The 53575-nt window shown below is 65.0% G+C and carries 60 protein-coding genes, 2 pseudogenes and 1 riboswitch (2 of these 63 cut by a window edge); of the genes and pseudogenes, 34 read left to right on the top strand and 28 right to left on the bottom strand.

What is annotated here, in order from left to right; genetic code table 11:
• From BRAD3257_RS05710 to BRAD3257_RS05690, 5 genes are all read right to left on the bottom strand, one after another.
• A protein-coding gene (locus BRAD3257_RS05710; RefSeq protein ID WP_122401036.1) for a SulP family inorganic anion transporter crosses the window boundary here: on the bottom strand, positions 1 to 11 show its 5' end (the start). 1732 nt of this gene lie to the left of the window's left edge; only the first 11 of its 1743 coding nucleotides appear in the window; its start codon is at positions 9 to 11; the stop codon falls past the left edge of the window.
• Between the two features lie 87 nt (positions 12 to 98).
• Positions 99 to 371 carry a helix-turn-helix domain-containing protein gene (locus BRAD3257_RS05705; RefSeq protein ID WP_122401035.1) on the bottom strand — a complete coding sequence of 91 codons (273 nt, stop codon included), beginning with the start codon at positions 369 to 371 and terminating at the stop codon, positions 99 to 101.
• 293 nt (positions 372 to 664) lie between these two features.
• Complete coding sequence (locus BRAD3257_RS05700; protein WP_122401034.1) at positions 665 to 2713, bottom strand: elongation factor G; 2049 nt, start codon at positions 2711 to 2713, stop codon at positions 665 to 667.
• A 330-nt stretch (positions 2714 to 3043) separates the two neighbouring features.
• Entirely contained in the window at positions 3044 to 3526 is a 483-nt protein-coding gene (locus BRAD3257_RS05695) for a DUF992 domain-containing protein (RefSeq protein ID WP_122401033.1), read from the bottom strand.
• A gap of 378 nt (positions 3527 to 3904) precedes the next feature.
• A complete protein-coding gene (locus BRAD3257_RS05690; protein ID WP_122406393.1) occupies positions 3905 to 5107 on the bottom strand; it encodes a pyridoxal phosphate-dependent aminotransferase in 1203 nt (400 codons plus the stop codon).
• A 599-nt stretch (positions 5108 to 5706) separates the two neighbouring features.
• On the opposite strand from BRAD3257_RS05690, the gene BRAD3257_RS05685 reads away from it, so the two are divergent.
• The 5 genes and pseudogenes from BRAD3257_RS05685 (at position 5707) to BRAD3257_RS05670 (ending at position 8490) form a co-directional block, all read left to right on the top strand.
• Complete coding sequence (locus BRAD3257_RS05685; protein WP_122401032.1) at positions 5707 to 6357, top strand: glutathione S-transferase family protein; 651 nt, start codon at positions 5707 to 5709, stop codon at positions 6355 to 6357.
• A 156-nt stretch (positions 6358 to 6513) separates the two neighbouring features.
• The gene (locus BRAD3257_RS40205; protein WP_162832045.1) at positions 6514 to 6690 is read left to right on the top strand and encodes a hypothetical protein; all 177 of its coding nucleotides are present in this window, start codon (positions 6514 to 6516) and stop codon (positions 6688 to 6690) included.
• 86 nt (positions 6691 to 6776) lie between these two features.
• A complete protein-coding gene (locus BRAD3257_RS05680; protein WP_162500030.1) occupies positions 6777 to 6923 on the top strand; it encodes a hypothetical protein in 147 nt (48 codons plus the stop codon).
• A gap of 128 nt (positions 6924 to 7051) precedes the next feature.
• Positions 7052 to 7864, top strand: a complete 813-nt coding sequence (locus tag BRAD3257_RS05675; protein ID WP_122401030.1) for a PAS-domain containing protein — start codon at positions 7052 to 7054, stop codon at positions 7862 to 7864.
• A 171-nt stretch (positions 7865 to 8035) separates the two neighbouring features.
• Positions 8036 to 8490 (top strand): annotated as a pseudogene (locus BRAD3257_RS05670) (GNAT family N-acetyltransferase).
• A gap of 167 nt (positions 8491 to 8657) precedes the next feature.
• On the opposite strand, the gene hmuQ reads toward BRAD3257_RS05670, so the two are convergent.
• The 3 genes from hmuQ to BRAD3257_RS05655 all read right to left on the bottom strand — a co-directional run bounded on the left by hmuQ (position 8658) and on the right by BRAD3257_RS05655 (position 11906).
• Positions 8658 to 8981, bottom strand: coding sequence for a heme-degrading protein HmuQ (gene hmuQ / locus BRAD3257_RS05665; RefSeq protein ID WP_122401029.1), 324 nt, complete (start codon positions 8979 to 8981; stop codon positions 8658 to 8660).
• Positions 8982 to 9120: 139 nt separating this feature from the next.
• On the bottom strand, positions 9121 to 10338 hold the full coding sequence (locus BRAD3257_RS05660; protein ID WP_162500127.1) for a DUF1501 domain-containing protein: 1218 nt from the start codon (positions 10336 to 10338) through the stop codon (positions 9121 to 9123).
• A gap of 2 nt (positions 10339 to 10340) precedes the next feature.
• Complete coding sequence (locus tag BRAD3257_RS05655) at positions 10341 to 11906, bottom strand: DUF1800 domain-containing protein (RefSeq protein ID WP_162500126.1); 1566 nt, start codon at positions 11904 to 11906, stop codon at positions 10341 to 10343.
• Positions 11907 to 12121: 215 nt separating this feature from the next.
• Here BRAD3257_RS05655 and BRAD3257_RS40710 point away from each other — a divergent pair, with 215 nt between their 5' ends.
• Positions 12122 to 12334 (top strand): cysteine-rich CWC family protein, encoded by a 213-nt coding sequence (locus tag BRAD3257_RS40710; RefSeq protein ID WP_122401026.1) that lies wholly within the window; start codon positions 12122 to 12124, stop codon positions 12332 to 12334.
• A gap of 57 nt (positions 12335 to 12391) precedes the next feature.
• On the opposite strand, the gene BRAD3257_RS05645 is transcribed toward BRAD3257_RS40710, so the two are convergent.
• Entirely contained in the window at positions 12392 to 13090 is a 699-nt protein-coding gene (locus BRAD3257_RS05645) for a glutathione S-transferase family protein (protein WP_122401025.1), read from the bottom strand.
• 83 nt (positions 13091 to 13173) lie between these two features.
• Here BRAD3257_RS05645 and BRAD3257_RS05640 point away from each other — a divergent pair, with 83 nt between their 5' ends.
• Positions 13174 to 14163: an integrase core domain-containing protein gene (locus BRAD3257_RS05640; RefSeq protein WP_160118749.1), complete on the top strand. Its 990-nt coding sequence runs from the start codon at positions 13174 to 13176 to the stop codon at positions 14161 to 14163.
• Positions 14164 to 14682: 519 nt separating this feature from the next.
• On the opposite strand, the gene BRAD3257_RS05635 is transcribed toward BRAD3257_RS05640, so the two are convergent.
• From BRAD3257_RS05635 to BRAD3257_RS05625, 3 genes are all read right to left on the bottom strand, one after another.
• On the bottom strand, positions 14683 to 15849 hold the full coding sequence (locus BRAD3257_RS05635) for an IS110 family RNA-guided transposase (protein WP_122406392.1): 1167 nt from the start codon (positions 15847 to 15849) through the stop codon (positions 14683 to 14685).
• A gap of 259 nt (positions 15850 to 16108) precedes the next feature.
• Positions 16109 to 16339: a hypothetical protein gene (locus tag BRAD3257_RS05630; RefSeq protein WP_122401023.1), complete on the bottom strand. Its 231-nt coding sequence runs from the start codon at positions 16337 to 16339 to the stop codon at positions 16109 to 16111.
• Complete coding sequence (locus BRAD3257_RS05625; protein ID WP_122401022.1) at positions 16336 to 17115, bottom strand: sulfite exporter TauE/SafE family protein; 780 nt, start codon at positions 17113 to 17115, stop codon at positions 16336 to 16338. Before BRAD3257_RS05625 ends, BRAD3257_RS05630 begins: the two co-directional genes overlap by 4 nt.
• Positions 17116 to 17270: 155 nt before the next feature.
• On the opposite strand from BRAD3257_RS05625, the gene BRAD3257_RS05620 reads away from it, so the two are divergent.
• The 4 genes from BRAD3257_RS05620 to uvrB all read left to right on the top strand — a co-directional run bounded on the left by BRAD3257_RS05620 (position 17271) and on the right by uvrB (position 21824).
• Positions 17271 to 18185: a LysR substrate-binding domain-containing protein gene (locus BRAD3257_RS05620; RefSeq protein ID WP_122406391.1), complete on the top strand. Its 915-nt coding sequence runs from the start codon at positions 17271 to 17273 to the stop codon at positions 18183 to 18185.
• A gap of 105 nt (positions 18186 to 18290) precedes the next feature.
• Positions 18291 to 18515 (top strand): hypothetical protein, encoded by a 225-nt coding sequence (locus BRAD3257_RS05615; protein WP_122401021.1) that lies wholly within the window; start codon positions 18291 to 18293, stop codon positions 18513 to 18515.
• A gap of 54 nt (positions 18516 to 18569) precedes the next feature.
• A complete protein-coding gene (locus BRAD3257_RS05610) occupies positions 18570 to 18797 on the top strand; it encodes a hypothetical protein (RefSeq protein ID WP_122401020.1) in 228 nt (75 codons plus the stop codon).
• Positions 18798 to 18890: 93 nt separating this feature from the next.
• Positions 18891 to 21824: an excinuclease ABC subunit UvrB gene (uvrB, locus tag BRAD3257_RS05605; RefSeq protein ID WP_122401019.1), complete on the top strand. Its 2934-nt coding sequence runs from the start codon at positions 18891 to 18893 to the stop codon at positions 21822 to 21824.
• Between the two features lie 63 nt (positions 21825 to 21887).
• On the opposite strand, the gene BRAD3257_RS05600 is transcribed toward uvrB, so the two are convergent.
• Positions 21888 to 22082 carry a hypothetical protein gene (locus tag BRAD3257_RS05600; protein WP_244607862.1) on the bottom strand — a complete coding sequence of 65 codons (195 nt, stop codon included), beginning with the start codon at positions 22080 to 22082 and terminating at the stop codon, positions 21888 to 21890.
• A 213-nt stretch (positions 22083 to 22295) separates the two neighbouring features.
• Between BRAD3257_RS05600 and BRAD3257_RS05595 the strand changes: the two genes are divergently transcribed.
• From BRAD3257_RS05595 to BRAD3257_RS40200, 5 genes and pseudogenes are all read left to right on the top strand, one after another.
• The gene (locus tag BRAD3257_RS05595) at positions 22296 to 22742 is read left to right on the top strand and encodes a nuclear transport factor 2 family protein (RefSeq protein WP_122401018.1); all 447 of its coding nucleotides are present in this window, start codon (positions 22296 to 22298) and stop codon (positions 22740 to 22742) included.
• Positions 22743 to 22965: 223 nt separating this feature from the next.
• Positions 22966 to 23406 carry a nuclear transport factor 2 family protein gene (locus BRAD3257_RS05590; protein ID WP_122401017.1) on the top strand — a complete coding sequence of 147 codons (441 nt, stop codon included), beginning with the start codon at positions 22966 to 22968 and terminating at the stop codon, positions 23404 to 23406.
• Between the two features lie 266 nt (positions 23407 to 23672).
• Positions 23673 to 24572 (top strand): annotated as a pseudogene (locus tag BRAD3257_RS05585) (hypothetical protein).
• 328 nt (positions 24573 to 24900) lie between these two features.
• Positions 24901 to 25323 (top strand): hypothetical protein, encoded by a 423-nt coding sequence (locus BRAD3257_RS05580; protein ID WP_122401016.1) that lies wholly within the window; start codon positions 24901 to 24903, stop codon positions 25321 to 25323.
• Between the two features lie 300 nt (positions 25324 to 25623).
• Complete coding sequence (locus tag BRAD3257_RS40200; protein WP_164936752.1) at positions 25624 to 25761, top strand: hypothetical protein; 138 nt, start codon at positions 25624 to 25626, stop codon at positions 25759 to 25761.
• A 38-nt stretch (positions 25762 to 25799) separates the two neighbouring features.
• On the opposite strand, the gene BRAD3257_RS40195 is transcribed toward BRAD3257_RS40200, so the two are convergent.
• The 3 genes from BRAD3257_RS40195 to BRAD3257_RS05570 all read right to left on the bottom strand — a co-directional run bounded on the left by BRAD3257_RS40195 (position 25800) and on the right by BRAD3257_RS05570 (position 27072).
• Positions 25800 to 25943: a hypothetical protein gene (locus BRAD3257_RS40195; protein WP_164936753.1), complete on the bottom strand. Its 144-nt coding sequence runs from the start codon at positions 25941 to 25943 to the stop codon at positions 25800 to 25802.
• Positions 25944 to 26140: 197 nt separating this feature from the next.
• Complete coding sequence (locus BRAD3257_RS05575; RefSeq protein WP_122401015.1) at positions 26141 to 26620, bottom strand: MaoC family dehydratase; 480 nt, start codon at positions 26618 to 26620, stop codon at positions 26141 to 26143.
• A complete protein-coding gene (locus BRAD3257_RS05570) occupies positions 26620 to 27072 on the bottom strand; it encodes a MaoC family dehydratase (RefSeq protein WP_122401014.1) in 453 nt (150 codons plus the stop codon). The genes BRAD3257_RS05575 and BRAD3257_RS05570 overlap by 1 nt, the downstream gene beginning before the upstream one ends.
• A gap of 175 nt (positions 27073 to 27247) precedes the next feature.
• On the opposite strand from BRAD3257_RS05570, the gene BRAD3257_RS05565 reads away from it, so the two are divergent.
• On the top strand, positions 27248 to 27544 hold the full coding sequence (locus BRAD3257_RS05565) for a DUF4282 domain-containing protein (protein ID WP_018648333.1): 297 nt from the start codon (positions 27248 to 27250) through the stop codon (positions 27542 to 27544).
• 121 nt (positions 27545 to 27665) lie between these two features.
• Here the strand turns inward: BRAD3257_RS05565 and ychF are convergent, their stop codons facing one another.
• The 4 genes from ychF to BRAD3257_RS05545 form a co-directional block, all read right to left on the bottom strand.
• Positions 27666 to 28763: a redox-regulated ATPase YchF gene (ychF, locus tag BRAD3257_RS05560; RefSeq protein ID WP_122401013.1), complete on the bottom strand. Its 1098-nt coding sequence runs from the start codon at positions 28761 to 28763 to the stop codon at positions 27666 to 27668.
• 5 nt (positions 28764 to 28768) lie between these two features.
• On the bottom strand, positions 28769 to 29374 hold the full coding sequence (gene pth, locus BRAD3257_RS05555) for an aminoacyl-tRNA hydrolase (RefSeq protein WP_122401012.1): 606 nt from the start codon (positions 29372 to 29374) through the stop codon (positions 28769 to 28771).
• Between the two features lie 58 nt (positions 29375 to 29432).
• Entirely contained in the window at positions 29433 to 30155 is a 723-nt protein-coding gene (locus tag BRAD3257_RS05550) for a 50S ribosomal protein L25/general stress protein Ctc (RefSeq protein WP_122401011.1), read from the bottom strand.
• Positions 30156 to 30445: 290 nt separating this feature from the next.
• The gene (locus tag BRAD3257_RS05545; protein ID WP_122406390.1) at positions 30446 to 30697 is read right to left on the bottom strand and encodes an accessory factor UbiK family protein; all 252 of its coding nucleotides are present in this window, start codon (positions 30695 to 30697) and stop codon (positions 30446 to 30448) included.
• A gap of 211 nt (positions 30698 to 30908) precedes the next feature.
• Here BRAD3257_RS05545 and lgt point away from each other — a divergent pair, with 211 nt between their 5' ends.
• The 6 genes from lgt to BRAD3257_RS05515 all read left to right on the top strand — a co-directional run bounded on the left by lgt (position 30909) and on the right by BRAD3257_RS05515 (position 36257).
• A complete protein-coding gene (lgt, locus tag BRAD3257_RS05540; protein ID WP_162500125.1) occupies positions 30909 to 31751 on the top strand; it encodes a prolipoprotein diacylglyceryl transferase in 843 nt (280 codons plus the stop codon).
• Positions 31752 to 31772: 21 nt separating this feature from the next.
• Positions 31773 to 32891 (top strand): class I SAM-dependent methyltransferase, encoded by a 1119-nt coding sequence (locus tag BRAD3257_RS05535; RefSeq protein ID WP_122401009.1) that lies wholly within the window; start codon positions 31773 to 31775, stop codon positions 32889 to 32891.
• Positions 32888 to 33655, top strand: coding sequence for a peptidoglycan editing factor PgeF (pgeF, locus tag BRAD3257_RS05530; protein ID WP_122401008.1), 768 nt, complete (start codon positions 32888 to 32890; stop codon positions 33653 to 33655). Before BRAD3257_RS05535 ends, pgeF begins: the two co-directional genes overlap by 4 nt.
• Positions 33656 to 33946: 291 nt before the next feature.
• The gene (locus BRAD3257_RS05525) at positions 33947 to 34582 is read left to right on the top strand and encodes a hypothetical protein (protein ID WP_122401007.1); all 636 of its coding nucleotides are present in this window, start codon (positions 33947 to 33949) and stop codon (positions 34580 to 34582) included.
• A 185-nt stretch (positions 34583 to 34767) separates the two neighbouring features.
• Positions 34768 to 35721, top strand: coding sequence for a ribose-phosphate pyrophosphokinase (locus tag BRAD3257_RS05520; RefSeq protein ID WP_162500124.1), 954 nt, complete (start codon positions 34768 to 34770; stop codon positions 35719 to 35721).
• Between the two features lie 209 nt (positions 35722 to 35930).
• On the top strand, positions 35931 to 36257 hold the full coding sequence (locus BRAD3257_RS05515) for a hypothetical protein (RefSeq protein ID WP_122401005.1): 327 nt from the start codon (positions 35931 to 35933) through the stop codon (positions 36255 to 36257).
• A 141-nt stretch (positions 36258 to 36398) separates the two neighbouring features.
• On the opposite strand, the gene BRAD3257_RS05510 is transcribed toward BRAD3257_RS05515, so the two are convergent.
• Positions 36399 to 36959, bottom strand: coding sequence for a 6,7-dimethyl-8-ribityllumazine synthase (locus tag BRAD3257_RS05510; RefSeq protein WP_122406389.1), 561 nt, complete (start codon positions 36957 to 36959; stop codon positions 36399 to 36401).
• A 77-nt stretch (positions 36960 to 37036) separates the two neighbouring features.
• Positions 37037 to 37195, bottom strand: a riboswitch (FMN riboswitch).
• Positions 37196 to 37603: 408 nt separating this feature from the next.
• Between BRAD3257_RS05510 and BRAD3257_RS05505 the strand changes: the two genes are divergently transcribed.
• Both BRAD3257_RS05505 and proC read left to right on the top strand, forming a co-directional pair.
• A complete protein-coding gene (locus BRAD3257_RS05505; RefSeq protein ID WP_122401004.1) occupies positions 37604 to 38104 on the top strand; it encodes a type III secretion system chaperone family protein in 501 nt (166 codons plus the stop codon).
• 218 nt (positions 38105 to 38322) lie between these two features.
• Complete coding sequence (gene proC / locus BRAD3257_RS05500) at positions 38323 to 39147, top strand: pyrroline-5-carboxylate reductase (RefSeq protein WP_122401003.1); 825 nt, start codon at positions 38323 to 38325, stop codon at positions 39145 to 39147.
• A gap of 98 nt (positions 39148 to 39245) precedes the next feature.
• Here the strand turns inward: proC and BRAD3257_RS05495 are convergent, their stop codons facing one another.
• The 4 genes from BRAD3257_RS05495 to BRAD3257_RS05480 all read right to left on the bottom strand — a co-directional run bounded on the left by BRAD3257_RS05495 (position 39246) and on the right by BRAD3257_RS05480 (position 42949).
• Positions 39246 to 39650: a thioesterase family protein gene (locus BRAD3257_RS05495; RefSeq protein WP_122401002.1), complete on the bottom strand. Its 405-nt coding sequence runs from the start codon at positions 39648 to 39650 to the stop codon at positions 39246 to 39248.
• 197 nt (positions 39651 to 39847) lie between these two features.
• Entirely contained in the window at positions 39848 to 40096 is a 249-nt protein-coding gene (locus BRAD3257_RS05490) for a tautomerase family protein (protein WP_122401001.1), read from the bottom strand.
• A gap of 55 nt (positions 40097 to 40151) precedes the next feature.
• Positions 40152 to 41666, bottom strand: coding sequence for a histidine--tRNA ligase (gene hisS, locus BRAD3257_RS05485; protein ID WP_122401000.1), 1515 nt, complete (start codon positions 41664 to 41666; stop codon positions 40152 to 40154).
• A gap of 200 nt (positions 41667 to 41866) precedes the next feature.
• Positions 41867 to 42949: a branched-chain amino acid aminotransferase gene (locus tag BRAD3257_RS05480; RefSeq protein WP_122400999.1), complete on the bottom strand. Its 1083-nt coding sequence runs from the start codon at positions 42947 to 42949 to the stop codon at positions 41867 to 41869.
• A 339-nt stretch (positions 42950 to 43288) separates the two neighbouring features.
• Between BRAD3257_RS05480 and BRAD3257_RS05475 the strand changes: the two genes are divergently transcribed.
• Genes BRAD3257_RS05475 through BRAD3257_RS05465 form a run of 3 tightly spaced genes read left to right on the top strand, consistent with a single transcriptional unit; the run spans position 43289 to position 45963 of the window.
• Positions 43289 to 43831, top strand: a complete 543-nt coding sequence (locus tag BRAD3257_RS05475; protein WP_122400998.1) for a MarR family winged helix-turn-helix transcriptional regulator — start codon at positions 43289 to 43291, stop codon at positions 43829 to 43831.
• A complete protein-coding gene (locus BRAD3257_RS05470) occupies positions 43828 to 44556 on the top strand; it encodes a response regulator (RefSeq protein ID WP_122400997.1) in 729 nt (242 codons plus the stop codon). The genes BRAD3257_RS05475 and BRAD3257_RS05470 overlap by 4 nt, the downstream gene beginning before the upstream one ends.
• Positions 44557 to 44574: 18 nt before the next feature.
• Positions 44575 to 45963, top strand: coding sequence for an ATP-binding protein (locus tag BRAD3257_RS05465; RefSeq protein ID WP_122400996.1), 1389 nt, complete (start codon positions 44575 to 44577; stop codon positions 45961 to 45963).
• A 30-nt stretch (positions 45964 to 45993) separates the two neighbouring features.
• On the opposite strand, the gene BRAD3257_RS05460 is transcribed toward BRAD3257_RS05465, so the two are convergent.
• Positions 45994 to 46524: a DUF3617 domain-containing protein gene (locus BRAD3257_RS05460; protein WP_122400995.1), complete on the bottom strand. Its 531-nt coding sequence runs from the start codon at positions 46522 to 46524 to the stop codon at positions 45994 to 45996.
• A 44-nt stretch (positions 46525 to 46568) separates the two neighbouring features.
• On the bottom strand, positions 46569 to 46862 hold the full coding sequence (locus BRAD3257_RS05455) for a hypothetical protein (RefSeq protein ID WP_122400994.1): 294 nt from the start codon (positions 46860 to 46862) through the stop codon (positions 46569 to 46571).
• Positions 46863 to 47046: 184 nt separating this feature from the next.
• On the opposite strand from BRAD3257_RS05455, the gene BRAD3257_RS05450 reads away from it, so the two are divergent.
• The 4 genes from BRAD3257_RS05450 (at position 47047) to BRAD3257_RS05435 (ending at position 49837) form a co-directional block, all read left to right on the top strand.
• Positions 47047 to 47508 carry a hypothetical protein gene (locus BRAD3257_RS05450; RefSeq protein WP_162500122.1) on the top strand — a complete coding sequence of 154 codons (462 nt, stop codon included), beginning with the start codon at positions 47047 to 47049 and terminating at the stop codon, positions 47506 to 47508.
• 119 nt (positions 47509 to 47627) lie between these two features.
• Complete coding sequence (locus BRAD3257_RS05445; protein ID WP_122400992.1) at positions 47628 to 48320, top strand: ribonuclease T2 family protein; 693 nt, start codon at positions 47628 to 47630, stop codon at positions 48318 to 48320.
• 188 nt (positions 48321 to 48508) lie between these two features.
• A complete protein-coding gene (locus tag BRAD3257_RS05440; protein WP_122400991.1) occupies positions 48509 to 49369 on the top strand; it encodes a 23S rRNA (adenine(2030)-N(6))-methyltransferase RlmJ in 861 nt (286 codons plus the stop codon).
• A gap of 252 nt (positions 49370 to 49621) precedes the next feature.
• A complete protein-coding gene (locus BRAD3257_RS05435; RefSeq protein WP_008544396.1) occupies positions 49622 to 49837 on the top strand; it encodes a cold-shock protein in 216 nt (71 codons plus the stop codon).
• A gap of 171 nt (positions 49838 to 50008) precedes the next feature.
• Here BRAD3257_RS05435 and BRAD3257_RS05430 read toward each other — a convergent pair whose 3' ends face one another.
• Positions 50009 to 50632, bottom strand: coding sequence for an outer membrane protein (locus BRAD3257_RS05430; RefSeq protein WP_162500121.1), 624 nt, complete (start codon positions 50630 to 50632; stop codon positions 50009 to 50011).
• A gap of 249 nt (positions 50633 to 50881) precedes the next feature.
• On the opposite strand from BRAD3257_RS05430, the gene uvrC reads away from it, so the two are divergent.
• Positions 50882 to 52954 carry an excinuclease ABC subunit UvrC gene (uvrC, locus tag BRAD3257_RS05425; RefSeq protein WP_122400989.1) on the top strand — a complete coding sequence of 691 codons (2073 nt, stop codon included), beginning with the start codon at positions 50882 to 50884 and terminating at the stop codon, positions 52952 to 52954.
• 97 nt (positions 52955 to 53051) lie between these two features.
• Positions 53052 to 53575, top strand: partial view of a CDP-diacylglycerol--glycerol-3-phosphate 3-phosphatidyltransferase gene (gene pgsA, locus BRAD3257_RS05420; RefSeq protein WP_122400988.1) — the 5' portion only. It continues 94 nt past the right edge of the window; 524 of the gene's 618 nt are visible here — the first part of the coding sequence; the start codon lies at positions 53052 to 53054; its stop codon lies off the right edge, out of view.

The following is a 53575-nucleotide window of genomic DNA, read 5'->3' as shown; positions in this document are numbered from 1 at the left end:
GTGATGGTCATTGCCCCACAATGCTCCGGTGCATCGTGCCGCGCGCGTGCGACGACGATGCGCTAGTTCATTCTGCCCGGGCACGATCACCGTGGCGATCATGCTCCGATGCGGCGCGGCGGCCCCGGCTCCTTGAGGCGAACGCCACGCCCGCCGCTGTCGCTGCGGGCCTGCTCGCCGATCAGTTCGACGCCGGCCCGGTCGAACGCCTCGACCACCTTGATCAGGGTCTCGACCACGCCACGAACATTGCCGGTAGAGGCCTCCATCCGCTGGATGGTCGGCAGCGAAACGCCGGCAAGCTCGGCCAGGGTTTTCTGGTCAATGCCGAGCAGCGCGCGGGCCGCCCGCATCTGGAACGACGTGATCACCTTGGCCTCACGTATTGTAACTTATAAATGATGTTCAGAACATACACAATGATGTAAAATACATCATTCTTGGATAAGCGCAAGGAGCTCGCGCGTCCCGCGCGAAGCGCGGCCCGATGACAGGCTCTGCGAAGCAAATCCAGAATCCCGCCGCGGAACGACTCTGGATTTGCTTCGCTGCGCTCGCAATGACGTGTGGATGGGGCGCGACCTGCATGAGACGCCGCACGCGAAGAGACAGCCCTCCACGCTCTCCCCATAAGGACGAGGAGAGAGAGTGAGAGAGCGGAGACTTACGCCGCGTGCTGATGCGCGGCGATGATCTGGTCGGCGGCGCGGCCGGTGACCTCGGCCATGTGGTCGAACTGGCGGGTGAAGCTGCCGGCGCCGGCGGTGGCCGAGCGCAGCTCCACGATCAGTTCGCCGATCTCGGCTTCCGGCATCATGGCGCGGACGCAGTCCCAGCCGCTCCAGCCGTCGCGCGTATCGAAGCCGAGGATCTGTCCGCGCCGCGCCGACAGGATCGCGTTGATCTTGGCCGTGGCGTCGGTCGGGCAGACGATCTCGACCACGTGGATCGGCTCCAGCAACACCGGCTGACATTGCGGCAGGCCCTCGTTGAGGCCGATCCGCGCCGCCGTGCGGAAGGCGAGGTCGGAACTATCGACGCTGTGATAGGAGCCGTCGGTCAGCGTCACCTGCACGTCGGTGACGGGGAAACCGAGCGGGCCGCGCGCCAGCCCATCAATGACGCCTTCCTCCACCGCCGGGATGTAGTTGCGCGGCACCGCGCCACCCACCACCGTCTCGGCGAACTTGAAGCCGTCGCCGCGGGGCAACGGCCTGATGTCGAGCACGACGTCGCCGAACTGGCCATGGCCACCGGACTGCTTCTTGTGGCGTCCGCGCTGGGTGATCGGCTTGCGGATGGTCTCCTGATAGCCGATCGCGGGAGGATGCGAGGTGACCTTGACGCCGAAGCGGTCGCGCAGCCGCTCGCCGGCGACGCGCAGATGCATCTCGCCCTGCCCCCACAGCACGGTGTCGTGGATCTTGGCGTTCTGCACGACGACAAGCGACGGATCCTCCTCGTGCAGCCGCATCATCGCCTGGCCGAGCTTGACGTCATCCTTGCGATCGGTCGCCGCGATCGAGATCGCGAGCACCGGCGGCGTCGGCTCGATTGCGATCAATGCCGCGGGCGGCGTCTTGCCATTTGAGACCGTGTCGCCGGTCTTCACGGGATCGAGCTTGGCGAGCGCCACGGTGTCGCCGAGATCGGCGGAGGCACGCTTGGTGTCGTAGGCGCCGTTGACGGCGAGGATGCCGGAGATGCGCCCTGCACCGCCGGAGGACGATTGCAGCGTGGCGCCGTCGTCGAGATGGCCGGCGAGCAGCCGCGTCAGCGACAGCTTTCCGCCATGCTGCGAATGCAGTGTCTTGAAGACGTAGCCGAGTGCATCCTTGGTTTCGGGAACGCCGAGACGTTTTGCGGTCTCCGCGACACCGGGCGCCTCGTGGCGCAGCGCCTTCATCAGGCGCAACACGCCGTTCTCGCGCAAGGCAGACCCTAACAGCACCGGGCAAATCAGTCCCTCGCGCAATTCGCGGGCGAGATCGTCGAACACGGCATCGCGCGGCGGCTGGATGTCCTCGAGCAGCTGCTCCATCAGCGCATCGTCGTGATCGGCGAGCTTCTCCAGCATCGAGAAGCGGGCTTCCTTCTCGCGGTCGAGATCGCCGCCTTCGAGCGCGATCACCTCGGAGGCCTTGTGCTCGCGATAGACGAAGGCGCGCTCCAGCGCGAGATCGACGAAGCCCTCGATCAGCTCGCCCTTCCAGATCGGGATCTGGCGCAGCACCAGCGGTACGCGCGAGGCGGGCTGCAGCATCGCGAGGGTCTCGCGGATGCGCTGGCTGGCGCGATCGATCTTGTTGAGGAACAGGAAACGCGGGATCTTCAGCTCCTCCAGCTCGCGCAGGATGATCTGAAGCTGCGGCAGCTTCTTCTCGTCGGCCTCACAGACCACGATGGCGGCGTCGACCGCGGGAAGCGCGGCGCGCATGTCGTGGGCAAACTCGACGGAACCGGGACAATCGAGGAAGGTGTAGCTGTCGCCCATGAAACTCGTGGTCGCGGCAGTCAGCCCGACGGTCATCTTGTGTTGACGGGCCTCTGGCGTGGCGTCGCCAACGGAAGTTCCGGCGTCGACGCTGCCGGCGCGCGGGATTGCGCCCGTTCGCGCCAGGATTGCTTCGAGAAGTGTGGTTTTACCGCTTTGGAAAGGGCCCACCAGCGCAATGCACCGTGGACCTCGGGGACTTCTGACGTCTTGTCCCATTCGCCGCCTCCTTGGTGTGGAGCTCGGCCCATGATTGGGTCGGCAAACGTCGATGCTCTGCCCGTCCCCGAGGTTTGGCAAGCATCAAACGTCGCTGCGGTGCGTCGTCAGTAAGTCTTGATGACGGTTGAGACCAGATGTGGCTTCGAGTCCGGTGTTCTGCCTCTCCCCGACGGGGAGAGGTCGGATTGCGCAGCAATCCGGGTGAGGGGCGGCAGCTTTTGGTGAGACCGTAACCCCTCACCCGGATCGCATCCCTCGATGCGATCCGACCTCTCCCTTCGGGAGAGGTGAACGAGAGCCTCTTCAGTCAATTAGAATTGACGGCGCTTAACGGCCCGGGCGGAGTTCCAGGCTTTCGAGACCGGCGGCGACGTTGAGGCCGACCTGGCCCTGCACGCTGAGCGGCTGGAGCGCGATCGCGTTGTTGGAGCCGCCGACCAGCACATTGCCGCCGAGGCCGACGCCAACCGAGGCGCTGCCCTGCGCGCCGGCGTAATTGCCGGAGAGATCGCCGGGGCCGAGCCGGTCGACCGGCGCGAACACGCCCCAGGCGAGCGCGGTCTCCTGGGTGATGCCGATGTCGAGGCCCACTTTACGGATGGTCGCGACGTAGCGGTCCTCAGGCAAGCCGTCGGCGCGCAGCACGCAGCCGAGATTGGTCACCGATCCCACGATGAAGCCGACGCTGGCGCCGCCGCGGCATTCGAGCACGCCGACCCGGACCATCCGCTGCTGCTGCGCGCCGCTGCTCCCGACGGAGGCAAGGAGGCTGACGGCGGCGAGCCCGGCAAGGACGAACGAACGGCGCATGAATGTCTCCGGCGATGAATGGGATGCAAGCAGGAAGGACGCGGCACACGCCGCGCGATCGTCTATGCCACAAGAGCGTTGTGGCTGCCAGATCGGACGCGTTTAGAATCGAAGTCGCGGAGAGAGGCCCCTCGCCCCACCCTCTCCCCGTAAGAACGGGCGAGGGAGCGAGAGAGACGTGCGTCCCTTACAGTCGTCGTGGCTTTAACCTCTCCCCGCTCTTTGCGGGGAGAGGTCGGATCACATCGCAGATGTGATCCGGGTGAGGGGCCGGGCACAACGCCGACCAGAGCAAAAGTCCATCCGACTCCGCTTATCGAAACACAACAAGAAAGGCCCGCCGAAGCGGGCCTTTTCAATTCGCACACTGTCCTCGGCTCAGCGCAGGTTGCCGCAGAAGCGCTGGATGCGCTTGCAGGCGTCTTCGAGGTCCGAGGTCTTGGTCGCGTAAGAGATGCGGAAGGCCGGGCCGAGGCCGAAGGCCGAACCCTGCACCACGGCGACGCCTTCGGTCTCCAAGAGCTCGGTGACGAACTGCTCGTCATTGCCGATCACGTTGCCCGACGGCGCCTTCTTGCCGATGGTACCGGCGCAGGAGGGATAGACGTAGAACGCACCCTCGGGACGCGGGCACTCGATGCCGTTCGCCTGGTTGAGCATGGAGACGACGAGGTCGCGGCGCTCCTTGAACACCTTGTTGTTGGCGGGGATGAACTCCTGCGGACCGTTCAGCGCCTCGACCGAGGCCCACTGCGCGATCGAGCACGGGTTCGAGGTCGATTGCGACTGAATGGTCGCCATCGCCTTGATGAGATGCGCCGGACCACCGGCATAGCCAATGCGCCAGCCGGTCATGCAATACGCCTTGGAGACGCCGTTCACGGTGAGCGTGCGGTCGTAGAGGCCGGGCTCGACCTGTGCGACGGTGGTGAACTGGAAGTCGTCATAGACGAGATGCTCGTACATGTCGTCGGTCATCACCCAGACATGGGGATGCTTCATCAGCACATCGGTGAGCGCCTTCAGCTCCGACTTGGTGTAGGCGGCCCCCGTCGGGTTCGACGGCGAGCACAGGATGACCCATTTGGTCTTCGGCGTGATCGCGCGCTCGAGCGCCTCCGCCTGCAGCTTGAAACCGGTTCCGGCAGGGCAGACCACCGGCACCGGCTCGCCGCCGGCGAGCGCGACCATTTCAGGGTAGCTGACCCAGTACGGTGCGGGAATGATCACCTCGTCGCCCGGATTGATGGTCGCCATCAGCGCGTTGTAGAGCACCTGCTTGCCGCCGGTGCCTACGATGATCTGGTTCGGCTTGTAGGCCACGCCATTCTCGCGCTGAAACTTGGCGATGATGGCTTCCTTCAGCTCGGGGATGCCGTCGACCGCGGTGTACTTGGTCTTGCCGGCCTCGATGGCGCGGATCGCTGCCAGCTTGATGTTGGCAGGCGTATCGAAATCGGGCTCGCCGGCACCGAGGCCGATGACGTTGCGCCCCGCCGCTTTCAGCGCGCGTGCTTTGTCCGTGACCGCGATGGTCGCGGACGGCTTCACACGGTCGAGCGCAGCGGCAAGGAAGGACATCGTCATCTCCTGACAAGCGTCGTGAAGCCTTTCGCCTCACGACTCTGATTGTGGGAATGAGCTACCCTAAAACGTGTGCCGCTGCGCCGCAAGAAACTTCGGCCCGATCTCGGAAAAGTTTATGATTTTCGACCGTCCCAAGGTGCGATTTTCCGCAATATTGCGCAACTTTGCCGGCCAAATCCCTCATATCCGGCAAGGCCTGTCCTCGGAGCAATTTTGCTTGCACGTGGCGCTGTTTCTGCACCGTCATGGCCGGGCTCGTCCCGGCCATCCACGTCCTGTCAAACTGCGCGAGGAACGTGGATGGCCGGGACAAGCCCGGGCATGACGGCGTGCTGATTCTATGGCAGCGATCTAACTCAATCGCTCAACCGTCTCTCGCTCATGCGCGGCGCAATGCCTGCCTGCGTTGACGCAAGCGTGAACTGAATTGCATCGTCGCGCGGAAATGATCTTCCGCAGCATTGCAGTGCGGTAGGGTTTTCGAGTTTTTCTATTGGCTGGCTCTTGCGGCGGATTCGCATCGGCATCATTGTTTAGCCGCCTCGCGGGGCAACGAGCGCCGCGTCTTCCCGTCCTCGGATTCGAACCCCAGAATGTACAAGCTCTATTCGATGCAACGCTCGGGCAACAGCTACAAGGTCCGCCTTGCGCTGGCGCTGCTCAACCTGCCTTACGAAGCGGTGGAGGTGGACATTCTGCGCGGCGAGAGCCGCACGCCGGATTTTCTGAGCAAGAACCCCTCGGGGCAGGTGCCACTGCTCGAGGTCGGCGAGAACCGCTATCTCGCCGAGTCCAACGCCATCCTCTGGTACGTCGCCGTCGGCACGCCGCTCGCACCGGAGAACCGCATCGACCGCGCCGAGGCGCTGCAATGGATGTTCTTCGAGCAGCACGCGCTCGAGCCGAACATCGGCGCGGCCTATTTCTGGCTGTCGCTGGTCAAGGGCGGCCGCGATCTCCAGACCCATTCGCTGGAGGACTGGATGGAGCGCGGCTATGGCGCGCTCCAGGTGATGGAGAACCATCTCAAGACCAACGCCTATTTCGCCGCGCGCCAGCTCACGGTGGCCGACATCGCGCTGTACGGCTACACCCACCTCGCCGACCGCTGCGACTTCGATCTTTCGACCTTCCCGGCGATCCGGGACTGGCTGAAACGCGTCGAAGCCACGCCCGGATTCGTGACGATGGACTGGCGCCCGGCCGACATCGACGACCCCGCCAGCATCGCGGCGGGCGCCTGACGGCGCGACCGGCTCCGGCGAATAGCGGGCATAAGGACCGTCTTTGCCGCAATCCCGCCACTTTCAGCGCGATCGCCGCCGCAATATTGCCGGTTGAAACTGGGAATTTCCGGAAAATCGCGGGTGATTCGCTCGCGTGTTGAAGGATTTAGACCAATGATGCGGGCGTCCGGTACGGCAGGCTTTCAAAGCCCATCCGCTACCGTCGCGTCTTCCCGGCTCACCCATGCGGTCGCGGCCTCGCTCGCCGTCGCCGCGCTCTCGCTGTGCCTGATCGTCACCCTGACGGTGCTGTCGACCAAGGCGACCATGGCGATGGGCCTGCCGGTCTGATTCCCGTTTCATCCTGGACCAGCCTTCAGGGCGCCACGGGGCCCCGCGCCGACCGGCATTGCGACAGGACGTCGATGAAATCACCTGTGGTAGTCGTTGCAATCACCCTGACTGCGGCCATCCTGGTCGCGGCATCGCTGCTGATCATCGTCGGCACGCGCAAGGGCGCGGGGACATCGACGCTGAATGCGCCGACGCTGCAACAGCGCGTCAAGCACGCGCATATGGTCTAAAATCATCCGAAAACCCTGCGCTTGCACGCAAGCGCGCCTTAAGCACACCGCACGAAATCGCATCGCGCTCGCGCAACAATCATTCAGTGTTGCGGCCTTACCTCGTTCGGAAGGAGCGAGACTGGTCCATGCGGTTCGGATGGCGCGCGATCTGCGGTCCGGCGTTGACGGCAACAGCCCTGCTGCTGGCACTGCTTTTCGACCGCTTCATCCCCACGCCTTCGCCCGCGCCGCTGTTCGTCTGCATCGTGGCTCTCGCCGGCGCGCTCGCGGGTCTCGCCGCCGCGATGACGACCGCGGTCGTCGCGGTGATCGGCACGGCGCTGTTCTTCCTCAGCCGCCAGGGCGTGTCCGGCTATGGGTCCGCCGATCTGATCCGGCTCGGGCTCCTGGCCACCACGGCTGCCGGCACGGCCGGCATCACCGGCCTGATGCGCGAGCGGCTGCTCCGCACATTCGCGGCCGAACGCCGGAGCCACGCCACGGCCGCGCGGCTGTCGGCCGCGCTCGACCAGATCGATATCGGCATCGTGCTGCTCGATGCCGAGACCCGGGCCGAATTCATCAACCGCGCGTTCCGCGATTATTTTGCGGTGCCGGACGAGATCGCCGACGGCAAGCCGCCCTTCATCGCGCTGATGTATCACGGCCGCGACACCGGCGCGTTCGAGCTGCCGGCGGACGAGCTCAGCACCTTCATCGCGCAGCGCATGGAGATGGTGCGGGTCGGCGATGCCACGCCGATCAACATCAAATTGCGCAGCGGCGAGGTGCTGCGCTTCGTCTGCACCGCGCTGCCCGACGGCGGACGGATGCTGAGCTACACCCCGGTGACCGACCTCGTGCGCCACACCGACGCGCCGTCGCGCGCCGACTACTACCGCTCGCTGCGCGACCCCGCGAGCCGCAAGCTGATCCGGTATCTGCGCTTCGCGGAGTAGAACAGGGTCGAACGCAAGCACTGGCGGCGCTCGGGGTTCACCTCTCCCCGACGGGCAGAGGTGAACCGAATCCTGAGCTAGCCAATCCTCTTCGTGCCCAACTGACAGCGCGATTGATTACTGCACCGATCATCACGTATGAAGGGCACTTGATTGATCGCGGAAATTCACATGCCCCTCACCATTCGCGCCGTCACCAGGCAGGATTACGATCAATGGCTGCCGCTGTGGGACGGCTACAACGCCTTCTACGGCCGCTCCGGTCCGACCGCGCTCGCGCCCGAGATCACGCGCATGACGTGGCAGCGCTTCTTCGATGCCTACGAGCCGATGCACGCGCTGTCGCCGAGGACGGCGGCCGCCTGCTCGGGCTGACGCATTATCTGTTTCATCGCAGCACCACCGCGATCGAGCCGTCCTGCTATTTGCAGGACCTGTTCACGCTCGAGGCGGCGCGCGGCAAGGGTGTCGCCTCGGCGCTGATCCAAGGCGTCTATGAGCGGGCAAAACTTGCGGGATCGCCGCGCGTCTACTGGCAGACACATGAGACCAATCTCACGGCGCAGCGCCTGTACGACAAGGTCGCAGAGCGCTCCGGCTTCATCGTCTATCGCAAGATCTTCTGAGTCCTGCGCCGCGGAGTCCTGTGGATAACTCCGCCTGTCACCCGCGCGTAACATAGCAAGGTTAGGCTGCCCCTGCGTCTGGTCAGGCCCCCCGTCTCCGATCAAGCGCCCAAGCGGTCCCCGTCAGTCGCCGCGTCTGACAGGGGCCGCATTTTTTTGCGACAGCGTCACTTCGCGCCGCGCCCCACCGTCTGCATGACCTCGAAGCCCTCGAACTGAGGATGGCCGAGATAAAGCGGCTTGTTGTCGCCGGCCCGGTGATGCGCCGCGCGAAACGCCTCCGACTTGGTCCAGGCCTCGAAGGCTGCGTGGTTCGCCCAGACCGTGTGCGAAGCGTACAGCGTGTGATCCTCGGCTTCCGGCCCGCGCAGCAGATGGAATTCGATGAAGCCTGGCACCTTGTCGAGATGGGTATCGCGCGTGAGCCAGACCTGCTCGAAGGCGGCCTCGGAGCCCTTGGCGACACGGAAGCGGTTCATGGCGATGTACATGGGGTGGTTCTCCTGATGCTCCGCCGATATTTCGTCATTCCGGGATGCGCCGCAAGGCGCGGGCCCGGAATCCATTTTTCTGCAGAAAGTGTGGAGAGATGGATTCCGGGTTCGCGCTTCGCACGCCCCGGAATGACAGCTAAGCCGCAAGCCCCTTCATCGGCCTTGCGCTTGCGCTGTCCGGAAACACCGTCTCCGCCAGCACACGATCCGACAGGCCGAACTGGTCCTGCAGCACGCCCTTGATCACGGAGCGCAGATCCGTCGTTGGCTTGAGGTCGCGGCTCTCATACAGGTTCGCGAGCTTGAGGCCCGGCCAGTCCGAGATGACGCGGCCGCCTTTCACGGCGCCGCCGGCGAGCAGCGCGATCGTGCCGGTGCCGTGATCGGTGCCGTCGGTGCCGTTGATGCGCGCGGTGCGGCCGAACTCGGTGGCAACGACCACGATGGTGTCGCGCCAGCGATTGCCCAAGCCGCTTTCGAATTCGGCGAGCGCGCCGTCGAGCCCACCGAGCAGGAAGGCGAGACGCCCCACCGGGCCGCCTTCATTGGCATGCGTGTCCCAACCGTCGAAGGCGAGTGCGGCGATGCGCGGGCCGTCATCGGCCGCCATCAGTTTGGCGGCGCCGCGCGCCACTTGGCGCATCTGTGCGACGGCGTTGCCGCGCGTCGCTTTCATGTCGTCGCCGCTCGCGACCTTGTCGAGCTGAAGGCCTTGCGACAGCGCCGAGGCCAGAACGGGATCGCGGTGGCGATAAAGCTCGACGAGCCGCATCGCGGTGTCGTCGGCGGCCTGCGGCAGCGCCACCGGCGCCCAGCCGACGGTCGGCGCGTTGCCGCGCAGCACCAGCGGCGTGGTCGGCCCGACCGCAAGGCCGCTCGACACGCGCTCGCCGCGCGGCAGCGCCTCCAGCGCGCGGTTGAGCCAGCCGGACTGCACCCGGCCGGGGCCGGCATAGCCGCTTTCGAGCACGTCCTGACCGTCGAAATGCGAGCGGTCGCGATAGGGCGTCGCCACCGCATGGATCACCGCGGCATGCCGATCCCTATACATGCGCGCGAACTCCGGCATCGCCGGATGCAAGGCGAAGAACGAGTCGAGCATGATCGCGGGATGGGCTCCATCGGCCGTGAGCGCGATCGATCCGTGCAGGCCGGCATAATCGGGATCGCCGATCGGCGCGACGGTCGAGAGCCCGTCCAGCGCGCCGCGCAGGATCACCACGATCAATCGCGGATCGCGCCCGTCGGCCGCGCGGGCGAATTTCGGCAGGTAAGCCCAGGCTGCAAAGGAGGCGCCGCCGAGCAGCAGGCCGCGGCGCGTGGTGAGGAGCCGGTTCTCGAGGCAATCGGTCATCATCATCTCCTCTGCATTTCCGGCGACATCAAGAGCAGCGCCAGCGCCTGCTGCCGCGACTCCGCACGCTCGATGGTGCGGCGCGTTTCGGTCGAGGCCGCGTCCGCCGCTGCGAACTCCAGCAGGTCGAGCGGATCGATGTTGTTGCCGAGCCGCGCGCCGATCTGCGCCGCGATGTCCAGCCTGAGCTTCATGCCTTCGGGCGCAGCCCAGGCGGCGCTGGTATCGGGGAAACCGTTGGGTCCTGCCGGCGACCACAGCGGCTGGCCGAGCAGGTTGAGACCGTTGAGATACACCACGGGATCTTCGGGCACGCGCGCCAGCAGCCGGCCGCTCGCGACCAGGAAGTCGTAAGGGCTGCGCATCTTGGTCAGCGGCGCTTTCCAGGCCTCATCGGAATCGACCAGCGCCGTCGCGAGCGCCTTGAGATCGCCGTCGGTCTTGACGAAGACGTCGCGCAGCCGGGCGACGAGCACCGGCGGCGGATCGTCGGCGACGAAGTGCCGAGCGAATTTGGTGGCGATGAAGTTCGCGGTCGACGGATGTCGCGCGAGGTCGGCGAGCGCGGCTTCGCCCTGTGCGAGCCCGGCGGCCTCGTAGGTCTTGCCGAGCAGGACTTGCGGCCCGGGCTGATGCGCGTTGACGTTGAAGACGAAGGAGCCGGGTGCCCCCAACTGCCCCTGCCGTCCGGCAAAGGTCCAGCCGGTGATGATGCGGGCGAGCGAGGTGACGTCGCCCTGCGTGTAGCCGCCGCCGACGCCGAGCGTATGCAGCTCCATGATCTCGCGCGCGAGATTTTCATTCAGCCCGCGCTTGCGGTTTTGGCCCGCGCGCGAGTCCGGTCCGAGCGATTGCTGGTTGTCGAGGAAGAACAGCATGGCCGGATGCTGCTCGACCGCCCTCAGCATGTCGGCGAAGCGCCCGAGCACATGCGGCCTGATCGCCTCGCGCTCGAAGGAACCGGCCCAGATCCGCGCCAGCTCGCCCTTGCCGGCGGAGATGCAGAAATGGTTGGACCAGAACACGACGAGACGCTCGGTGAAGCCGCAATCGACGAGCGTCGCGCGCTGCAGGCGTGCCAGCGCCTCGGCGCGAAAGGTCTTTTGAATCACGTTGAGCGGCTGCGGTGCCGGCTTTGCCGCAGGCGGCGTGGCCGCGTTGGGCTGCATGGTCTCGGACTTGGCGGTGTTCTCGGTCGGCTTCGCCTCCGCCATCTGCCCGGTGATCTCCGCCGCAGCGTTCAGCGAGAGATTGCGGCGCAGCCCCGGCGTCTGATCGGCAGGCGCTTGTGCCGGCGTTTCGGGGGGCGCCGCGGCCTTGGCAGTTTCCTTGGCGGCCTCGCGCGCCTGTTTGACCTGGTCCTGATAGGCGAACACGGCCTGACCGAGTTGCGGCGTCGATTGCAGTCCGGGCGCTTCCAGCAGCACGCCATTGGGACGCGCAAGCTCGGCCTTCACGAAGCCGCGCGGGTCGGATGCTGCGTTGATGAGATCGCCCGATGCGCCGCCGCGGGCGCCGAAGCCGAAGCGGTTGAGTGCGATGAGGGCGGCTTGCGAATCGCGAGCCATCGATCTGTCCTTCGCGCGTTGGGAGCCGCTTTCCTGATACGTTCGCGGCGCCTGAAGCGCGATGGGATCAGGATGAATCACCATCGCGCTTCAGGTTATTGTTCGAGCATGATCTTATCGGAAAACCGCTGCACACTTTTCCGGATCATGCTCTAATATACCGGAGCGACAGATGAACCCGACATGAAAATGGCGGCGAAGCTTCGACGTAAATCATGACAAATCCGAAAGAACCCGCATTGCAGGAACCACGGCGCCTCGCCTGCTCCCGCTGCGGCAGCGAGTTCGGCTGCGATCTCTCGGGCAACTGCTGGTGCGCGGAGGAAACCGCGCGACTGCCGATGCCGGTCGAGGGCGAGGACTGCCTGTGCCGGGAGTGTCTGCGCAGGGCGGCGGAGGCGCCTAGCCCGGACGGAGCGCAAGCGTAATCCGGAAACGTTCTGCAGGCACAATCCCCGGATTTCGCTGCCATCCGGCTACGAAACCTACACCTGATGTCCGGGCGATTTGCGCGCCATGCCATCGAACGCATCCAGCAGCTTTTCACGCCAGGCGTAGACTGGATCATCCGCCTCCAGCAGCTTGAACGGGCTGACCACGCGTGCCCATTGGAATCCGCCGAACACGATGTAATCGGCATAGTTCGGCGCGTTGCCGCCGATGAAGGGCTGCGTCTTGAATGTCTGCCGCATCACCTCCAGAGATTTGCGGAACGCGACCACGCCGGCATCGCGGCTCGCCATGATCTCCTCGAGGGTCTTGCCGCCGAAGCGCGCCTCGCGCGACTTGCGGAAATAGGCGGCGTCGACGTCGGCAAGGTTCGCCGGGATGTCGGCGATAATCAGCGGAAAGATGCCGCCGACGATGGCGATGTCGCCCCATGCGTTGATCATGCGCGCCATCGCGCGGCCGCCCTCGCCGCCGAACAGCGACGGGCGATCCGGGAAATTGTCTTCGAGATAGGTCGCGATGGTCCAGGAATCGACCACGGGCTTGTCGTCGTGCAACAGCACCGGGACCTTCTCGGAGCCGTGCGGGGCAAGCGCGCTCTTCTCGGTGAAGCGCCAAGGCAGGGATTCCGCCGATAAACCCTTGTGCGCCAGCGCCATCCGCGTGCGCCAGCAATACGGGCTGAACGGGCGCGCGGGGTCGGTACCGACGAGTTCGAACAGTTTGAGCGACATGCAAGGTGTCTCCACACGCTCCGTCATTGCTGTGCATGTTCACTAATTCGCTGATTGGATCGCTCCAGCGGAGGAACGATCCGATGCGAGACAACAGCTATGACCGAACGGTTGAACGCAACTATCTGCAGAAGTGGCGTTTTCTGATTTCGGAGTATGAGGCGGTGAAGGCTGGCCGATCGCCGCTGTTCAAGCGGGTCGGCGACTTCTACCGGCACCACGGGACCTGCTCGCAGACGTTCCGCAAGTATTACAATCGCTATCTGCAGAGCGGCGAGGACGCGGATCTGCTGCCGCGGCGGCGCGGCCCGAAGTGGCGGGAACGGCGCGAGCCGGAAGGGATCGAGGCGGAGATCGTCGCCCATCGCAAGCGGGGGATGAACCGTTATGAGATTCATGCCGTCTTGCGCGAAACGCGCGACACGGTACCTTCGCCGATCACGATCTACCGGGTGCTGAAGCGCCACCGCCTGAACCGCCGCACGCCGGCGATGCGCGAGGAGAAACGCCGTATTATCAAGGACAAGCTCGGGGAGCTGGGCCATGTCGATCTGCATCAATTGCCGCGCGATATGTTCCTCGCGCCACCCCCGGTCACGGCCTACATCATCAGCCTGATCGACAGCTGCTCGCGTCTGGCCTGGGCCGAGGTCCTGACATCCAAGAAGGCGCTGCCGGTCATGTTCAAGACCCTGAAGATGATCAACACCCTCAACGTCACCTATGGGCTCGTCTTCCAGGAAATCCTGTCCGACAACGGCGCCGAGTTCGCCGCCCGCACCAAGCCGGCCGAGCATCCATTCGAGGCCATGCTGCTCGAGCTCGGCATCAAACACCGCTACACCAGGCCCTATCGGCCGCAGACCAACGGCAAGGTCGAACGCTTCTGGCGTACCCTCGATGACGACGTCATCGAGGGTACGACCTTCGACAACCTGGACCACTTCGCCAATGAACTGTTCGAGTACCTCGTCTACTACAACAACCACAGACCCCATCAGGCCTTGGCAGGACAAACTCCCAAGGCTTTCGCCGCTTCCAAGACCACCGCGATCCAATCAGCGAATTATTGAACATCGACAATTGCGAGGAGCTGTTGCGACGAACACTGCCGCCGCGAAAGACATTCTGGATTGCTCACATGGGGATTTGGTGTGTCAAGGCGGTTTGTTCAGCTCTTTGTTCGATTGCAGGCCAGCTCTTCGTCCCGACCGTGGAGCACGTAGGATGGCGCGCGCAGATCGAGTCAAGGTCGGCCCGTAGGGCCGTCGCGAAGCGACTTGGCCTTGACTCGAGCGAGCACGCCATCAGGCTTTGGCAGTCGGGGCAGCGGGCGGATAACTCCTTTTCGTCAGGCGATCCAAGGGTCGAGCCGGTTTTTGCAATCTGGTTTGCTTGCCAGATCAAACTCACATTCGGTCGCCGCGCGGCGGCGGCTGCACCAACATTCCGCTTGCGGCGGGCAGGCTCGAGAGGACGAGACCATTCTTCGTTACGGCGTTTGAAGCCATGCAATCCATCGGTTCGTCCACCCGGATCGGCCGAGGCTGATCAATCTCGGCGGATTGGCTTTGAGGCTGAGGAGCGTGGTGTCAGGCGGCGGCCTTTATCTCGGCTCCCTCGATCACCACGCCCGCGGTCACGTACTTCCAGAGGGCCACGAGCAGCTTGCGCGCGAGCGCCACGATCGCGCGCTTGCGGCCGCGTTGGCTGTGCACCTTGAACCACTGGGTCAAAGCCGATTGAGGCTGGTGGCGTACCCAGAGCCAGGCGAGCTGGATCATCGTGGTTCTCAGGCGCGGATTGCCAGCCTTCGACACGCCTTGCTCGCGCTCGATGCCGCCACTGCGCCATGGCGTGGCTGCAAGGCCGGCATAGGATGCAATCTGGCGGCGGTTGGCGAACTGCCGGTAAAAGGCCTCCGACCAGAGAACGGCCGTGAAGTTCGGGCCCAGGCTCTTCAGTTCGAGCAGCATTGCCACCGGGTTCGATACGGTCTTCTCCCCCGCCGCCTTGCTCGCGGCCAGCAACGCATCCTGCTCGCGCTCCACCGCCGTGATCTGGTCGAGCAGCAGTTCGAGCCGGTCGAGTTCGCGGCTGATCTGCGCCTTCAGATGCGCCAGCAAGGCGCGCCCGTCGCCCGTCCGCAAGGCCTCCAGCCGCTTCCGCCGGTCTCGCCGCAGCGGCGCGTAGTCGAAGATCCCTTGCGCGAACAGAAGACCCTTGATCCGGTTCACATGCTCGATCCGCTCCGCGATCAAGGTCTCTCGCTCGCGGCACAGCCTACGGCGGTCCTCCTCTGCCGGAGAGGGCGCAACGACCATGGCGCAGACCCGTACCTCGCCGCGCTTGTAGGCCAGCAGCGTCCGCAACAGCGTCTCGCCATCCAGCCGGTCCGTCTTGGCCCGCCGGCGCCGGCGCGGCGTCGCAATCGAGGCCGGATCGACTACGTGGCTCTCGATGCCTTCCTGCTGCAGGGCGCGGTGAAGCCAGAACCCGTCCAGCCCCGCCTCCTGGATCGCGATGAGCGGATAGCTCTCACCCGTTCGCGCCTGCGCCTTGCGCTTCAGCTCCGCAAACAGCTTCAACAGTTCCGAAAGCTCGCCGGCCTTCATGCTGCGTTTGGACATCTTCTCGCCCTTGCAGGGCGACAGCGAAGTGACCAGCCATGTCGAACGGCTCAGTTCCAATGACACAAAAATTGCGCCAAACTGCGTGCGGATAGCGGCCAGTCCGTCGGAAGGATGATCGAGCAACATCGTCGTCTCCAGGTTGAATGGATTCAGCAACCCTCAGTCTGGCCTCAGACCTGGTCGCTATCCACTCCCCATGGAATCTTCGCTTGCGCTCGCAATGACGATGTGGTGAGAGATGTCCACGCGAAATTCTGTTGTCATGCCCCGGCTTGTCCGGGGCATCCAGTACGCCGCGGCAGTCGTGAGATACACTGCCGCCGGTGTCTACCGGATCATCCGCCTTCGCGGATGATGATAGCGAGACATCGAGAAAGCGAGCGCTTCACCGGCCGTTGGTGCGCAGCAGTTTCTCGCCGTCCTTGGTCACCGCGATGACCAGCCCGAGGCCGGCAACCGTCTCGCGGGCGACGTAGCCGCGGTCGGCGGCGTCCTCCCAGATGGTGAGGCGCGGGCAAGAGGTCTTCCAGGTCGCGATCACCTCGGCATAGGCGCGCGGCTCGCGCGCCACCCATTCGACGAAGTCCAGCACCAGCGGATCGACGGTCTCGCTCATTGCAAACCTCCCCTGTCGAAGGCGGCCAGCACCGGCGCACGAAGCAACAGCCAGCCGCCATGGGCGATGTAGTAGCAGGCGATGGTGGTGATCAGCTTGTTGGACCAGGCGATGAATTGCTGGTCGGTCATGGCTTCGAGGATGCGCCGTGCCAGCGTGGTGCCGAGCATCGAGGCGAGAATCGCGACCCCGGCGAGCACGGGATCGAGGCTCGCGGCCTGATCGATGATGCCGCCGAAATAGACCAGCTTGGTGAAATGGCTGACGAGCTGGCACATCGCCTTGGTCGCGACCTTCTCGCGCCGGCCGAAATCGCCGCCGAGGAAGAAGGTGTCGAGCAGCGGGCCGGAGACGCCGGTCATCAACATCAAGCCCATGCAGATCGTGCCATAGACCGTGCCCTGCCAGAGACGGTCGGGATCCGGCTTGATGTTCGCGGGAAGCAGCCGCGCCATGAACGGCGTGGCGCCGAGCATCAGCAGCGCGGTCGGCTTGTCCGGCACGTAGCGGGTGAGCGACCAAGCCGTGAGCGCGAGCACGGCGCCGACCATATAGTTCGCGACCGGCCGCCAGCGGATATGCGCCCGCCACAGGAACGCGCGCCAGCCGTTCGAGGCCATCTGCGTGATCGCGTGCAGTACCATCGCTGTCGGCAGCGGCATCAAGGCCAAGAGCACGCCGATCAGGATCAACCCGCCCGCCATGCCGAACAGCCCCGACAGGAACGCGGTGGCGACCATCAGCAATCCGAGGGCAGCGATCATGATGGGCGCCACGAAGGGTATCTCCTGTCGGTGGGTTGGGGACGCAAGCTGCCAATTCCGCCGTTCCCCGCTTGCGGGAAGAGGCGAAGGAGAACGTGCCTCGCTTGCTCCTCTCGCGCAAACTGAGTTATCTTGGCCTGGCATCAGCTTTCCTGAGGGTCGGGCATTTGCGGCGGCTGCTGTTTCTCAACGGCATCAAGGCGTTCGAGGCGGCGGCGCGGACCGGCAGCTTTGCTGCCGCCGGGCTGGAGCTGAGCGTGTCGGCGGCCGCCGTCAGCCGCATGGTGCATCTGCTCGAAGAGCGACTAGGCGTCGCGCTGTTCGAGCGCAAGGCCAACCGCCTGGTGCTGACGCAGGCCGGCCGCGCCTATCAGGGCGGACTGACCCCGATCTTCGATGCGCTGGCAAGCCTCACCGCGCAGGTGACGGCGCCTGCCAGCGTGCGCGTGCTCACCATCGGCGTCGGCCACACCTTCGCGATGCGCTGGCTGATCCCGCGCCTGTCGGAGTTCCGCAGCGAGGAGCCCGACATCGAGGTGCGCTTCACCACCGGCGGCGCCGCGGTGCCGTTCGGCGAGGACTGGAGCTGCGGCATCAAGCTCGGCACCGGCGACTGGCCCGGTCTCGTCGCGGAGCCGCTGTTCGCCGGCGATCTCACCCCCGTCTGCGTGCCCCGCCTCGCGGGCGGCCTGAAGCGTCCGGCCGATTTGAAGGGACCGAGCCTGATCCGCGTCGCGCACTCAGCCGAGGACTGGCCGATCTGGCTGAAGGCCGCAGGCGCTGCGCGGATCAATGCGCGCGGGCCCGAGTTCCAGTTCTACGGCCAGGCGTTGCAGGCCGCCGCCGACGGGCTCGGCATCGCCATGGGCATCCGCCCCTATATCGACGACGACCTCGCCGCCGGCCGGCTGGTGGCGCCGTTCGACCTCTCCGTCCCTAAGGGCATGCGCTGGTACCTGCTCTATCGCAGCTTTCAGACCGAGCAGCGCGACTTTGCCGCGTTCCGCCGCTGGATCATGCGAGCGGCGTCGGAACCCGCCGCCCGCCCGCGGCGGATTGGCCGCGCCGCGACGCGGAGTTGAGGCCCCCCCGGGCAAAAAAGCCGACTGCTTGTGAACGGCTTCACATTCTGAAATCCGCAAACATGGTCCCCTGATCCTCCGAAAAGAAACGTGGGACCTACACTCATGACGACCCTTTACGACGGCTTTGACATCGAATCCTTCGAAGCTGGCAAGGGGCTGTGGCACGCGCGGATCCGGCGTGCCGATTTCAGCCCGGTGGCCATCGACGGCGTGCTGTTTCCTGCCATGGAAGTCGGCTTCGCCTGGCCCGATCGCGATGCCGCGATTGCCGATGCCAAGCACCAAATCGATCGCTTCCGCCGGCGGGCCGACGGCGACGACGAATAGACGACGGGTCCGCGGGCGGACCAGAGACGGGGCGGCGCAAGGGGAAAACCGGTCATGTCCATCATCGAAATCAACGCGGCGCGGCCGCGGATCTACGCCCGCGCGGTGCTGTCCAACTGCCCGGAATGCGACGGCGATCTCGCGGTGCTCCGCGTGATCGGCGGTCGTGCCGGATGCGAGTACTGGACCATGCGCTGCACGGATTGCGGCGGCATTCATCTCGACATCCTCGAGCCTCACATCACGGCCGGGGATGACAATGAGCCGCCGCCGGCGGCATGAACCGCAAGGCTGCTGCCAACCTGCTGTCAGCAGCCTGCATGGCAGCGGGCATTCGCCCTTTATCGCGGGGCGGACTCGTCCCATATTCGCCCCATGGCGAAGAAACCTGCATCCTCCGAAAAATCCGGCAAGTCCCCCAAATCCAGAGCACATCGGCCTGACGTGCAGCCGATCGGGCCGGCGCTGGCCGAGCTGCTCAATCCCGCGATCAATCGCGGCGATGCCGGGCTTGGCTCGGGCACCGGCCTGCAGCCGCCGCCGGACAATTCGCGTGACCGCCGCGCCGGGGGCGAGGCTGCGGCGCATCGCGCGCGGGCATCGACGCCGAAGCAGTTTCCGCAGGATATGGCGCGGCCAGCATCCCTCCCCCACACGGGGGGAGGGAGCGGTGGTTTCGAGGAGGCGCCGCAGGCCAATTACGGCACGGCGGCCACGATCCCGACGCTCGATCCGGAACTGGCGCGTCAGCTCGGCCTGCCGACGGAAGAGGACGATGCCGAGGCGCTGGCGCGTCCGCCGCGCAGCAAGATGGAAGCGCTCGGCGTCAAGGCGACCGCGGATGCGCTGGAGTCGCTGATCCGCGAGGGCCGGCCTGAGTTCCGCAAGGACGACGGCTCCATGAAGGTGTGGACGCCGCACCGGCCGCCACGCCCGGAAAAATCCGAAGGCGGCGTGCGCTTCGAGATCAAATCGTCCTACGAGCCCAAGGGCGACCAGCCGACCGCGATCGCCGAGCTGGTCGAGGGCATCCAACGCAACGACCGCAGCCAGGTGCTGCTCGGCGTCACCGGCTCGGGCAAGACCTACACCATGGCCAAGGTGATCGAGGCGACGCAGCGCCCGGCCCTGATCCTGGCGCCGAACAAGACGCTGGCGGCCCAGCTCTATGGCGAGTTCAAGAACTTTTTTCCGGACAACGCGGTCGAGTATTTCGTCTCATATTACGACTATTACCAGCCGGAAGCGTATGTCCCGCGCACGGACACGTACATCGAGAAGGATTCGTCCATCAACGAGCAGATCGACCGCATGCGCCACTCGGCGACGCGCGCGCTGCTCGAGCGCGACGACGTCATCATCGTTGCGTCGGTGTCCTGCATCTACGGTATCGGCTCGGTCGAGACCTACACCGCCATGACCTTTGCGCTGAAGAAAGGCGAACGTATCGACCAGCGCCAGCTCATCGCCGACCTCGTCGCGCTCCAATACAAACGCACCCAGGCCGATTTCACCCGCGGCACCTTTCGCGTGCGCGGCGATGTGATCGATATTTTCCCGGCGCACTATGAAGACCGCGCCTGGCGCGTGAACCTGTTCGGCGACACCATCGAGGCCATCGAGGAGTTCGATCCGCTCACCGGCCACAAGCAGGACGAGCTCGAATTCATCAAGATGTACGCCAATTCGCACTATGTGACGCCGCGCCCGACGCTGGTGCAGGCGATCAAGTCGATCAAGTTCGAATTGAAGCAGCGGCTCGATCAGCTGAATAATCAGGGTCGCCTGCTGGAAGCGCAGCGTCTGGAGCAACGCACCACCTTCGACCTCGAGATGATGGAGGCGACTGGAAGCTGCGCCGGCATCGAGAACTATTCGCGCTATCTTACCGGACGCCGGCCCGGCGAGCCGCCGCCGACGCTGTTCGAATACGTCCCCGACAACGCGCTGATCTTCGCCGACGAAAGCCACGTCACCATCCCGCAGATCGGCGCTATGTTCCGCGGCGACTTCCGCCGCAAGGCGACGCTGGCCGAATACGGCTTCCGCCTGCCCTCCTGCATGGACAACCGCCCGCTGCGGTTCGAGGAATGGGACATGATGCGGCCGCAGACCATCGCGGTGTCGGCGACCCCGGGCAGCTGGGAGCTGAACGAGAGCGGCGGCGTGTTCGTCGAGCAGGTCATTCGCCCCACAGGCCTGATCGATCCGCCCGTCGACATCCGCCCGGCGCGTACCCAGGTGGACGATCTCGTCGGCGAGGTCCGCGCCACCGCGCAGGCGGGCTACCGCTCGCTAATCACCGTGCTGACCAAGCGCATGGCCGAGGACCTCACCGAATATCTGCACGAGCAGGGCATTCGCGTCCGCTACATGCATTCCGACATCGACACCATCGAGCGCATCGAGATTATCAGGGATCTGCGTCTCGGCGCGTTCGACGCGCTGGTCGGCATCAACCTCTTGCGCGAGGGCCTCGACATTCCCGAATGCGCGCTGGTCGCGATTCTGGATGCCGACAAGGAAGGCTTCTTGCGCAGCGAGACCTCGCTGATCCAGACCATCGGCCGCGCCGCACGCAACGTCGATGGCAAGGTCATCCTCTATGCCGACAGCATGACCGGCTCGATGGAGCGCGCCATCGCCGAGACCAACCGCCGCCGCGAGAAGCAGGTCGAGTACAACAAGGCCAACGGCATCACGCCGGAGAGCGTGAAGAAACAGATCGGCGACATCCTCAACTCCGTCTACGAGCGCGACCACGTGCTGGTCGAGGTCGGCGGCCACGACATGACCGACGACGTCATCTCGATCGGCCACAATTTCGAGGCCGTGCTCGCCGATCTCGAGACGAGGATGCGCGAGGCCGCCGCCGATCTGAACTTCGAGGAAGCCGCGCGGCTGCGCGACGAGGTCAAGCGCCTGCGCGCCACCGAGCTCGCCGTGGTCGACGACCCCACGGCCAAACAGCGCGCCGTGCAGAGCAGGGCCGGCGCCTATGCCGGAGCGAAGAAGTACGGCGACGCCGCCAACCTCCCCGTCAGCGCCATGAAGAACAAGAGTGCCGCAACCGCGCTGAAGGCCGGCGGCGGCAAGGGCTCCCGCGTACACAAGCCGCATCTCGACGAAATGCACGGCCCGGAATCCCTGCCCTACCGCGCGAGCCCGAACCTGCCGTCAAAGCCGTTCGGAAGCACCAGCCGGATCATCCAGCCGACGGATTCGCGGCAGTCGGGCCCGGAGTTCGGGCCGGCGCCGAAGTCGACGGGCGGGGCGCCGGGGCGGCGCGGCGGGTGGAAGAAGAGGTAAGCGGCGGATTCCGGGCTCGCCGCTCCGCGGCGCCCCGGAATGACGAGGAGAGATTTGTGCCCCTCACCCCACGCTCGCCATCACCTCCGCCGTCACAGACTGCAGCAGCACAATCGTCACGAGCTGAAGCGAGGCGACCGGCTGGGTACGCCATGCCGTGATCTTGTCGGACAGCGACAACTGCGCCTCGAAGAATTTCGGCTCGTAGACGGTCTTGAAGAGGGCGGGGAAGCTCGGCCCGAGCGTGACTGCAAGCATCGCGTGGGCGAGGGAGGCGATGGCGACGAAGATGGCGACGCGGGGTCGCCGACGAGGTCGTGGTAGCCGCAGAGGGCGCGACGTGAGATGGGTCACAGTTGCGTGCGATGAACCGGGCATTGCGCTCGCGCGTCAAAACGTCTGCAACACCCCTGTGATCTTGCGGCGCGTTAGCGTTGCGGAGCGCCACGGGGCCCAACGAGGACGGGCGTGATGACATTGGAGAAGCTGAATCGCCAACGCGTCGTGCATCTGCTCGACGCCTTCGCGCGCGGCGATATCGAGACGGCGCTGTCCTGCTGCACCGACGATGTCGACTTCCTCACCCACGCGCCGATCGACGTGCTGCCGCACATGGCGCCGCGCCACGGCAAGCAAGAGCTGCGCGAGCTCTGGCAGACGGTCTGGTCGCGCTATTCGGAAATCCGCTACAAGGCACCGCACATCCTCGCCGAGGGCGAGGCGGTCGCGACCTACATGCACACCTATTTCAGGAAGCGCAGCAACGATCGCATCGTGCAGTTCGACATGGCGGTGTTCTACACCTTCCGCGGCGGGCTGGTGGCGCAGATCCGCGAGATCATCGATTCCTACGACCTCGTGCAGCAGGTGCTGGAACGGGAGATCGGCCCGCTGATCGTCGGGACGCGGGTGGACTGATCGTTCTCTCTCCCTGGTGCCGGCCGGAGACCGGAAAATTACGGGGTTCTATTGTAAATCTCACAAAACGCGCTCAATTGTGCTTTGCGAAATTGTGAATTGCGTTTTGACCGAAATCGGCTATTTCGTTCGCATACAAATGGGTTGAGCGCCCCAGGGCACGTTTACGGTGCATGGGGTTGGTTTCCGTTTTTTTCCGCAAGCCAGCGTCAGGACTGCCCAAATGACAGAGCACAGCCTCTGGCGTTTCTCGCGCGCATTGCACCGCGCGATCAACGACCGGCACTTCAGGGATATCGAAGCCCTGCTCGACGAGGACGTCGAATGGGCGCTCTACGGCCCGATCGACATGTTTCCGTTTTTCGGCGCGCGGCAGGGCAAGGATGCCGTGCTCGACGTCATCCGGCAGCTCGCCGACAATTTCCACGTCCGCCGCTTCGACCGCGAGAGCATCATGCTGGGCGCCGATTCCGCCGCCTCGATGCTGCGCTATTCGCTGACGGCCCTGGACTCCAGCAAGCCGATCAGCCTGCGCGTGGCACAGTTCGCCCAGTTCAAGGCGGGCAAGCTCGTCAGCATGCGCGTGCTGATCGACACCTTCGACCTGGTCGAGCAGGCACTCGGCCGCGCCATTCATCTGCCGAAGATGACCAGCGTCGGCTGAAGGGGACGCCAACGGGTCCCGCCTATCGGGACCGATGACCTTGCCTGGCGCGACGTCCTGGCCTCCAGCCCCGCCGGATGCCGTCGCATCAAGAGCTCGTCATCGGGCGCGCACCTTTCGCGCGGCCCGTTGGTTCGCCCCCCAAACGAACCGCCACAATTCCGCAACGATGAATCGGCATTTTCAGCGCGGAATGGCGCATGGTCTTTGCAGACGGCCGATATATAACTGTCGCAAAGCATGCGCCGGGGCTCGCGGGCAGGACGATGAAATTCTCGACAGGGTTTGGCTGGACCAGGCTGCCATTGCTGGCGGCCGCATTCATTTTTGGCTCGGCGCTGACGGTCTCGGCGCAGATCATTGCGCCGACGCCTGCCGCACCTGACGACGAAGCGGCCGAGGCCGCGGAGGCCCCCGACGTCAACGATCCCGACGTGCTCAAGGGCATCGACATCGACAAGCTCGACTGGAGCCAGCTCGCGGTCGATGCCGGGACCGGCATCGATCCCTCGCTGCGAAGAAGCGTGCCGAGGCCGCCGCCAAGGAGGGCCTGGACTGGTCGTCCAACCCCAATGCAAATGGCTCCTCGGCGGTGACCGTGAAACAGTCCGTGTTCTCGTTCTGGGATACGCGGGTCGGCGCCGACATGACGGTGACGAGCGACGATGTCCGAGCTGCTGGCGCAGAAGGCCACCAATGGCGGCAGCTTGCCGCAATCCTCCGGCAGCGCCTGGGCGGCGGCGACTGCGCCCGGCGCGGGCGCGATCTGGGACAAGACCGCGGTGGAAGCCCGGGTCGATCCCGGCGCCGAGCACAGCAAGATCGGGGCGTCACTGTCCAAATCGATGCCGCTGTCGGGCGACACCTCGCTGACGCTGCAGAACGGCTACAGCGTCAACCAGCAGGGTACCACCGCAGTCCCCGGCATCGGCGGCCACGTCACGCGCAATTACGAGACCGACCAGACCGCCAAGATCACCCTCACCGACACCGGCACCAGCATCACCGCCGGCCAGACGCTGTCGACCACCGACGACAAATGGCTGCGCAAAGTCGGCGCCGAGCAAAAATTGTTCGACAACGTCACCGTCTCCGGCTCGCTTGGCGAGACGTCGCAAGGTGCGCTGAACAAGAGCGTGACGGCGGGTTTCAAGAAGAGCTGGTGAGCCCAGCGCTCCACGCTCTCCCCTCATCCACCCCTCATCCTGAGGAGCGCTCCGAAGGAGCGCGTCTCGAAGGATCGAGGCCCCGCCGTTAGAGCTGGGCCTTTCATGGTTCGAGACGCGCTTCGCGCTCCTCACCATGAGGAGATGGAGGCTCCCGCCGATTCACGCTCCCCTAACCATGCGCCACGGCAAAACCCCCGAATGGTCCTCCCTTGCCGCATCTCGGCCCCTTTGCGGTCAAAATCGGACGCCCTGATGCGGGCTGCCTCACAGACGTCGTCGTGCGGGGGACACTCGCGCTGCGCTCAACGCGAACAGGGGAACAACGATGAACGCCACTCGCCCGGAAAAGATCGAATCCACCGAGACCGAGACGGTCGATACCAACCTCGCCGCCGTGACCGAGGTCGAAGCCGGCATCCGCGATTTCGTCCGCAACGACATCGCCTATCTGCGCCGTCCGGCATCGAGCACCGCCGACGCGCCGCCGCTCGACCCGAGCGCGGAAGCCACCGTCAACAACGTCAATTCGCTGATCCAGCGCGTCGCCGGCACCTCGCTCGCCGAGATCGAGAACTTGATCTCCGAGCTCGAGAGCCTGCGCGACCTGCTGCATGCCGAAGGCCAGCGCGTCCAGCGCGAGATCTCCGGCTACGCCCAGCTCAGCCAGGCCGCGATGAAGTCGACCCGTATGATCGCCGACAACGTCGCGCAGTGGAAGCGCGCCGCCGACGGTCTCCGCAACAGCTGATCATTCGCACGACGCCATTGGCCGCCGCGTTCCCGAAAGGAGAGCGCGGCGGTTTTGATTTGTGGGTATGATGGGTGGACACTCTCATCAACGAAGGTGTCATCGCCGGCTTGACCGGGCGATCCAGTATCCCAGAGGCGGCAGTGATTGAATCGAGAGGCCGCGGCGTATTGGATGCCCCGGTCACGCCGGGACATGACAGCGATGGATGCGGCAGCGCGAGGCATTGAACCCTCAGCCCCTCCCCCGCGACCAATGCCAAGCACCCGTGCAGGCACCGCCGGACTCAGGGGACATGTCATGGAAAGCATTCGGCCCGACAACACGGACCCGATATCGCTGCGGCCCGCGCCGAATCAGCTCGGCACGATCATGCTGCGCTTTGTCGGATTGCTGGTGGTTGCGATCGCGGTGCTGGCGTTCGTCTACAGCCGCTGACACAGGGCCGGGCACGGGCCCGGAAGATCAACGAATTCTTACGGGGCTTCCACGGTCGAGGCTTCCAGCGTGTAGGCGCCATCGGCATAGCCCTTCACCACCATGCCGGCGACCAGCATCACGGCCAGCGTCGCGGTCGCAAAGATGAATCCAACGAATTTAAGTGCGCCGCGGTCAGCCATGGTCCTCGTCCCCTGTCCTCTGCCAATTCGTTTCAAATAGGCAGCGACAGGTTCATAATTAGTTAGCATCTCACCGGTTCCGCCAAACTGCTTCGCGGTAACCATGTTGCGCAGGCTTATGGCAGCCGCCCGGAATCGCGTCCATAGCGCGAGGGCAACACTCGCGCACTCATTTGCCCGTCCATCTTGGAACTGATTTAGTTCGTCTTTCGCAGCGGCACGAAGGCGCTGGCGGTGATGGAATAGACCTCTTCGCCGCGCTGGTTGGTGCCGGTGGTGCGGGCCGTCAAAATGCCCCAGCCGGGACGCGAAGCGGAGGTGCGCTTGTCGACGACTTCGCTGACGTAAGAGACGGTATCGCCGGCGAGCACCGGCCTGATCCAGCGCAGGTCGCGAAAGCCCGGCGACGGGCCCCACACCGCGACCTCCTCGCCGCGCGCTGCGGCTTCCTGCGCCAGACGTTGGCCGTCGGCGACAACCAGGCTCATGCAGGCCGAGCCGACATGCCAGCCCGAGGCGGCGAGCCCGCCGAACAGCGAGTTCTTGCCTTCCTCCTCGTCGAGGTGAAAGCGCTGCGGATCGAATTTATGGGCGAATGTCTTGATGGACTCCGCCGTGAACGTATAGCTGCCGAGCTCGCGACGCTGTCCGATCGCGATGTCTTCGAAGAACCGCATCAGACCGCTCCCTCGCGCCGCTTGATCAGGATCGGCGAGGTCATCTCGGCAAGCGCCTGCCCCGCCGCATTGCGCGCGGTGCATTTGAACTTGACGATGCCGAGCTCCGGGCGGCTCTTGGAAGTGCGCGCCTCCACGACATCGACATCGAGCGTGAGATCGTCGCCAGGGCGAAGTGGCGACAGCCAGCGCACCTCATCCACGCCGGGCGATCCGAGCGAGGCGGCACGGGTGATGAAGCCGTCGGCCATCATCCGCATCATCAGCGAGCAGAGGTGCCAGCCCGAGCCGGACAGGCCGCGCAGCATGCTTCTGGCTGCGGCCTCTTCGTCCATATGCATCGGCTGCGGATCGAACTCCGCGGCAAAGGCCACGATCTCGTCGCGGGTGACATGGCGCGGGCCGAACGTGCCGAACCGGCCGGGCGGGAAGTCTTCGAAGGTCAGGGTCATCTCGGGAAAGCTTTGCGGGAATGACAGATTGTGGCCGCACTTTGCGGCAATCTCAACCCGCCGGCCCGCATGGCTCGTGCTACATAGGCGGTGGCAGCGGTGGTCTTGAGTCGGATCAGCCGAGGATCCATCGACGCGGCCGAATTTGACGTCCCGATTTGCCCTGGGGAGAGCAATGTTTTCATTCAGCGACCTATTCCAATGGGACCGGTTCATCACGCCGACGATCATCAAGACCTTCTATTGGCTGGTGATCGCGCTGATCTGCCTGTTCGGCCTCTCCGGCATCTTCTCAGGCCTCGCTGCGATGGCGATCAGCCCGTTCGGCGGCTTTCTGGTGCTACTGTCGTCGATCGCGAGCGTCGTGGTCGGCATCGTGTTCTCGCGCATCGTCGCGGAGCTGATCCTGATCGTCTTCCGCATCAACGAGCATCTCGGCGCGATCCGGGATCAGGGCGGCGGGATGCGGTAGCGGCACACACAGGTGCCGTAGGATGGGCAAAGGCGCAAAGCGCCGTGCCCACGATCATTCCGCGATATGAGAGAGGTGGTGGGCACGCTTCGCTTTGCCCACCCTGTACCGAGGTTGGTGCTTACGTATTGAACCTGAAATGCATCACGTCGCCGTCGGCGACGACGTATTCCTTGCCTTCGAGGCGGAGCTTGCCGGCATCGCGCGCGCCGGCTTCGCCGCCGAGCGCCACGTAATCTTCATACGCGATCGTCTCGGCGCGAATGAAACCCTTCTCGAAATCGGTGTGGATCACGCCGGCTGCCGCCGGCGCCTTGGTGCCGCGGTGAGTGGTCCAGGCGCGCGCTTCCTTCGGGCCAACGGTGAAGTAGGTGATGAGGTCGAGCAGCGTGTAGCCGGCGCGGATCAGGCGATCGAGCCCGGCTTCTTCGAGGCCCAGCGTCTCCAGGAAGTCGGCTCGCTCTTCACGTGAGATCGTCGCGATCTCGGATTCGATCTTGGCGGAGATGACGACGGCGACTGCGCCTTCCTTCGCAGCCTGCTCCTCGACCGCCTTCGAGAAGGCGTTGCCGGTCGCGGCCGAGCCTTCCTCGACGTTACAGACGTAGAGCACGGGCTTCGACGACAAGAGGCCGAGCATGGAGAACGCGCGCTCTTCCTCCGCCTTGCGCTCGACGAGCCGCGCGGGCTTGCCCTCACGCAGCAGCACCAAAGTGCGGTTGACGAGGTCGAGCTGCTCCTTGGCGTCCTTGTCGTTGCCCTTGGCCTTCTTGGTGAGATTGTCGACGCGCTTCTCGAGGCTGTCGAGGTCGGCAAGCATCAGCTCGGTCTCGATGGTCTCGATGTCGGCGAGCGGGGCGATCTTGCCTTCGACATGGGTGATGTCGGAGTCCTCGAAGCAGCGCACGACATGCGCGATGGCGTCGACCTCGCGGATGTTGGCGAGGAACTGGTTGCCGAGGCCTTCGCCCTTGGAGGCGCCGCGCACGAGGCCCGCGATGTCGACGAAGGTCAGCCGCGTCGGAATGATCTGGCCGGACTTGGCGATCGCGGCGAGCTTCTCCAGCCGCGGATCGGGCACGGCGACCTCGCCGACATTCGGCTCGATGGTGCAGAACGGATAGTTCGCGGCCTGCGCCGCGGCCGTCTCGGTCAGCGCGTTGAACAAGGTCGACTTGCCGACATTGGGCAATCCGACGATCCCGCATTTGAATCCCACGAGCGTTATTCCTTGCCGTTCTCGTCCTTGGTCAAAAATCCCTTCGCCTGCATGGCCAGATGGACCCTGTTGGCGAAGGTCGCGTCCGTGCCTTTGGCGAGCAGCGCGGCGTGCTCGGCGACCGCCTCGCAGAGCGTCGCCACCCATTCGTTGTCGGCCTTGGCGAAATCCGAGAGCACGTGGCCGTGCACCAGTTCCTTGACACCGGGATGACCGATGCCGAGCCGCACCCGGCGATAGTCGTTGCCGATATGCGCCGAGATCGAGCGCAGGCCGTTGTGGCCGGCGATGCCGCCGCCGATCTTCACCCGCACCTTGCCCGGCGGCAGCTCGAGCTCGTCGTGGAACACGGTGACGTCGCCCGGCGCGATCTTGAAGAAGCCCGCCGCCTCCTGAACGCTGCGGCCGGACTCGTTCATGTAGGTCGTGGGCTTGAGCAGGATCACGCGCTCAGGTCCGAGCGTGCCTTCCGAGGTCTCGCCCTGAAAGCGCCGGCGCCATGGCGCAAAGCCATGACGCCGCGCGATCTCGTCGACGGCCATGAAGCCGATATTGTGCCGGTTGCGTGCGTATTTCGCGCCGGGATTGCCGAGCCCAACAAAGAGTCGCATGACGCGGCGCGCCCCTGGCTCGGCGCGCGGTCAGGGACCGCGCGCCAGCTTTGAGAGATTACTTCTTCTTGTCGCCGCCGGCGGGAGCCTTGGCAGCCGCCGCCGGAGCAGCAGCACCCGCAGCCGGAGCAGCTGCAGCCGGAGCAGCAGCACCCGCGGCCGGAGCCGCACCACCCGCCGCAGCCGCAGCAGCAGCCTTCTGCTCTTCGGCGTAGCCGGACGGCGGCACGATGGTGACGAGGGTCGCGTCCTCGCGGGTCAGCGCCTTCACGCCGGCCGGGAGCTTGACGTCCGACAGATGCAGGGAGTGACCGATTTCGAGCGAGCCGACATCGGCCTCGATGTATTGCGGGATGCTCTCGACGCCGCATTCGAGGTCGATCGCGTGGGCAACGATGTTGACGGTGCCGCCGCGCTTCACGCCCGGAGAGGTTTCCGCCTTCACCACGTGCAGGGGAACGCTGATACGGATGGTGGCGCCTTCCCCGAGCCGCATGAAATCGACATGGATCGGGAAGTCCTTCACCGGATCGAGGTGGTAGTCGCGCGGAATGACGCGGTGCTTCTTGCCTTCGAGGTCGATGTCGACCAGCGTGGTCAGGAACCGGCCGGCGAGGATGCGCTGGCGCAGCTCACGATCTTCGATCGAGATGGTCAGCGGGGGCTGGTTGTTGCCATAGATCACTCCGGGCACTCGCCCGGCGCGACGCTCAGCCCGGGCGGCCCCCTTGCCGCTCTTCGGACGTGCGGTCGCCTTCAATTCCTTGACGGTCGTCGCCATGTCGTTAAGTCCTTGTTTTTGCAAAAGTTAATGGGCCGCAAGGCGGCCCATGGCATAGCTCGCAGCAAGCCTCCAGGGGTGCGGGGGCCGCGAACGTGGCGGGCTTTTACCCGGAAGATGCGGAAATGACAAGGAAATGCGGGGACTTTTTGCGGGGACCTGTGAGGCCCGTACCCCGTCGTTCCGGGGCGATGCGGAGCACCGAACCCGGAACCTCGAGATTCCCAGGTGCGCAATTGCGCACCGGGGTTCGCGACTTCGCCGCGCGCCGGAAATGACGCCGAGAGGCGTCACCCGCCCAGCTTGGCCTCCAGCGCGGCAATCCGCGCCTTCAGGGACTCGTTCTCCTCACGCGCCAGGCGCGCCATGTCCTTGACCGCCTCGAATTCCTCGCGCTTGACGAGATCCATGTCGCGCAGGAATTTTTCGGCCTGGCTGCGCATCACCGTGTCGAACTCGCGCTTGACGCCCTGGGCCGCACCGGCGGCGTCGTTCATCAGGCGACCGATCTCGTCGAAAAACCGGTTGCTGGTCTGGGTCATGTCGGTCTCCTCGCGGCCTTGCGATAAACTTTGCGCGAACATTCGAAAAAGACAATGGCAATCCGCAGGGAACGGTTCAAGGGCCGATCAGCGGTATCCTTGTCATGCCCCCGTTTCCTTGCAATCGTATTCAACCTCCCTGCATAAGAAGAATCACGCGGCGTCTGCTGGCGCTCGATCGCCGCAACCTCGTCTAGGCACAGAAGGCGTGATGCCCTTCCTTCTCATCGACTTTCCCTCGTTCAGCCCAATCGCGCTCCAGATCGGGCCGTTTGCGATCCGCTGGTACGCGCTTGGCTATATCTGCGGGATCACGATCGGCTGGCTCTATGCCCGCGCACTGATCAAGAACGACAGGCTGTGGGCCGGCTCATCGCCGATCAGCCTGGTGCAGATCGACGATTTCATCTTGTGGGTGACGCTCGGCATCATCGTCGGTGGCCGCAGCGGTTATGTCCTGTTCTACAATCTGCCCTTCTTCATCGAGCACCCGGCCGCCATCTTCAAATTGTGGGAAGGCGGCATGTCCTTCCACGGCGGCTTCCTCGGTTGCGTCGTCGCAGTGATGTGGTTCGCCCGGAAAAACGGCATCTCGATCCTGTCGCTCGGCGACATCACCTGCGGCGTTGCGCCGATCGGGATTTTCCTGGTGCGGCTGACGAACTTCATCAACGGCGAATTGTGGGGCCGCGCTGCCGATCCCAGCCTGCCCTGGGCCATGATCTTTCCGACCGGCGGCGACGTGCCGCGCCATCCGAGCCAGCTCTACGAGGCGGGCATGGAGGGGCTGCTGCTGTTCGCCGTGCTCGCCGTGATGATCCGCCGCGGCGCGTTGAAGCGGCCGGGGCTCATCCTCGGCAGCTTCATCCTGATCTACGGCTTGACCCGGATCATCGGCGAGCACTTCCGCGAGCCGGACGCCCAGCTCGGCTACCTCTGGGGCGGATTAACCATGGGCATGCTGTTGTCGATCCCGATGCTTATCGTCGGCCTCATACTTATTGTATTGGCAGTGCGGCGCGGTGCGCCGAAGCCGATCGAGGCCGTTCATTAATTCATTTCGAGAAAGCACGCCGTGACCGACCAGCCGCTCCTCAACGAGATCAAGGCGCTGATCAAATCCTCAGGGCCCATGCCGGTCTGGCGGTACATGGAACTGTGCCTGATGCATCCGCGCTACGGCTATTACGTCTCGCGCGATCCGCTCGGGCGCGAGGGCGATTTCACCACCGCGCCCGAGGTCAGCCAGATGTTCGGCGAGCTCCTGGGCCTGTGGACCGCCTCGGTGTGGAAGCAGATGGGCTCGCCGCAATTCCTGCGGCTGATCGAGCTCGGGCCCGGCCGCGGCACCATGATGGCCGATGCGCTGCGCGCATTGCGCGTGCTGCCGCCGCTCTACCAGGCGCTTCACATCCACTTGGTCGAGGTCAACCCCGTCTTGCGCGAACGGCAGAGCGCGACGCTGGCCAACGTGCGCAACGTCGCCTGGCACGACAGCATCGACGAGGTGCCGGAGGGGCCTAGCATCATCCTCGCCAACGAATATTTCGACGTGCTGCCGATCCATCAGATGATCCGCCACGAAAACGGCTGGCACGAGCGCGTCATCGAGATCGATCCCAACGGAAGGCTTCAGTTCGGCGCGGCGCCCGAGCCGACGCCACGCTTCGACGTGCTGCTGCCGCCCTTGGTGCGCGCCGCGCCCATAGGGGCCGTATTCGAATGGCGGCCCGACGGCGAAATCATGAAGCTCGCCACGCGCGTGCGCGACCAGGACGGCGCGGCGCTGATCATCGACTACGGCCATCTGCGCAGCGATGCCGGCGACACCTTCCAGGCCATCGCGCGCCACACCTTCGCCGATCCCTTGAAGGCGCCGGGCCAGGCCGACGTCACCGCGCATGTCGACTTCCAGGCGCTGGTGCGCGCGGCCGAGGATGTCGGCGCCCGCGTGCACGGCCCGGTGACGCAAGGCGATTTCCTCAAGCGGATCGGCATCGACACCCGCGCCGCCGCCCTGATGCAGAAGGCGGCGCCGGAGGTGGCTACCGACATTTCGGTGGCACTCAAGCGCCTGACTGATACCGGGCGTGGCGGCATGGGCTCGATGTTCAAGGTGCTCGGCATCTCCGAGCCGCGGCTATCGGGCCTTGCCGGCCTCAGCGATCTCGAACACGCAGGAGAGGCCTCATGACGATTGCTTCCTCGCTGCTGTCAGCCGTGCCCGGCCTGCGCCATGCCTTCTTCACCCGCGAGGGCGGCGTCTCCGGTGGCATTTATTGTGCGCTGAACGGCGGGCTCGGCTCCAACGACGATCAGGCGCTGGTCGCCGAGAACCGCCGCCGCATGGCCGAACATGTCGGCGTCGCGCCCGAACGCTTCCTCAGCCTGCACCAGATCCATTCGCCCGACGTGCTCGTGGCTGACGCGCCGTGGCCGAACGGGCCGCGGCCGAGGGGCGATGCGCTGGTGACGAAGACGCCCGGCATCGCGCTCGGCGTCTCCACCGCCGATTGCGGGCCGGTGCTGTTCGTCGATCCCAATGCACGCGTGATCGGCGGCGCCCATGCCGGCTGGAAGGGCGCGCTGTCAGGCGTGCTGGAAGCAACGATCTCGGCGATGGAGCAACTCGGCGCCACGCGCGGCGGTATCATTGCCGCGATTGGCCCCTTGATCCGGCAGGACAGCTACGAGGTCGGCAACGAGTTCGTCGCGCGCTTCATCGAGGCGGACGCGGACAACGCGGTGTTCTTCATCCCGTCGGTGCGCGAGGGCCACGCGATGTTCGATCTCGCCGGCTTCATCCGCAAGCGGCTGGAAGCCGCCGGCATCCTGATGATCGACGATCTCGGGCTCGACACCTACGCCGACGAACGTTTCTTCAGCTACCGCCGCTCGGTGCATCGCAAGGAGCCGGATTACGGCCGCCACGTTCACGCGATCGCGCTCGAGGGCTGAGGGCTCGTGCCCCCGGACGCGGCGCAGCACGCAAGTGATGCGCCGCTGAGCCGGGGCCCATGTCTCTGCAATCTGGATTCTCTGCAATCTCGATTCTCTGCAATCTCGATCTCGGCGCCAATCTCGTGTCCCGGCTCAGCGCAGCGGCACTACGCGCCGCAGCGCGTCCGGGACACGAGAAGCTTCCATGTGACGCAAACCAGGGTGGCAATACCCCATTTCCTTCGGCCCCCCTTTTGTGTCGCCTCCGCCCTAGACGTTAATGCGTTTTAACGATATCGCTGCCCTCCAATGAGGGAAGCGTCATCTTTTCTGCGCCGCGCGGGTTCGCGCGTGCTGGCGGTCATGCTGCTGGCGGCTGCGACCGCACTTGGCGGCTGCGCCGGTGGCGGCGGCAGTGCCGCCAACTCCTATGCAATGGCGCCGAGCACCGGCTCGGGTGCGACGGTGGCGTTCGAATCGATCGACGGGCCGCCGCCGCAAGTGTTCGACCGCATGGTCGGCGTGCTCGACAGCGAATCCAAGCTACGCAGCCTGTCCGTCGTCTCCCGCGAGGGCACGGCCGCCTACCGCGTGCGCAGCTACCTCTCCGCCCAGGTCGTCCGCGGCAGGACCGTGATCGCCTGGGTCTGGGACGTCTATGACGCCAATCAGCAACGGGCGCTGCGCCTGTCCGGTGAGGAACCGACCTCGGCCAAGGGTGGTCGCGACGCGACACGTGATGCTTGGGCGGCCGCCGACGACCTGGTACTGCGGAAGATCGCCCAGGCCGGATTCAGCGGACTTTCCAACATGATCAACGGAACGCCGGATGCACCGGGCGCGGCTCCCGGCCTCCGGGGGCCGGCGGTCGCGAGCGTGATCCAGCAGCCGCCAGCGTCGGACATGCCGGCCTCGGCCCTCGGCTATGCCGATGACCCCCGCTAAACCACGGGCTCAAGTCACGGCCAAGCCGTTGGCCCGACTCGGGATTTTCGCAGGGAAAACTGTAGCATCCCGGGTTGCCATTCGAGCCCCCGGCCTGATATTTCCTCGCGCGTCGTAACCGTGCTGCCTGTGGGTATTTTCTGATGTTGAACGTCGTATCCAGCAAAGCGCGGGAGGAAACGTCCATGTCGGCCAAAAACGGCTCCATCAAGCTCGTCGCCGGCAACTCCAACCCGGCTCTCGCCCAGGCGATCGCGCAAGGCCTGGACATGCCGCTGACCAAGGCGGTGGTGCGGCGCTTCGCCGACATGGAGATCTTTGTCGAGGTTCAGGAGAACATCCGCGGCTCGGACGCCTTCATCATCCAGTCGACGTCGTTCCCGGCGAACGACAATCTGATGGAGCTGCTGATCATCACCGACGCGCTGCGCCGCTCCTCGGCGCGCCGCATCACCGCGGTGATCCCCTATTTCGGCTATGCCAGGCAGGACCGCCGTTCCGGCTCGCGCACGCCGATCTCGGCCAAGCTCGTGGCCAATCTGATCACCCATGCCGGTGTCGACCGCGTCATGACGCTCGACCTGCATGCCGGCCAGATCCAGGGCTTCTTCGATATCCCGACCGACAATTTGTTCGCCGCCCCCCTGATGGTGCGCGACATCCGCGAACGTTTCGACCTCGGCAAGGTGATGGTGGTCTCGCCCGACGTCGGCGGCGTGGCCCGCGCCCGTGGCCTTGCCAAGCGCATCAACACCCCGCTCGCGATCGTCGACAAGCGCCGCGAGCGTCCGGGCGAATCCGAAGTCATGAACGTGATCGGCGATGTCTCCGGCTACAGCTGCATCCTGGTCGACGACATCGTCGATTCCGGCGGCACGCTGGTGAACGCGGCCGACGCGCTGATCGCGAAGGGTGCCAAGGACGTCTACGCCTACATCACCCATGGCGTTCTCTCCGGCGGCGCGGCCGCGCGCATCTCCGGCTCGAAGCTGAAGGAGCTGGTGATCACCGATTCGATCCTGCCGACCGAGGCGGTGACCAAGGCGCCGAACATCCGCACCCTGCCGATCGCCAGCCTGATCTCGGATGCGATCGCGCGCACCGCTGCGGAAGAGTCGGTGTCGAGCCTGTTCGACTGATTTTTCGCCCCCTCCCGCTTGCCGAGAGAGGCGAGATTACCCCGCCACCCAGGTTAGCCTGCTCACCAGATTGCCTGCGCCTTCCGCGCCCGCCACACAGCTCTCCAGCGGCTCGGTGGCGCTGTTCCGCGATGACAATTGGAGCAGCCAGCGCTTCGACTCAGCACCGGCGATTTCGTGCCGACCAGCGTCAGCGGCTCCAATCATTGATGTTCGACCAGGCCACCTTCGTCGCGTTCAACCTGCCGGTCGGCACTGTGATGACGTTGATGGATAACGTGATGTCGGTCCCTGCCGGCAAGACCGTGGCAGACCTCAGCGGCTGCGGCCGCTGCGTCGATCTGGTCGGCACCGGCAAGACCGAGGCTGTCGACCTGCGCGCCGTCAACATGAACGATTGCATCTCGTCGTTCTTCTGGCGGGAGGTCGACCTCAATCTCGGCGCCATCGAGCTGTTCGACGACGCCGGCAGCCTCGCCAGCAGCATCACGGTGAACACCGATTCAACACCGCTGAGCAATACCAAGGCGGCGTGATCCCATGACAAGTCGGTCGGCCTCCATGGCCGACCGACTTGCTTGTATCTGCACCCTGGTCATTCCAGGGCGCGGCAACAGAGCCCCCGGACTCTCGAGAGTCCGGGTCTCGCTGCAAGAACGCTGCAACGGCTCTTCGACTTATCCTACGATCCCCGCCGCGACCTGGCCGCGCAGGCGCTCCAGGCCGTGCAACGTCTCGGCGCAGGCTGCCGCGACCTCGACGCCCTTGATCGCAAAATGCTTGCGGAAGAAGTCGTAGTGCACCTCGGTCTCGTGGAATTGCTGCGGCGTCAGCACCGCCGAGAACACCGGCACCTCGGTGCGGAGCTGCACATCCATCAGCGCCTTGATCACGGTGTCCGCGACGAATTCGTGGCGATAGATGCCGCCGTCGACGACGAGACCGGCGGCGACGATCGCGGTGTAGCGCCGCGTCTTGGCGAGGACCTGGGCGTGCAGCGGGATCTCGAACGAGCCCGGCACCTCGAACACGTCGACATGTGTGAGGTGCCGTGCCTCCGCCTCCTTCAGGAAGGCGATGCGGGCCTCCGCGACCACATCGCGGTGCCAGCAGGCCTGCACGAAGGCCACCCGCTGCGGCTTTGCGAAGCGCGGATGCTCCGGCACCGGGTCCTGCGGAACCGGCGGTCGAGTGGGCTGGGACGTTTCGGTTTGGGGATCTTGCAACATCTGATTCATGGCTTTCCTCGGTTTAAGGACCAGAATCAGGGCACACGGAACGACAAACAGCCGCATCTTGCGATGCGTCTGCCACCGACCGTTCTCTTTCATCCGGACTTTGACCGTCGGCTTCGGAGTTGCACCGAATCTGCTGACCCTTCCCTTCGGGATGACCCTCACGGAAGGCGCTCGCGGGCTTGGGCCTTTCGGCCCTTACCGCCGGTGGGGACTTTCACCCCGCCCTGAGAACATCGGCCGCCCGGGATTGAGCGACCTGGCTGGAACTATGCCGCCGGTCGGGGGCAGCAAGCAAGCGTGTTCCGCAGCCCAAAACCGCATGGTCCCATGCTGCAGGGGCGGTGCGCCCCCTCGCACAGCGGAATTAGCGACTGGGGGTTTTCGGGAATCCGATTCCGATTTGTTCTCATTCGTTAACAATTGTGGCCGAGATCAGCTGTGGACGAACGAGTCCTGGCTTGTGGACGGACTCGGGACCCAGTTGCGCAGATTCCGCAAATCACATCAGTTGATCCGCGACAGGCCGCGCCGATCGGAAGGAGATCGCGAAAGCGACTCCCGAGATCGACGACGTTAGGGGAGCGCGCGCCGGACCCAACCGCGTGCGTATCAAAGACAACAAGAAGGCAAGAGGTCGAGACGGCATGTCCCTGCTCGAAGGCACTATCGATTCCAGAAGCCATCCGCTCGCGGTGGTCGAGGATATCGCTGCCAGCAACAACTGGCCGTTCGAACGCTCTGGCGAAGACGAACTCACGATTGTCTCGAAGGGACAATGGACCGATTACCAGCTCTCCTTCACCTGGATGGGCGAGATCGAGGCGCTGCATCTGGCGTGTGCCTTCGACATGAAAATTCCGCTGCCGCGGCGAAGCGAGGTGCAGCGGCTCGTCGCCGCCGTGAACGAGCAGCTGTGGGTCGGCCATTTCGATTTGTGGACCAACACCGGCTTGATCATGCACCGCCAGGCTCTGGTGCTGCCGGGCGGCCTCACCGCCTCGACCGCGCAATGCGAGGCCATGCTCGCCGGCGCCATTCACGCCTGCGAGCGCTACTTCCCGGCGTTCCAGTTCGTGGTGTGGGCCGGCAAGACCACCGCGGAGGCCATGGACGCGGCGATGTTCGACACGGTGGGCGAGGCGTAGGGGTCTTGAGGGAGCCGCCGCCCCCTCCCCGCGTCGTCCCGGACAAGCGCGCCTAAAGCGCGCGCAGATCCGGAGTCCATACCGAGTGATGTCCCTTGTGGCACGCGGCTTGTTGCCAACACCTCCATCCACTAGAACCAGTCGTGGTTATGGGTCCCGGCCCCCCGCGCGCAATTGCGCGCTAGGCCGGGACGACACCGAGCTTGTGGTGATCACCGATGGCAAACAACACCCTCCAAAACATCACCGGCACCATCCTGCTTGCCGGCGCCGGCAAGATGGGCGGCGCGATGCTGACGGGATGGCTCGCGGGCGGACTCGATCCGCGCCGCGTTGCGGTGATCGATCCGCACGTTGCGCCCGAGATCTCCGCGCTGGCCGACAAGGGCGTCGTGCTCAATCCTGACGCGACGACCGCGGGCGCGATCGACACGCTGGTCGTCGCGGTGAAGCCGCAGATGTTCCGCGAGGCCGGCGCCAAGCTGAAGCCGTTCGTCTCGGACAAGACCTCGGTGGTCTCGATCATGGCGGGCACCACGATCGCCTCGCTTGGAGAGGTCTGCGGCGGCGCCGTGGTGCGCGCGATGCCGAACACGCCGGCCGCGATCGGCCGCGGCATCACCGTTGCCGTCGCGGCGAAGAACGTCAGCCCCGCGCAGCGCGCGGTGGCTGATGCGCTGCTGTGCGCCACCGGCTCGGTGGAATGGGTCGAGGATGAAGGATTGATGGACGCGGTGACGGCCGTCTCCGGCTCGGGACCGGCCTATGTCTTCCTGCTCGCTGAGGAGCTGGCGCAGGCCGGCGTCGAAGCGGGCTTGCCCGAGGCGCTGGCGACGAAGCTCGCCCGCGAAACCGTCACCGGCTCCGGCGAGCTGCTGCACCGCTCAGAGCTGCCCGCCAGCACGCTGCGCCAGAACGTCACCTCGCCCGGCGGCACCACGGCCGCGGCGCTCGGCGTGCTGATGGGCGAACCGGGGTTGCGCGATCTGATGATCCGCGCCATCGCGGCGGCGACGAAGCGGTCGAAGGAATTGGCGAAATAGAAAAGTGCCGTAAGGCGGGCAAAGCGAAAGCGTGCCCACCATTTCGATCGAGATTCGGGAAAGATGGTGGGCACGGCGCTCCGCGCCTTTTGCCCGCCCTACGATTTCGAGCCTGCGGCTAGCCGCTTGTTGAACAGCTCGACATTCACGAGCCCGCGGGCGTGGCGGCCCTCGCCGAGCTTGCGCGTGCCCTCGAAGGCCTCGACCTCGAAGCGGATGACGCGGCGCTCGACGGCGACCACCTTTGCGGTGGTCCGCACCGTCGCGCCGACGAGCGCAGCGGCAAGATGGCGGATGTCGACCTCGGTGCCGACGGTGACCCAGCCCGGCTGAAGCGCTGAGCGGATCGCATCGCCGGATGTCATCTCCATCTCCAGGATCATCATCGGCGTCGCGTAAACCAACGGCATGCCGGGCACGAAGTGCCCGACGGTGCGCTCCACTGGCACCACCAGCGTGCGCTCGGCGCTCATGCCAACCTTGATGAAGTCGCGTGCGTCCATGGTGCCTCAAACAAGGTGTCGTCCCGGACAAGCGCGCCTTGAGCGCGCGCCGATCCGGGATCCATAACCACAGAACCTCGTGATTGCAGGGACTCGGAGTTACCGCTTCACCCCACAACCGCTCCCTGGGGCTTGCGTCCCGGATCCGCGCTGACGCTTGTCCGGGACGACAGCGGAAAATGCCGCGCCAGCCGAAACTACTTCTTTGCGGCCGCCGCGCGCTCCACGAACGTCTTGCCGCCCTTCATCTTGTGGCGGAGCGGGGCTTCGTTGATCTGGATGACGACGGCATCGGCGTCGACGCCGAGATTCTTCACCAGCGCCTGGGTGATGTCGCGCATCATGCCGGCCTTCTGTTCGTCCGTGCGGCCTTCGGCCATGCTGATGGTGATCTCAGGCATTTTTTTCTCCCTTGCGGCCGAACACCGGCCATTGACGGTCGCCATCAAACAAGACGCGGATGCCCGGGACAAGCCCGCGCATGACGCCGCCTGCGAATAGCTAGCCCCAGCTCACGTCATGGCGCGCCAGGACCTCGCGCACCTTGGCGACGATATCCGCCTCGCTGCACGAGAACTGCGCCGGCCTGCTCTCGCGCCATTCCTGATTGGAGGCGATCGCAGCCGCCGCCTTGGCGCCCTCGACCAGATCCTTGATCTGCACCTCGCCACGCGCCTTCTCGTCCGAGCCCTGGATGATGACGCAAGGTGAGTTGCGGCGGTCGGCATATTTGAGCTGGTTGCCCATGTTCTTGGGATTGCCGAGATAGAGCTCGGCGCGGATGCCGGCGGTGCGCAAGCTTGCCACCATCTTCTGGTAGTCGGCGACACGGTCGCGGTCGAACACGGTGACGACCACGGGACCGAACTCGGGCCGCGTGTCGAGCTTGCCGAGCAGCGTCAGCGCCGCCTGCAGCCGCGACACGCCGATCGAGAAACCGGTCGCCGGCACCGGCTCGCCGCGGAAGCGCGAGACGAGGCCGTCATAGCGGCCACCGCCGCCGACCGAGCCGAAGCGCACCGGGCGGCCCTTCTCGTCCTTGGTGTCGAGCAGCAGTTCGACCTCGTAGACGGGACCGGTGTAATATTCGAGACCGCGCACGACGGAGGGATCGATCTTGATCCGATCTGCCCCGTAACCCGACGCCGTCACCAGCTTGGCGATCTCTTCCAGCTCGCTGACACCGGCCTGACCGACTTCGCTCTTGGCGAGATAAGCCTCTGCCGCCGCGATGGCGTCTTTCCAATCTTCGCGCGGCTTGGTGATGGCGAGAACAACGTCAGCCTCCGCCGCGCTCAAATTGGCGCCTTTCGTGAAGTCGCCCTTGCCTTCTTCGCCGCCATCCCATCGTCCAGGACCAAGCAGCTTGCGCACTTCGTCGGCGGAAAACTTGTCCAGCTTGTCGATCGCTCGCAGCACGGTCAGTCGGCGTGCCGCATTTTCCTCACCCGCCAGACCGATGGCTTCCAGAACGCCATCGAGCACCTTGCGATTGTTCACCTTCACCACATACTGGCCACGCGCAATGCCGAGCGCTTCCATCGTGTCCGCCGCCATCATGCAGATCTCGGCATCCGCCGCCGGCGTCGCCGAGCCGACGGTGTCGGCATCGAACTGCATGAACTGGCGGAAGCGGCCGGGGCCGGGCTTCTCGTTGCGGAACACGTAGCCGGCCCGATAGCTGCGATAGGGCTTTGGCAGTGTGTCGAAATTCTCGGCGACATAGCGGGCGAGCGGCGCGGTCAGATCGTAGCGCAGGCTGATCCACTGCTCGTCGTCGTCCTGGAACGAGAACACGCCCTCGTTCGGCCGATCCTGATCGGGCAGGAATTTTCCGAGCGCGTCGGTGTACTCCATCGCCGGCGTCTCCACCGGCTCGAAACCGTAGAGCTCGTAGACGGCGCGGATCTTCTCGACCATCTCGCGCGTCGCCCGGATCGCGGCGGGATCGCGATCCTCGAGCCCGCGCGGCAGGCGCGCCTTCAGTTTCTGGGGTTTTTTGGGTTTCTCGGCCATGCGCGGCGTTTACCAGCCGACGCGGGAGGCGGCAACCGTCCTACGGCTGCTCGTGCCAGATGCCAGCCGGCGCTCCCCAGCGCGCCGCCTCTTGGCGGCGTGGTGCGCTGCTGATCCGGAGTCCATTGACGCTGGGATGGGTCCCGGCTCTGCGGCGCACCGCTGAAGAAGTGCTGCGCCGCGTCGGGGACACGAGAATCCTAGAAGACTTTCCGTATCCAGTTGTGCGGATCGTTGGTGCGGCCGTACTGGATGTCGACGAGCTGCTTGCGCAGACCCATGGCGACGGGGCCGGCGGCGCCGCCCGAGATCTCGAAATCGCCGCTCACCGAGCGCACCTTGCCGATCGGCGAGATGACGGCGGCAGTGCCGCAGGCAAACGCTTCCTTCAGCTTGCCTGAGGCCGCATCCTTGCGCCACTGCTCGAGCGAATACGGCTCTTCGCGCACGGTCTTGCCGGCATCGCGTGCCAGCGTGATGATGGAGTCGCGGGTGATGCCGGGCAGGATGGTGCCGAGCGGCGGCGTCGAGAGCGAGCCGTCGTCGAACACGAAGAAGATGTTCATGCCGCCGAGCTCCTCGATATAGCGGCGCTCGACCGCATCGAGGAACACCACCTGATCGCAGCCGTGCTGGATCGCTTCCGCCTGGGCGCGCAGGCTCGCGGCATAATTGCCACCGCACTTGACCGCGCCGGTGCCGCCGATCGCGGCGCGCGTGTAGTTCTCGGAGACCCAGATCGAGACCGGCGCAGGCCCGCCCTTGAAATAGGAGCCGACGGGCGACGCGATCACCGCAAAAATATATTCCGACGACGGCTTGACGCCGAGGAAGGTCTCGCTCGCGATCATGAAGGGGCGCAAATACAGGCTGCCCTCGCCGCCCGGCATCCAGGCGCGGTCGATGCGCACGACCTGCTCGACCGCCTCGATGAAGACATCCTCAGGCAACTGAGCCATTGCCATGCGGTCCGCCGAGTCCTTGAAGCGGCGCGCATTGGCGTCGGGGCGGAACAGGTTCACCCCGCCATCGTCGCGCTTGTAGGCCTTGAGGCCTTCAAAAATTTCCTGGGCGTAATGCAGGACCGCGCCGGCCGGATCGAGCTGGAAGTTGGCGCGCGCCTCGATCCGCGCTTCGTACCAGCCGCCCTTGGCCTGATTGTAGCGGACGATCGCCATGTGATCTGTGAAAACCCGCCCGAAGCCGGGGTCCACCAGCTTGGCGATACGGTCCTTTTCGGACGTCGGATTGGATGCGGGCTGGATGTCGAATTTCATGCTCATGTCCTTGCCTCCCGCTGCCGGTTGCGGCGCTGTTCTGGCGCCCGCCTGCCCGTTTCGGGCCCGGCTGGCTTGATTGGGTTCTTGGCCGGACCGCCGCCAGCCTTGTTACGGCCGGTTTCCGTGGCCAGCATGTCGCCGAGGACATGCTTTTGCGGAAGGCGGAAGTCCAGTATGTTTTGCCGAAATGCCGCTCGACAATCGCACGGTAGATCTGATCCGGCCGTCGTCGCCTGTCCGGCCCTTTTCGCCGTCCCTGCTTCGACACCGCCCGACGCGAAAACGATCTAAAATTTCGTCCGGGTCGATCGTTTTGTAACATTGAACCCAAGATACGTCAATATGCCTGACATAAATTTCGCAGCCTCTTCTCCTGACGTCGCCGAATCTCGGCCCGCCGCGTCTGATGGAGGCAATTTGCGCTGGGATATCATCGAGCTCTTGTTCTTCGCCTATCGCGACTTCGTCGGCGATCCCGACCAGGAGCTGGAGGCGTTCGGCTTCGGCCGCGCCCACCACCGCGTCATGCATTTCGTCTATCGCTATCCCGGCCTCAAGGTCGCCGACCTCCTCGACGTCCTGCGCATCACAAAGCAGTCGCTCGGCCGGGTGCTCAAGCAGCTCCTGGACGAGGGCTACATCGTGCAGAAGACCGGTGACAATGATCGCCGCCAGCGTCTGCTTTACGCGACACCGAAGGGCGAGGCGCTGGTGCAGAAGCTCGCCGGGCTCCAGACCACGCGGATCACCAGGGCGCTCGCGGAGTTGGCTCCGCAGGACGCCGAGATCGTGAAGCGCTTCCTGCGCGCGATGATCGACCGCGACGATCCGGACAAGGTGCTCGAGACGATCTTCTCTTCCGTCAACCACGACGCCAAGGAGTGACCGTGCTCGCTGCCACGCTCGCCCGCCCGCCGGTGCAACCCGCCGACGATGCCCCGCATCTGCTGCTGGTCGATGACGATCGCCGCATCCGCGATCTGCTCTCGCGCTTTCTCGCCAGTGAGGGCTACCGCGTCACCACCGCGGCGAGCGCCGGCGATGCCCGCTCGAAACTGCTGGGCCTGCATTTCGATCTCCTGATCCTCGACGTCATGATGCCCGGCGAGACCGGCTTCGACCTTGCCCGCTTCATCCGGACCTCGTCCTCGGTGCCGATCGTGATGCTGACGGCGCGGCACGAGGCCGAAGCCCGTATCGAGGGCCTCCAGATCGGCGCCGACGATTACGTGGCAAAGCCTTTCGAGCCGCGCGAGCTTGCGCTGCGCATCAACAACATCCTCAAGCGCGCCGCGCCGCCGCCGCAGGCCACGACCGTCGAGAAGATCGCGTTCGGTCCCTACGTCTACCATCTCGATCGCGGCGAGTTGCGCCAGGGCGAGGAGGTCATCCACCTCACCGATCGCGAGCGCGAGATGCTGCGGATTCTCGCGGAGACGCCGGGCGAGACCGTGCCGCGCAGCGCACTGACCGGCAATGGCAGCGTCAACGAGCGCGCCGTCGACGTGCAGATCAACCGCCTCAGGCGCAAGATCGAGACCGATCCCGCCAATCCGCTGTTTTTGCAGGCGGTGCGAGGCATCGGCTACCGCCTGGTTGCCTCGCCATAAATCAGTGAAGCGCGCTAGATGAGCACGATCGATACCGGCCTGACGCTTCTGAAGAGCGCCGCCGGCCGCGTTTCGGCGGCGAATGGCTGGATGGGCAATGCGTTCAAGGGCTGGATGCCGACCGGCCTCTATGCCCGCGCGCTCCTCATCATGATCGTGCCGATGGTGGTGCTGCAATCGGTCGTCGCCTTCGTGTTCATGGAGCGGCACTGGAACACGGTGACGCGCAGATTGTCCGCTGCCGTGGTGCAGGACATCGCCGCGCTGATCGACGTCTACAAGGGCTATCCGCAAGACAAGGACCGCGACCAGATCCGCCGCATCGCGCAACAGCGTCTCGGCCTCGTCGTCGACTTCCTGCCCGCCGGCGACATGCCGCCGCCAGGGCCAAAGCCGTTCTTCTCGCTGCTCGATCAGACGCTGTCGGTGCAGCTCGGCCGCCAGATCGGACGCTCGTTCTGGATCGACACGGTCGGCCGCTCCAACCTGGTCGAAATCCGCATCCAGCTCGACGACGCCGTGATGCGCGTGTTCGCGCAGCGCAGCGCCGCCTACGCCTCGAATTCGGAGATTTTCCTGTTCTGGATGGTCGGCACGTCCTCGATCCTCCTGATCGTCGCTGTGCTGTTCCTGCGCAACCAGATCAAGCCGATCCTGCGCCTTGCCGATGCCGCCGAAAGTTTTGGCAAGGGCCGCGAGGCGCCAAATTTCAGGCCGCGTGGTGCACGCGAGGTGCGGCGCGCGGCGGTCGCCTTCCTCGAGATGAAGTCGCGCATCGAGCGCACGATGGAGCAGCGCACCGCGATGCTCGCCGGCGTCAGCCACGATCTGCGCACCATCCTGACCCGCTTCAAGCTCGAGCTGGCGCTGATCGGTGACAGCCCCGAGCTCGAGGGCATGCGCAAGGATGTCGACGAGATGTCGATGATGCTCGAGGATTACCTCGCGTTTGCCCGCGGCGATTCCGGCGAGCAGTCGCAGCCGACCGACATGGCGCAAGCGCTCGAGGAGTTGCGCAGCGATGCCGAGCGCCATGGCCACACTGCAACCGTGGCCTTCCACGGGTTGCCGGTGGTGACGGTGAAGCCCGCCTCGTTCAAGCGCTGCCTCGCCAACCTCGTCACCAACGCGGCGCGCTACGGCAAGGCGATCGCCATCACAGGCCAGCGCGATCACCGTTATCTCACCGTCACGATCGACGACGACGGCCCAGGCATTCCCGCTCACTTGCGCGAAGAGGTGTTCAAGCCGTTCCTCCGGCTGGACAACGCCCGCAACCAGGACGAAGGCGGCACCGGCCTCGGCCTCGCCATCGCCCGCGACATCGCCCGCTCGCATGGCGGCGACATCACGCTGGGTGACAGCCCGATGGGCGGATTGAGGGCGAGCGTGAGGATTCCGGTGTAGCTCGGGCTACGGTCTCACGACCATCTCACCCTACTTCGGCAGCAGCGCCTTCAGCTTGTCCATGTCGCGCACGTTCATCTTGAAACCGCCTGGCATCACGATGTCGCCGGGCTTTTGCTCCGGCTTGCAGGCTCCCAGCCACTTGGCTTGCAGCGTCGTGGTGTTATCGCGCCCCGCCGCGCCGGCGACGCCGCCTTGCGCATGCGAGGTCGTCTTCACCGTGTAGGCCGAGTTGAAATCGCCAGTGATATCGGCATGCGAGGTCGTGCTGACGCCGGCGACGCTGCACTCGGAATCGCTGACATAGCCGGTCGCGGTCTTCCTGATCTCCTGCTTGGCGCAGATCTGCTTGGCCATCGGGGAGACGTTGTTGCTCATCTCCTTGTCGACGGTCTCGTCGGTGCAGTGCTGCATGGTCATCTCGGGCACGGGCGAGCCTGATGTGACCAGCTTCATCTCCCAAAGACCGGCCTTGCGCACCGGCAGGTCATCGGCACTGGCGCTACCTGCCGACAACGCGAGGCAAAGCGTCGAGCCGAGCAAAGCGAGTTTGCGCGTCATGTGGGAAGCTCCCGGCCAACAGATTGCGGCGTTTCGACAACGCCTCAGTAGAGCGTGCGGATCGGCCGATCGGCGGCGCCATAGGGCACCCAGCGGCAGGAGAACGAGATGTAACCGCCCTCATAGGCCTGCACGCCGAGGAATTTCGCGACCTTGCCGTAGCGTGCGCAGTGATCGACCGCGACCTGCCGCGCGTCGACCTGGGTCGCCATCGAATAGGCGATGATGCCGCCGGTGTCGTTGCCCTTGAACGGAGGCACCGGAAGGATATCGGCGCGCGCCGATTGGCTCGCCATCAACCCCAAGGCAAGAAGGCCCGCGGCCGCAATGATTCGCATTCCTGTCACTCCAATTTGTTAGCGGCAGTTTACGGTGCCGGGATGGAAGTGAAAAGAACCGAAGGCCAGTTGGCCGCGACGTCTTGGTCAACTCCTGGCGAAGTGTTGCCGCGCTGCACTTGACCTCCCCCGGCCTTCGCGGCACCGTCCGACCTTCGCAAGACCTCAGCTGTCTGGATTGATCATGCGCGCCCCCTCCTCGAAATCGCTCCGCTTCGCCGCCGTGCTCGGCCTCATGTTCGGGGCACTGTCGCTCGGCGAAGCCAAGGCCGCCAACGGACTTGAGCTGAATTTCTGGCTGAGCGGCCCGCGCTACGACGGCGCCGTTGCCGATTGCGACAAGGCGCTGCCGACGATCGCCACCCAGTTCTGGGAGAAAGAAAGCTCGTTCTGGAATTCCTCCTTGAAGATCACCGGCTTCTCGGCCGTTCGCGAGGTCGCGTTCCGCCCCTGGCAGTCCGATAACATTCCGCGCCGCTATTGCACCGCTGACGCCATGCTCAACGACGGCAAGGTGCGCAGGGTGCATTTCTCGCTCATCGAGGACGGCGGCTTTGCCGGCTACGGCAACGGCGTCGAGTGGTGCGTGGTCGGGCTCGATCGCAATTGGGCCTACAACCCGGCCTGCCGCGCCGCCAAACCCTGATCCGAAGAGCGCCTGATTCGGGCTGATCGGCCGGCGCACGAGAGCGGCTCCAAATTTTGTTCTTGAAATGTTCCAACCGCCTGCTAGGCTGCGTGCACAGTCTAGTTGAGGGCGTCGCCATGTTTTATTCCAGATTGCGTTCGTTGTCCCGTCTGATGATCTCGCTGACCCTTGCTGCCGGGTTGGCAACTCTCGCCGGCGGTGCGAAGGCCCAGGACAAGCGGCAGAACGCGCCCGGCGAATTCGACTTCTATGTGCTTTCGCTGTCATGGTCGCCATCGTTCTGCGAGGAAGCGGCCGAACGCGGCGGCCGGTCACAGATGCAATGCGGGGGACGGCCTTACGCTTTCGTGGTGCATGGGCTGTGGCCGCAATATGAGAACGGCTTTCCGGAATACTGCCAGCGGCCGGCGCCGCGGCTGAATCGCAGCATCGTCTCCTCGATGCTCGACCTGATGCCGGCGCCGGGCCTGATCTTCAACGAATGGGACAAACACGGCACCTGCTCCGGGCTCGAAGGCCGCAGCTATTTCGAGACGATCCGCAAGGCGCGCGCCGCGATCAAGATTCCGCCCGAATATCTCGATCTGTCGCAGGCCAAGACCGTGGCGCCGGCGGAGGTCGAGGAAGCCTTCATCAAGGCCAATCCCGGTCTCAGCAATGCCGCCATCTCGGTCACCTGCAACCGGACCCGGCTCTCCGAGGTCCGCATCTGCCTCAGCAAGGACCTGCAATTCCGCGCCTGCGACGAGATCGAGCGCCGCGCCTGCCGCCGCGACCAGGTGACGATGCCGCCGATCAGGGGCGGGTAGCCCCGCTCTTGTGGCCGGGATTCAGCGCACTACGCCGCGAACCGCGGCGTAGTGCGCTGCTGATCTGAGGCCCAATACGAAAAAGAGCTGGGTCCCGGCTCAGCGGCGCAGCGTTACGCGCTGCACCGCGTCCGGGACATGTGATCGTGCCTCTTTGCTGAAGCCATCACGTGGCGTAGTGCTGTTTCATGAACTACCGCCACGCCTTCCACGCCGGCAGCTTCGCCGATGTCATCAAGCACATCGTGCTGGCGCGCATCCTCACTTACTTGCAGGACAAGCCCGCGGCGTTCCGCGTCATCGACACCCATGCCGGCGCCGGGCTCTACGATCTCGACAGCGACGAGGCGCGCCGCGGCGGCGAATGGCTGACCGGCATTGCGCGGCTGCTGCAGGCGCGCCTGTCGAACGAGACCGCGGCGCTGATCAAGCCCTATCTCGACATCGTCCGCGCCTTCAATCCGAAGGGCGAGCTTAGGGCTTATCCAGGCTCGCCGCTGATTGCGCGCGGCCTGCTCAGACCGCAAGACCGCCTCGTCGCCTGCGAGCTCGAGCCGAAGGCGCGGAAAGCGCTGATCGACGTGCTGCGCCGCGACGAGCAGGCCCGCGTGGTCGATCTCGACGGCTGGGTGGCGCTGCCGGCCTTCGTGCCGCCGAAGGAGCGGCGCGGCCTCGTGCTGATCGACCCGCCGTTCGAAGCCAAGGACGAGTTCGAGCGGCTGGGCGAGGCCTTCGCGGCGGCCTTCGCAAAATGGCCGACCGGTATCTATGTCATTTGGTATCCGGCCAAGAACCGGCGGGCCACCGACACGCTGGCCCAAACGGTCGCGCGGCTCGCAGCTGCAGCAAAGCCGCCGGGGAAATGCCTGCGCCTCGAATTCAGCGTCGCGCCGCAAGCCGACGGCGCCGCCCTCACCTCCACTGGGCTCCTGATCGTCAATCCGCCCTATACGCTGCACGGCGAGCTCAAGACCATCCTGCCCGAGCTGGAAATGCCGCTCGGCCAGGGCGGGGCTGCCAGATTCCGATTGGAGGTGCCGAGACCGTAACACTCCGGCATTCTTGGGAAAAATATGCAGGACCCGTAGTCAATCTGCAAAGAACCGTATTATGCTGTTTCTGTGACTGGCTTTACGTTCCGCTTCCGCGAATGGTTGCGGCGGAGTGAAGGCCCTAAGAAAGATCCCGCCGGACCGATGAGGTCCGTCGAAGGATGGCCAGCTCCCGGGCTGCGTGAGGCCCGGTCATGTCGTGACGTGAGTCTGCGTCGCGGCGGAGGAGCAATGAGGGGGAGTTTCCCGATGGCCATGACGGGAACGGTCAAGTTCTTCAACGGCGAGCGCGGCTACGGCTTCATCAAGCCCGATGACGGCGGTCGCGATGTATTCGTTCACATCACCGCTGTGGAGCGGGCGGGACTGAAAGACCTTGCCGAAGGACAGCGTATTACTTTCGAAGTCGAACCGGACAAGAAGGGGAAGGGACCGAAAGCGGTCAATTTGGTGATCCTCTCCTAAAGCGCAATGAGATTTGGATGAATCGTCATCGCGCTTTAGCTTGTTGTTTACGCATGATCTTTCCGGAAAACCGCTTCGCACTTTTCCGGATCATGCTTTAGCGAGCCCTGAGTAAAAAAATCCCGGCCGCGAGCGGCCGGGAGGCTGGTCCGGTATTTTCTTCTTTGGATGTCAGAAGTGATAGTTCACGCCTGCGCGGACAACGCTGGCGCTATAGCCGTTTGACACGCCCGTAATGGCGAACTGGCTCGTCGACAGATCGATGTAGAGATATTCGAGCTTGGCGCTCCAGTTCGGCGCGAAGCCGACTTCCGCGCCAGCACCGATCGTCCAGCCCGCGGTGGTGTGCGACTCCGTCCAGCCAAAGGTCTGCCCACGCAGCTCGCCGAAAGCGAGACCGGCGGTGCCGTAGAACAGCACATTGCTGAACGCATAGCCGGCGCGGCCGCGCAGGGTGCCGAACCACGGATTGGAGAATTTCCACGGCGCAAAGGTATCGTCGGCACCGCTCGCCTGGATGTCGCCTTCGACACCGAACACCCACGGGCCGTTCTGGAAATTGTAGCCGGCTTGAACACCGCCGACGAAGCCCGACGGCTTCGTCGGGTTGTTGTCGACCGAGCCCCATTCATAGCCGATGTTGCCGCCGAGATAGGGACCTGCCCAGCTATAGGCATTGAGCGGCTGATTGACGGTATAGGGCGCACGCTGCCCGTAATTGAGATCGGCGGCCTCTGCCGAAGCTGTCCAGCCGGCGGCAACCAACGCGGCTGCGCCCACAACGAACCTCTTCATCACTCACTCCAACGCAACTGTCGCAACCCCTCGCGATGCCCGCGCCGCCGCGCCGACACCGTCGCATGGTTACGGAACCAAGAATTTTTCGCGCAGGATTTATCGAGAGTTTTAAGTTAAAGGGCTGTTAAGTCGGGTTACCGCCCGCTTAACAGACTTAAGGAAGCGTTACCGGGAACTGGCCGCCATCCTGTGCGTGCAGCAAGGCCGGAACTTCAAATCGGCCCCCCCAGCACCTAAATTCGCCCCATGGTTCACGATTCCTCCGACAATCCGGACGACCGCGCGCGTAAGTCGCCGCGCCCTGGTGCGACCGACGCGCCGCCCGAGCGCCTGGCAGCGCCGGACGTCGATCCCGCGGCAGCGGGCGGCGACGACGAGGACGATGCGCTGCTGCCGGATATCCTGGAAGAGAGCGGCGCGGTTGGCGAAGGCCCGCTGGCGACCGGTCATGAGGCGATCGAGCGCGCGGTTCGGCTCGCACCCACCTCGCCCGGCGTCTATCGCATGCTCAATGCGAACGCCGACGTGCTCTATGTCGGCAAGGCCAAGAACGTCAAAAAGCGACTGTCCAGCTATGCGCGCCAGAGTGCGCCGCTGCCGGCCCGCATCCTGCGCATGATCGCGGCCACCGTGACCGTGGAGATCGTCTCGACCAACACCGAGACCGAGGCGCTGCTGCTGGAAGCCAACCTCATCAAGCAGCTGCGGCCGCGCTTCAACGTGCAGCTGCGCGACGACAAGTCGTTCCCCTATATCCTGATCACCGGCGACCATTGGGCGCCGCAGATCCTGAAACATCGCGGCGCACAGACCCGGCCCGGCCGCTATTTCGGCCCGTTCGCCTCCGCCGGCGCGGTCAACCGCACCATCACGGCGCTGCAGCGCGCGTTCCTGATCCGCTCCTGCACCGATTCCTTCTTCGAGAGCCGCACCCGCCCCTGCCTGCTGTATCAGATCCGCCGCTGCGCCGGTCCGTGCACCCGCGAGATCGATTTCGGCGGTTATTCGACGCTGGTGCGCGAGGCCAGCGACTTTCTTTCCGGCAAGAGCCATGCGGTGAAGCAGGAGCTCGCCGGCGAGATGGAGAAGGCGGCCAGCGAGCTCGAATTCGAGCGCGCCGCACTCTACCGCGACCGCCTCGCCGCACTGTCGGCGATCCAGTCGCAGCAGGGCATCAATCCGCGCACGGTGGAGGAAGCCGACGTGTTCGCCATCCACCAGGAGGGTGGCTTCTCCTGCGTCGAGGTGTTCTTCTTCCGCACCGGCCAGAACTGGGGCAACCGCGCCTATTTTCCGCGCGCGGAAAAGAGCTTTACGCCGGAAGAGGTGCTCGGCTCGTTCCTCGCCCAGTTCTACGATGACAAGCCGCCGCCGAAGAACATCCTGCTCTCGCACGAGATCGAGGAATGCGAACTGCTCGCCAATGCGCTCTCGATCAAGGCCGGCCACAAGGTCGAGATCACCGCGCCCAAGCGCGGCGAGAAGAAGGAGCTGGTCACTCACGCGCTGACCAATGCGCGCGAGGCGCTCGGCCGCAAGCTCGCGGACACCGCAACGCAAAGCCGCCTGCTCGAGGCCATGGCCGCGACGCTGAACCTGCCGCATGCGCCCAAGCGTATCGAGGTCTATGACAACAGCCATATCCAGGGCACCAATGCGGTCGGCGCCATGATCGTCGCCGGCCCCGACGGCTTCGTGAAGAACCAGTACCGCAAGTTCAACATCAAGTCGGAAGGGCTGACGCCCGGCGACGACTACGCCATGATGCGCGAGGTGCTCGAGCGCCGCTTCAAGCGCCTGATCAATCCGCCCGAGGACGGTGCAGCCAAGGAAAACGACAAGGCCAAGGACGACGATTTCCCGCAATGGCCCGACCTCGTCATCATCGACGGCGGCCGCGGCCAGCTCAACGCCGTTCGCGAGATCTTTGCAAATCTCGGCCTGACCCAGGTGTCGCTGATGTCCGTCGCCAAGGGGCCGGACCGGGATGCCGGCCGCGAGACCCTGTTCATGCCGGAACGCGAGGCCATCAAACTCGAGCCGCGCGATCCCGTGCTCTATTTCATCCAGCGCCTGCGCGACGAGGCCCACCGCTTCGTCATCGGTTCGCACCGCAAGCTGCGCAAGAAGGACATCCGCGAGGCCGGCTTGCAGGAGATTCCGGGCATCGGCCCGTCACGCAAACGTGCCTTGCTGCACCATTTCGGAACCCTGAAGGAGATCGAACGGGCCTCAATCGCCGATCTCGGCAAGGTTCCGGGGGTGAGCGCCGAGAGCGCCCGCAGGATTTTCGAATATTTCCATCCTCAGCCGGGATGAACTAAAGGGGGGCCGCGGTCATATGGTCGTTGCATCCCGCGCCCATCTGGGGAGGGGAACGGTTGACCTTGGGGCCCGAGCGGTATTGGTAGGACGGATGAACATCGCCACGACACGAGGGACGACCAGCCGCGCGATGTCCCTCCCCAACATCCTGACCTATGGCCGGATCGCCGCGATCCCGGTCGTGGTCGGATGCATCTATGCGCAGTCGATTCTGGATCAGCCGCTCTGGCTGCGTTGGCTCGCTGTCGCCCTTTTCATCGCGGCCGGGGTGACTGATTACCTCGACGGCTATTATGCGCGGATCTGGAATCAGCAATCGGCGTTCGGCCGGATGCTCGACCCGATCGCCGACAAGCTGCTGGTTGCCTCCTGCCTGCTGATGCTGGCCGCGGACGGCATCATCCACGGCTGGTCGCTGTGGGCCGCCATCGTGATCCTGTGCCGCGAGATCCTGGTCTCGGGCCTGCGCGAATACCTCGCCGCGCTGCGCGTCAGCGTGCCCGTGACCAAGCTCGCCAAATGGAAGACCACGGTCCAGCTCGTCGCCATCGGCTTCCTGCTCGCTGGTCCAGCCGGGGACGAGGTGGTGCCGGTCGTCTCGATGATCGGACTGGC

This window comes from Bradyrhizobium vignae, assembly GCF_900324035.1.
GTDB classification, from domain to species: Bacteria; Pseudomonadota; Alphaproteobacteria; order Rhizobiales; family Xanthobacteraceae; genus Bradyrhizobium; species Bradyrhizobium vignae.
Note: the sequence above shows the minus strand (reverse complement) of the source record. Positions and strands in the feature narration are given on the sequence as shown.

Bases quoted from the DNA above. Each gene is read 5' to 3' on its own strand.
- BRAD3257_RS05700 (WP_122401034.1), bottom strand. From the start codon at position 2,713: ATGGGACAAGACGTCAGAAGTCCCCGAGGTCCACGGTGCATTGCGCTG.
- BRAD3257_RS05695 (WP_122401033.1), bottom strand. From the start codon at position 3,526: ATGCGCCGTTCGTTCGTCCTTGCCGGGCTCGCCGCCGTCAGCCTCCTT.
- BRAD3257_RS05690 (WP_122406393.1), bottom strand. From the start codon at position 5,107: ATGTCCTTCCTTGCCGCTGCGCTCGACCGTGTGAAGCCGTCCGCGACC.
- BRAD3257_RS05685 (WP_122401032.1), top strand. From the start codon at position 5,707: ATGTACAAGCTCTATTCGATGCAACGCTCGGGCAACAGCTACAAGGTC.
- BRAD3257_RS40205 (WP_162832045.1), top strand. From the start codon at position 6,514: ATGATGCGGGCGTCCGGTACGGCAGGCTTTCAAAGCCCATCCGCTACC.
- BRAD3257_RS05675 (WP_122401030.1), top strand. From the start codon at position 7,052: ATGCGGTTCGGATGGCGCGCGATCTGCGGTCCGGCGTTGACGGCAACA.
- hmuQ (WP_122401029.1), bottom strand. From the start codon at position 8,981: ATGTACATCGCCATGAACCGCTTCCGTGTCGCCAAGGGCTCCGAGGCC.
- BRAD3257_RS05660 (WP_162500127.1), bottom strand. From the start codon at position 10,338: ATGACCGATTGCCTCGAGAACCGGCTCCTCACCACGCGCCGCGGCCTG.
- BRAD3257_RS05655 (WP_162500126.1), bottom strand. From the start codon at position 11,906: ATGGCTCGCGATTCGCAAGCCGCCCTCATCGCACTCAACCGCTTCGGC.
- BRAD3257_RS40710 (WP_122401026.1), top strand. From the start codon at position 12,122: ATGACAAATCCGAAAGAACCCGCATTGCAGGAACCACGGCGCCTCGCC.
- BRAD3257_RS05645 (WP_122401025.1), bottom strand. From the start codon at position 13,090: ATGTCGCTCAAACTGTTCGAACTCGTCGGTACCGACCCCGCGCGCCCG.
- BRAD3257_RS05640 (WP_160118749.1), top strand. From the start codon at position 13,174: ATGCGAGACAACAGCTATGACCGAACGGTTGAACGCAACTATCTGCAG.
- BRAD3257_RS05635 (WP_122406392.1), bottom strand. From the start codon at position 15,849: ATGTTGCTCGATCATCCTTCCGACGGACTGGCCGCTATCCGCACGCAG.
- BRAD3257_RS05630 (WP_122401023.1), bottom strand. From the start codon at position 16,339: ATGAGCGAGACCGTCGATCCGCTGGTGCTGGACTTCGTCGAATGGGTG.
- BRAD3257_RS05615 (WP_122401021.1), top strand. From the start codon at position 18,291: ATGACGACCCTTTACGACGGCTTTGACATCGAATCCTTCGAAGCTGGC.
- BRAD3257_RS05610 (WP_122401020.1), top strand. From the start codon at position 18,570: ATGTCCATCATCGAAATCAACGCGGCGCGGCCGCGGATCTACGCCCGC.
- uvrB (WP_122401019.1), top strand. From the start codon at position 18,891: ATGGCGAAGAAACCTGCATCCTCCGAAAAATCCGGCAAGTCCCCCAAA.
- BRAD3257_RS05600 (WP_244607862.1), bottom strand. From the start codon at position 22,082: ATGCTTGCAGTCACGCTCGGGCCGAGCTTCCCCGCCCTCTTCAAGACC.
- BRAD3257_RS05595 (WP_122401018.1), top strand. From the start codon at position 22,296: ATGACATTGGAGAAGCTGAATCGCCAACGCGTCGTGCATCTGCTCGAC.
- BRAD3257_RS05590 (WP_122401017.1), top strand. From the start codon at position 22,966: ATGACAGAGCACAGCCTCTGGCGTTTCTCGCGCGCATTGCACCGCGCG.
- BRAD3257_RS05580 (WP_122401016.1), top strand. From the start codon at position 24,901: ATGAACGCCACTCGCCCGGAAAAGATCGAATCCACCGAGACCGAGACG.
- BRAD3257_RS40200 (WP_164936752.1), top strand. From the start codon at position 25,624: ATGGAAAGCATTCGGCCCGACAACACGGACCCGATATCGCTGCGGCCC.
- BRAD3257_RS40195 (WP_164936753.1), bottom strand. From the start codon at position 25,943: ATGGCTGACCGCGGCGCACTTAAATTCGTTGGATTCATCTTTGCGACC.
- BRAD3257_RS05575 (WP_122401015.1), bottom strand. From the start codon at position 26,620: ATGCGGTTCTTCGAAGACATCGCGATCGGACAGCGTCGCGAGCTCGGC.
- BRAD3257_RS05570 (WP_122401014.1), bottom strand. From the start codon at position 27,072: ATGACCCTGACCTTCGAAGACTTCCCGCCCGGCCGGTTCGGCACGTTC.
- BRAD3257_RS05565 (WP_018648333.1), top strand. From the start codon at position 27,248: ATGTTTTCATTCAGCGACCTATTCCAATGGGACCGGTTCATCACGCCG.
- pth (WP_122401012.1), bottom strand. From the start codon at position 29,374: ATGCGACTCTTTGTTGGGCTCGGCAATCCCGGCGCGAAATACGCACGC.
- BRAD3257_RS05550 (WP_122401011.1), bottom strand. From the start codon at position 30,155: ATGGCGACGACCGTCAAGGAATTGAAGGCGACCGCACGTCCGAAGAGC.
- BRAD3257_RS05545 (WP_122406390.1), bottom strand. From the start codon at position 30,697: ATGACCCAGACCAGCAACCGGTTTTTCGACGAGATCGGTCGCCTGATG.
- lgt (WP_162500125.1), top strand. From the start codon at position 30,909: ATGCCCTTCCTTCTCATCGACTTTCCCTCGTTCAGCCCAATCGCGCTC.
- pgeF (WP_122401008.1), top strand. From the start codon at position 32,888: ATGACGATTGCTTCCTCGCTGCTGTCAGCCGTGCCCGGCCTGCGCCAT.
- BRAD3257_RS05525 (WP_122401007.1), top strand. From the start codon at position 33,947: ATGAGGGAAGCGTCATCTTTTCTGCGCCGCGCGGGTTCGCGCGTGCTG.
- BRAD3257_RS05520 (WP_162500124.1), top strand. From the start codon at position 34,768: ATGTCGGCCAAAAACGGCTCCATCAAGCTCGTCGCCGGCAACTCCAAC.
- BRAD3257_RS05515 (WP_122401005.1), top strand. From the start codon at position 35,931: ATGTTCGACCAGGCCACCTTCGTCGCGTTCAACCTGCCGGTCGGCACT.
- BRAD3257_RS05510 (WP_122406389.1), bottom strand. From the start codon at position 36,959: ATGAATCAGATGTTGCAAGATCCCCAAACCGAAACGTCCCAGCCCACT.
- BRAD3257_RS05505 (WP_122401004.1), top strand. From the start codon at position 37,604: ATGTCCCTGCTCGAAGGCACTATCGATTCCAGAAGCCATCCGCTCGCG.
- proC (WP_122401003.1), top strand. From the start codon at position 38,323: ATGGCAAACAACACCCTCCAAAACATCACCGGCACCATCCTGCTTGCC.
- BRAD3257_RS05495 (WP_122401002.1), bottom strand. From the start codon at position 39,650: ATGGACGCACGCGACTTCATCAAGGTTGGCATGAGCGCCGAGCGCACG.
- BRAD3257_RS05490 (WP_122401001.1), bottom strand. From the start codon at position 40,096: ATGGCGACCGTCAATGGCCGGTGTTCGGCCGCAAGGGAGAAAAAAATG.
- hisS (WP_122401000.1), bottom strand. From the start codon at position 41,666: ATGGCCGAGAAACCCAAAAAACCCCAGAAACTGAAGGCGCGCCTGCCG.
- BRAD3257_RS05480 (WP_122400999.1), bottom strand. From the start codon at position 42,949: ATGAGCATGAAATTCGACATCCAGCCCGCATCCAATCCGACGTCCGAA.
- BRAD3257_RS05475 (WP_122400998.1), top strand. From the start codon at position 43,289: ATGCCTGACATAAATTTCGCAGCCTCTTCTCCTGACGTCGCCGAATCT.
- BRAD3257_RS05465 (WP_122400996.1), top strand. From the start codon at position 44,575: ATGAGCACGATCGATACCGGCCTGACGCTTCTGAAGAGCGCCGCCGGC.
- BRAD3257_RS05460 (WP_122400995.1), bottom strand. From the start codon at position 46,524: ATGACGCGCAAACTCGCTTTGCTCGGCTCGACGCTTTGCCTCGCGTTG.
- BRAD3257_RS05455 (WP_122400994.1), bottom strand. From the start codon at position 46,862: ATGCGAATCATTGCGGCCGCGGGCCTTCTTGCCTTGGGGTTGATGGCG.
- BRAD3257_RS05450 (WP_162500122.1), top strand. From the start codon at position 47,047: ATGCGCGCCCCCTCCTCGAAATCGCTCCGCTTCGCCGCCGTGCTCGGC.
- BRAD3257_RS05445 (WP_122400992.1), top strand. From the start codon at position 47,628: ATGTTTTATTCCAGATTGCGTTCGTTGTCCCGTCTGATGATCTCGCTG.
- BRAD3257_RS05440 (WP_122400991.1), top strand. From the start codon at position 48,509: ATGAACTACCGCCACGCCTTCCACGCCGGCAGCTTCGCCGATGTCATC.
- BRAD3257_RS05435 (WP_008544396.1), top strand. From the start codon at position 49,622: ATGGCCATGACGGGAACGGTCAAGTTCTTCAACGGCGAGCGCGGCTAC.
- BRAD3257_RS05430 (WP_162500121.1), bottom strand. From the start codon at position 50,632: ATGAAGAGGTTCGTTGTGGGCGCAGCCGCGTTGGTTGCCGCCGGCTGG.
- uvrC (WP_122400989.1), top strand. From the start codon at position 50,882: ATGGTTCACGATTCCTCCGACAATCCGGACGACCGCGCGCGTAAGTCG.